The organism is Nonomuraea guangzhouensis (assembly GCF_019396345.1).
Classification (GTDB): Bacteria; Actinomycetota; Actinomycetes; order Streptosporangiales; family Streptosporangiaceae; genus Nonomuraea; species Nonomuraea guangzhouensis.
In genome coordinates this window covers 1-55,830 of record NZ_JAHKRM010000050.1, presented here as the reverse complement: position 1 = coordinate 55,830, position 55,830 = coordinate 1, and the positions used below count along the sequence as shown (strand labels likewise).

Below are 55,830 nucleotides of genomic sequence, written 5' to 3'. Positions count from 1 at the left end.
TCGTGGTGGGGATCGACGCCGTCTCGCCGGGGATGTTGAGCAGGATCGCGGTGGTGCTGCCGCCGTACATGCCGCCGTAGTAGATGCCGGCGAACATCACGAACGCGCCCACCGGGTCGAACACCATGGTCAGCGGCAGCAGCAGCGCGATCGTCGTAGCCGGGCCGAGGCCCGGCAGCACGCCGACGAGCGTGCCGACGGTGACGCCCAGCAGGCCGAGCAGCAGGTTCTGCAGGGTGAGCGCGTGCGCGAAGCCGTCGAGCAGGTGGCCCAGTACGCTCATCTCAGATCGCCAATCTGATCAGTCCGGGCGGCAGCGTGATGCCCAGCACCCGGTCGAACAGCAGGTACGTGGCCAGCGCCAGCAGCAGGCCCACGACCAGGTCGCGGACCAGCTTGCGGCTGCCGAGCACCCGGGCGACCGCGACGAAGAACAACGTGGTGGCCTGCCAGTAGCCCACGGGCACCAGCAGGGCCGCGTACAGGGCGAGCGTGCCGATGAGGAGCAGCACGGGACGCCAGTGGATCCCCTCATCCTCACCCTGGCTGGTCACCGGAGCGCGGAACGCCTGCACCACCCCGATCACGGCCACCACCGCCATACCGATGCCGACCAGGAGCGGGAAGGCCCGGGGCCCGACGGCCTGGTAGCCGCCGCTGTCGGGGATCATGAACGCCTGCGCCAGCACGACCAGCGCGACCGCCAGGAACCCGGCCGACACGAGCCGGGTGCTCATTTGCCCAGTCCCAGCTCGCCGAGGATGGTGGTGATCTGACCGCGCTGCTCGGTGAGCACCTGCTTGAAGGAGTCGCCAGGGGTCCAGGCGTCGACCCAGTTGTTCTGCTTGAGCACCTGCTGCCAGCACGACGTCTGCCGCATCTTGTCGACCATCTTGACGATGTCCTGCTGCTGCGCGGCCGTCAGTCCCGCGGGGGCGAGCACGCCGGCCATCGTGGAGATGGCCTGGTCCGAGAGCCCGAGCTCCTTCAGCGTCGGCGCGTCGACGCCCTCGATCCGCTTGTCGCCGTCCACCGCGAGCGCCCTGAGCTCTCCGGCCTGGAGCTGCGCGCGGAGCTCGGCGACGGTGTCGATGCCCGCGGTGGCGGCGCCGCTGAGCAGCAGGTTCATCGACTCGCCGCCGCCCGACGTGGGGACGTAGTTGACCTGCTTGGCGTCGATGCCCTGGCCCTTGGCCAGTCCGGCCACCGTCATCTGCCCGGGGCCGCCGAGCGAGCCGCCGGTCCACTTGACGCCGTGCGGGTCCTTCTTCATCGCGGCGAGCAGCGACTTCAGGTCTTCGTACGGCGCCGACTTCGGCACCACGATCGCGCTCGGCCCCCTGCTCAGCCCCGCGATGGGGGTGAGCGTGGTCAGGTCGACGGGCGAGTGGTTGTTGACGATGCCGCCGAGCATGGTCGCGCTGTCCATGACCATGAGCTGGTAGGGGTCGCCCTTGCTCTTGGCGAACTGGGCGAGGCCGATCGTGCCGCCCGCGCCGGGGACGTTGACGACCGTGGCCTTCGCGGTGGTGATCTTGCACTGGCTGAGCGCGCCGGCGATGCCGCGGGCACGGGTGTCCCAGCCGCCGCCGGGGCTGCCCGGCGCCATGATCGTCAGAGGCTTGCTCGGGTATTCGGCGCTCGCCGTGGTGCTCTCGCCGACCGCGCAACCGGTGGCCAGGACCGTCAGGGCGGCGGCGGCAACAATGATCTTCATGAGTTCTCCCGGGGGGTGAGGATCGAGGTGAAGAAGTCCTTGACCGGCTCCAGCACGCTCATCGGCTGGTGCGCGACGCCTGGCACGACGTCGAACCGGACGGTGATGCCATGGGCGGCGAAGTTGTCACGCAGTGCGGCGAGCCGTTCGACGCGGGTGGTCCCGTAGGCGTCGGCGCCGTCCATCCAGTTGGCGTCACCCTGGTTGTTGATCTCCCAGGTCTCGACGTCCTCGGCACCCACGACCATCTGTACCGGCACCGCCCCGAGCTCTTCGATCCTGGGCGGCTGGCCGAACTCCTCCTCGAACCCCTTGAGCCCGATCCACCACGGGCTGTCCCAATCGATGTACGATATCCGCCCTGGTGCACCAATTGACACTCCAGACAATCGGTCCGGATGCAGGTAGGCGAACCGATGGGCGAACTGACCGCCGCCGGAGAAGCCGTGCAGGAGGAACCGTTCGGTGTCGACGTTGAAGCGCTCGCCGACCTCGTCGACCATCGCCAGCAGCACATGGTCGAAGCGGATGCCGCGGTAGTGGATGAACTTGAAGCCGTGCAGGTCCTCCGCGTCCTCGATGCCCGCGGGGAACAGCGGCGCCAGGACCAGGCAGCCCTGCTGCTCACCCCACTCGGCAAGGTTGTCGCGGTACTGCGGCCCGCGCCGTCCCGTCCCGTGCTGCATCACGGCGAGCGGCACCGGCGGGCCGTCGGGCGAGTGGGCCGTCGGCACGTAGAGGCAGTAGGAGAAGCGCTGGTCGTATCGGGAAGCGAAGATCGTGGTGGAGCCGCTGAAGTAGAACTCCTTGGGGTGCTTTACTCCGCCGGTTTCGTGAAGTGCCTTGGCCATGGCGCCACAGCCTGGACATATATCCAGTGTCGGACAAGGAGATTGTCGCCAACGCGGTAATGTACAGGGTGCCTGTCACGCTCCTCCTGTCCTCCACCGACTCGGCCTCGATCACCGTTCGCGTCTCGCCGCTGGCCGAGCTCTGCGCCTGCCTGCACGCCCTTGACGAGCCGGGACACCATCCCGCGGCGGCCCGCTGGGTGGCCAGGGTCCACACCGAGACCGACGAGGACCTGCTGACCAGGGCGACGGCGTGGGCCCCGCTGTGGAGCGCGTTCCGGGCCCGCTACCTGCTGCCGCTGTCGGCCGGCCGCGCGAGGACGATCGAGGACGAGCTGGCCGAGATCGAGGCGCTGCCGATCGGCGACTTCACCGCGATGACCCTCCAGGCGCTCGTCGGCAAGAACAGCGCCGGTCTCGGCGGCGACGTGCTCCAGCGCCTCAGGCTGATCTCCTTCAGCAGGGTGGAGCTCGGCACCCGGGTGCACGACGACCCCGAGGGCTTCAGGCGCGAGCTGACCGGCTTCCTGGCGGACTTCGCCGCCGCGGCGTTCGAGGCGGACTGGCCGGGGCTGCGGACGGCGCTGGCCGCCGAGGCCGCCGGGCGCGAGCGGGCGATCGCCGTACGCGGCCCCCTGGCGATCGCCGACTTCCCCACCGCCACGGCCGTCGAGGGCGGGCGCAGGATCGTCCTGGACAAGCTCTACAACGCCACCGTCCCCATCGGCGCCGACCGCCCCTGCCTGCTCGTGCCCAGCCTGTACGGCCGACCGCACTTCGTGGTCAAGCACTACCCGGGCTACCCCGTGGCCATCCAGTACGGCGTGGGCACCTCCGTCGGCCTGTCCCTGGAGACCGCCCGGCAGCGGCTGGCCGTGCTCCAGCACCCCACCCGGCTCAAGCTCTGCTACGCCATCCTGCGCAACCCGGTGGCCACGGCCGAGCTCGCCAACCAGCTGGGCATGACCGCGCCACAGGTGTCGAGGCACCTGCGCCACCTGAGGGAGGCCGAGCTGGTGCACGTGCACCGGCGGGGCTCGGTGGTCTACTACCAGCTCGACGCCGAGGCGATCGAACGCCTGGGCGTCGACCTGCTGTCGGTCCTCTACCGCTGAGCGGTGCTCATCCGGTGGGCCGCGACATGCCGGGGAAGGCCGTGGTGACCACCGGGCGGAAGCCGTAGGAGCGGTTGACCGACTCCTGCATGGCCAGAGCGGCGTAGCGGCGCAGCGAGGCGTCGTCCGAGGCCACCAGCTCCAAATAGGCCGCCGTGATGCCGGTCTCCACGTAGACCGCGAGGCGGATCGCCTCCGCCGCCGTGGACGGCACGATCGGCAGGGCGTAGCCCGCCTCCGGCTCGGACGGCGTGCCGCCCCGGGCGGTGATGGCGGCGCGCAACTGGTCGCGCCTGGCCCGATGGGCGTCGAACGCCGTCGTGACCCGCGAGCGCAGCGAGCCCGTGGTGCGCGCGCCGATCAGCCCGTACGCGAAGACGGCGGCATGCTCGGCAGCCAGCGCCTTGCGCAGCTTCTCCACGTCGGCCGGCGTCACGGCGGTCATCATGCCGACCTCGGCAGGGCCAGGGCGTGGGCGGCCTCGCAGGCGCCGATGCTCGCGATGAGCTGGGCCAGTGGCGGCGAGGCGCTGGCGAGCTGACGGACGCGGAGCGCCGCCGATCTGCGCTCGGCGTCGCGCAGTCGCGACAGAGACATCTTGGGCGCCGGAGCGGCAGTCTGGGAGCTGGGCGCCGGAGCGGCCGAGCCCGTCGGAGAGCTGGGCGCCGGAGTGGCCGTCTGGGAGCCGCCGGGCAGGCGTTTGCGCAGCTCGACGAGGTGCGCCTGGTGGCGGTCGCGGAACGGCGTCAGCTTGGTCTGACCGGCCGCGATCAAGGTGGAGTAGAGGGCGATCGTGTGTTCCTTGTCGGCGATCAACTGCCGCAGCAGCACCCGCTCAGGATCCTCCGCCGGGGTGGGCGTCGGCTGGGGGACGTCGGACGCGCCGCATCCCGACAGAGCCGCGGCCGCCGCTCCGCCCGCCAGCACGGCTCGCCGTGAGAGGGAACGCGGGCGCACGGGCAGGGACCTCCTGTAAACGGAACGCAGATAGCATCGTACGGTCTTGCGCCCGCTCCCAGTGTCAGGCGACGCTCGCCATTCGCCCGTGCCGAGTGGCGCTCTCTTCGTGCCCTCGTACAGATAGGGTGTCAACTGTCGTAGCTGGCTGAGCGGCCAGACGGCAAGTGAGCCAGAGGCGAGGTCCGCCCGGCTGAGACATGACAATAGGGAGGTCGATATGGGCAGCGCATCACCCCGCGACCACCTGAGGAAGCTCCTTGAGCCCGTCGTCAGCGCGGAGGGCCTCGACCTGGAGGACGTCACGGTCACCCAGGCCGGCAAGCGCCGGCTGCTGCGTGTGATCGTCGACCGCGACGGCGGCGTGAGCCTCGACGACGTGGCCGACGTCAGCCAGGCCGTCTCCGCGGCACTCGACGACACCGACGCGATGGGCCAGTCGGCCTACACGCTGGAGGTCTCCTCGCCGGGCGTCGACCGTCCGCTGACCGAGCCGCGTCACTGGCGGCGCGCGGCCAAGCGGCTGGTGAAGGCCGAGATGAGAGATGGTTCCGTGGTGGAGGGCCGAGTGCGCTCCGCTGACGAGAGCGGCGTCGAGCTCGACGTCGACGGCGCGGATCGCCGATTCGACTATCAGGACCTGACCCGTGGACGGGTGCAGGTGGAGTTCCGCCGGTTCGACGACGAAGACGTCGACGGCGACGAAGGCTAAGGGGAAAGCCTCGTGGACATCGACATGAGCGTCCTGCGCAGCCTGGAGCGGGAGAAGGACATCTCCTTCGACCTGGTCGTCAAGGCGATCGAAGACGCGCTACTGATCGCCTACTTCCGCACCGAAGGTGCCGCGCCCAAGGCGCGGGCGGAGCTCGACAGGACGAGCGGGCACGTGACCATCTACGCCGCCGAGCTCGACGACGAGGGTGAGATCGTCAGGGAGTTCGACGATACGCCGGGCAACTTCAGCCGGATCGCGGCGACCACCGCCAAGCAGGTCATCCTGCAGCAGCTGCGCGACGCCGAGGACGAGATCAACTTCGGCGAGTTCGCCAGCCGCGAGGGCGAGCTGGTCTCCGGCGTGATCCAGCAGGGCAAGGACCCGCGCGTGGTGCTGGTCGACCTCGGCAAGATCGAGGCCGTGCTGCCGCACAACGAGCAGGTCCCAGGCGAGGACTACGTGCACGGCGAGCGCATCCGCGCCTACGTCGTGCAGGTGAAGAAGGGCCACAAGGGCCCCTCGGTCACGCTGTCGCGCACCCATCCCGGCCTGGTCAAGAAGCTGTTCGCGCTGGAGGTGCCGGAGATCGCCGACGGCACGGTGGAGATCGCCGCCGTGGCCCGCGAGGCCGGTCACCGCACCAAGATCGCGGTCAGGTCGCGCAGGCAGGGCGTCAACGCCAAGGGCGCGTGCATCGGCCCGATGGGCTCGCGCGTGCGCAACGTGATGACCGAGCTGCACGGCGAGAAGATCGACATCATCGACTGGTCAGAGGACCCCGGCGAGTTCGTGGGGAATGCCCTGTCGCCCGCCCGCGTTTCCCACGTTGAGGTCCTCGATCTCGAAGGCCGGGTCGCGCGGGTCACCGTTCCCGACTACCAGCTTTCCCTGGCCATCGGTAAAGAGGGGCAGAATGCCCGGCTTGCCGCCCGGCTCACGGGATGGCGGATTGACATCCGGCCTGACACCCAGGCCGAGGATGCTGCCGGTTCCGTAGATGCGTCAACACGGTAAGCTGGAATATGGTGGCCACGCGGCTCCACAGCGCACCTGTGTGGGCTGCAGGGTCCGTACGGCTAAGTCCGACCTGCTCCGCTTGGTGCGGGTCGAGGATCACGTGATCCCTGACCTGCGAGGACGGCTTCCTGGTCGAGGTGCGTCACTGCATCCGACCGAGAAGTGTCTGGAGCTTGCCGAGCGTCGCCGAGCGTTTCCGCGCGCGTTCCGCGTGCCGGGGCCGCTTGACATCTCGCGAGTGCGGGCGCACCTGGAGAAGGAGAACCACGAAATGTCATGTAGGACGCCGAGTTGATGGGCGGAGTCAGATTGCTATGAGCGCCTGATGAGCACGCGGCGATGAAGACGTCAAGGTAGCGACGGTCCGGACGGCACAGCCAGCCTCCCGGGCCGAGTAAGGGAGTGCAGTGGCGAAGGTCCGGGTATACGAGCTCGCTAAGGAGTTCGGCGTAGAGAGCAAGGTCGTCATGGCCAAGCTCCAGGAGATGGGGGAGTTCGTCCGTTCGGCGTCCTCCACCATCGAGGCGCCGGTGGTCCGCAGGCTCACCGAAGCTTTGGGCGCATCCAAGGGTGGGTCCTCTAGGGGCGGCGGTTCGTCGTCCAAGCCGCAGCCGCCAAGGGCTGCTCCCCGGCCGGCGGACAGCCAGGCCGGTAACGGCGTCGCGGAGGCGCCGACCCCAACATCAGCTCCGCGTCCTGGTCCGGGTCCCAGGCCCGGTCCCCGTCCGGGTCCCGCGGCTCCGGCCCCGACTCCGGCGCCCGCGCCGGCTCCCACGGTCAGTGGTCAGCCGCGCCCGCCGGTGCCGATGCCGCACCAGCCGCAGCCTGAGGCCGAGCGTGGCGACACCTCCGGCGCCCCGCAGGCGCGTTTCGACAGCGGCACCCGTCCCGCGCCCGCTCCGGGCGCCCCCGCTCCGGGCCCGCGTCCCGGTCCCGCCGCCCGTCCGGGTCCCAAGCCCGGCCCCGCGGCGCGTTCCGGCGCGCCCTCCGGTGGCGGCGGTCCGGCGGCTCCGCGCACCGGTGGTGCCCCGTCCGGCGGCGGTCCCCGTCCGGGTCCCGGCGGTCCCAAGCCGGGTCCGCGCGGCCCGCGTCCGGGCAACAACCCGTTCTCCTCCAACGCCAGCGGCATGGGCCAGTCCCGGCCGCCGCGTCCCGGTGGCAACCGTGATGGTGCCCCCAGCGGTCCCGGGCAGCGCGAGCGTCGTGACGGTCCGCCGCGCGACGGCGCGAGCCCGCGTCCCCCGCAGGGGCGTGGTGGCGGCGAGGGCGGTCCCCGTCCCGGTGGCCCGCGTCCTGGTCCGCCCGGTGCGGCAGGTCCGCGTCCCGGTCCCGGTGCGGGCGGTCCCCGCCCCGGCGGTCCGCGTCCCAACCCGATGATGATGCCGCAGGGTCGTCCCGCCGGTCCCGGTGGTGGCGGCGGCGGTGGCCGTCCCGGTGGCGGCGGCGGTGGCGGTCGTCCTGGCGGCGGTGGCGGCGGTGGCCGTCCTGGCGGCGGTGGCGGCGGCGGTCGTCCCGGTGGCGGTGGCGGTTTCGCCGGTCGTCCCGGTGGCGGCGGTGGCGCCGGTCGTCCGGGCACGAGCACCGGTGGTCCCGGTGGCGGCGGCGGTTTCGCCGGTCGTCCCGGTGGCGGCGGTCGTGGCCGCGGTGGCGGCACGGCGGGCGCCTTCGGTCGCCCCGGTGGCCGTCCGACGCGTGGCCGCAAGTCCAAGCGCCAGAGGCGCCAGGAGTTCGACAACATGTCGGCCCCGGCGATCGGTGGCGTGCAGGTCGCTCGTGGCAACGGCGCGACGATCCGCCTTCCGCGCGGTGCGTCGCTGTCCGACTTCGCCGACCGGATCGGTGCCAACCCCGCCGCGCTGGTGCAGATCATGCTGCACCTCGGCGAGATGGTGACGGCCACGCAGTCGGTCAACGAGGAGACGCTGCAGCTGCTCGGCTCCGAGCTCGACTACAACATCCAGGTCGTCAGCCCGGAGGAGGAGGACCGCGAGCTTCTCGAGGCCTTCGACATCGAGTTCGGCGAGGACGAGGGCGACGAGGCCGACCTGGCCGCGCGTCCGCCGGTCGTGACCGTCATGGGTCACGTCGACCACGGTAAGACCAAGCTGCTCGACGCCATCCGCAAGACCAACGTGGTGGCGCGCGAGGCGGGTGGCATCACCCAGCACATCGGCGCTTACCAGGTCTCCACCGAGCACGAGGGCGAAGAGCGCAAGGTCACCTTCATCGACACCCCGGGGCACGAGGCGTTCACCGCCATGCGTGCCCGTGGTGCCAAGGCGACCGACATCGCGGTGCTGGTGGTCGCGGCCGACGACGGTGTGAAGCCGCAGACGATCGAGGCTCTCAACCACGCCCAGGCGGCCGACGTGCCGATCGTGGTCGCGGTCAACAAGGTCGACAAGGAGGGCGCCGACCCCAACAAGGTCCGTGCCCAGCTCACCGAGTACGGCCTGGTGGCGGAGGAGTTCGGTGGCTCGACGCTGTTCGTCGACATCTCCGCCAAGAACGGGACCGGCATCGAGCAGCTGCTCGAGGCCATCCTGCTCACCGCGGACGCCGAGCTCGACCTGCGCGCCAACCCGGCGATGGACGCTCAGGGCATCGCGATCGAGGCGCACCTCGACAAGGGCCGCGGCCCGACCGCGACCGTCCTGGTCCAGCGCGGCACGCTGCGCGTCGGCGACTCGATCGTCTGTGGCGAGGCCTACGGCCGCGTCCGGGCGATGCTCGACGACAACGGCGACCTGGTCGAAGAGGCCACGCCGTCCCGTCCGGTCCTGGTGATGGGTCTGACGGCCGTGCCGGGCGCGGGTGACAACTTCATCGTCGTCACCGACGACCGGATGGCCCGCCAGATCGCCCAGCAGCGCGCGGCGCGCAAGCGCAGCGCCGACATGGCGAAGTCGAGCCGCCGCCTGACCCTCGAGGAGCTGTTCAGCAACCTCGAGAAGGGCCGCGTCGACGAGCTCAAGCTCATCATCAAGGGTGACGTGTCCGGTTCGGTGGAGGCCCTGGAAGACGCCCTGCTCAAGATCGATGTCGGCGACGAGGTCAGGCTCCGTGTCCTGCACCGCGCCGTCGGTGCGATCACCGAGTACGACGTCAACCTGGCCGTCGCCGACGACAACGCGGTCATCATCGGCTTCAACGTCCGGCCTGAGCCCCGGGCGCGCGACCTGGCCGAGCGCGAGGGCGTCGACATCCGCTACTACTCGGTCATCTACCAGGCGATCGAGGAGATCGAAGCGGCGCTCAAGGGCATGCTCAAGCCCGAGTTCGAAGAGGTCCAGATGGGCACCGCCGAAGTCCGCGAGGTCTTCAAGGTGCCGAAGATCGGCAACGTCGCCGGTTCGCTGGTCCGCTCCGGGACGATCGTGCGCAACAGCAAGGCCCGGATCATCCGCGATGGCGTTGTCATCGCCGACAACCTGACCGTCTCGTCGCTGCGTCGCTTCAAGGACGACGCGACCGAGGTCCGTGAGGGCTTCGAGTGCGGTATCGGGGTCGGCTACAACGACATCCGGATCGACGACGTCATCGAGACGTTCGAGATGCGGGAGAAGCCGCGCGCATAACACGCGGCCGGGCGCCCGGCGGACCATCCGCCGGGCGCCTCTCGCACGCCTGGGCCTGCTCTCCACCGCAGCAGGGCCGGGGTGCGCTTCACACACCAGGACAAAGCGGTGGTTACCAACGATGTATGTGGGTGCTCTGACCCTGGACATCCTGCTCGGTGACGTACATTCGCTGAAGCAGAAGCGTTCCGTCGTGCGACCCCTGGTCGCCGAGTTGCACAGACGCTTTCCCGGCGTCGCGGTGGCCGAGACCGGCCATCTCGACCTGCACCGCAGAGCAGAGGTCGGCATCGCCGTAGTCTCGGCGTCGGCGGGCAACTGCAAAGAGGTATTGGATGCTTGCGAGCGTCTGGTGGCCTTCCGCCCCGAGATCGAGTTGCTGTCGGCCAGACATCGGCTTTACAACGACGAAGACTGAACGACTGCACGACCTCCGGGTCGTGCGTGAGGGGGAGCGAACATGGTGGATGCAGCACGAGCGCGCAAGCTCGCCGACCGCATCCAGCAGATCGTCGCCGAGATGCTGGAGCGCCGGATCAAGGACCCGCGCCTGGGCTTCGTCACCGTGACCGACACGCGCATCACCGCGGACCTGCGTGAGGCCACGGTTTTCTACACGGTGTTCGGCTCCGACGCCGAGCGGGCCGACACCGCGGCCGCCCTCGAGAGCGCCAGAGGCATCATCCGCTCCGAGGTGGGCCGGCAGACCGGTGTCCGCTTCACGCCGTTGCTGGAGTTCAAGCACGACCCGCTGCCCGACAGCGCGCGCCAGCTCGACGATCTGATCAACGCGGCCAAGGCGAGGGACGCCGAGGTGGCCCGCAAGGCCGAGGGCGCGGCCTATGCCGGCGACCCGGACCCCTACCGCAAGCCGGAGGAGGACGACGAGCCGGACCTCAGCGGCAAGCCTGACGAGGACGGGCAGCCAGCGACGTGACGCCCGACGTGCGTGACAGAACCGGCCGCCCGTCCCGTGTGGATCCGGGCGCGGTGGGGCAGGGCCTCAGCCCGGCCCTGCCGCCCACCGGCCCGGAGGGCACGCTGCCGCCGTCCGGCTCGGTGATCCCCGAGGCCGCCTGGCGGCGCGCGCTGGACCTGATCGGCAAGGCCGACGAGATCGCGCTGGCCTGCCACGTGTCGCCGGACGGTGACGCCCTCGGCTCGATGCTGGCCACCGGTTCCGTGCTGCGCGCCCTGGGCAAGCGGGTCATCGCCTCTTTTGGTGACCGGCACTTCGCCGTGCCGCGCCTGCTGCGCTTCCTGCCCGGCCAGGATCTGCTGGTTCCGCCGGCCGACGTCCCGGCGGAGCCGGAGCTGATGATCACGTTCGACTCCTCGACACCCGATCGGCTGGGCCTGCTGGGCGCCAACACGGCCAAGGCCCACGAGGTCATCGTGATCGACCACCACCTGTCCAACACCGGCTTCGGCACCCTCAGCCTCATCGACCCGCACGTGGCCGCCACGGCCGTGCTGGCCGAGCAGCTGATCTACCGCCTCGGCGGCAGCCTGGACCGTGACATCGCCACCTGCCTGTACGCCGGGCTGGTGACCGACACCGGTTCGTTCCGCTACTCCTCGACCACGCCCGAAGTGCACCAGATGGCCGCCCGGCTGGTCGCCACCGGGCTGCACACCGACGAGATCGCCCGCGAGCTGTGGGACCGCTCCCCGTTCGGCTACCTCAAGGTGCTCGCCGCCGCGCTCGACCGGGTGTCGCTGGAGGACCACCTGGTGTGGACGTACGTCCCCCGGGTAGACCGGGCCGCGTACGGGCTGCCGTACACGGAACTGGAGGGTCTCATCGACATCGTGCGGCGCACTGACGAGGCCGAGGTGGCGGCGGTGCTCAAGGAGGACGACCACGGCGCCTGGCAGGTGTCGACCCGCTCCAAGGGCGCGGTCGACGTCGGCTCGATCTGCGCCGAGCTGGGCGGTGGTGGCCATCACAACGCGGCCGGATTCACCTCGCACGGCAGTGTCGAGGACACCATGGCGGCGTTCCGCGCGCTGCTGGCGAACGCGGACGGAGAGGCTTGATGGCCGAGAGCGGCTTGATCATTGTGGACAAGCCCGCCGAGTGGACGTCCCACGACGTGGTGGCCAAGCTGCGGCGGCTGGCCGGCACCCGGCGGGTGGGCCACGCGGGCACGCTCGACCCGATGGCGACGGGGGTGCTCGTGGTCGGCGTGGAGAAGGCGACCCGGCTGCTCGGCCACCTGGCGCTGACCGAGAAGGTCTACGAGGCCACGATCCGGCTCGGCGTGACCACCAACACCGATGACGCCGAGGGTCAGGTCATCTCGACGGCCCCGGCGGCCGACGTCGACCCCGCCGCGGTCCAGAAGGGCGTCGACGCGCTCACCGGCGAGATCATGCAGGTCCCGCCGCAGGTCAGCGCGATCAAGGTCGATGGGCAGCGGGCGTACAAGCTGGCCCGTGCGGGCGAGGACGTCGAGCTGGCCGCGCGGCCCGTCACCGTGCGGGAGTTCTCGGTGCTGGACATCAGGGCGCACGACGACGTCATGGACATCGACGCCGTGGTGACCTGCTCCAGCGGCACCTACATCCGCGCGCTGGCCCGCGACCTGGGCGCCGGGCTCGGCGTCGGCGGTCACCTGACGGCGCTGCGCCGCACCCGGGTCGGCCCGTACGACCTGTCGCGGGCCAGGACCATCGAGGGGCTGACCGAGGAGTGCGTGATCCTGCCCATCGGGGAAGCCGTGTCCGCGGCGTTCCCGCGCTGGGACCTCACCGCCGAGGAGGCCAGGGTCGTCAGCCACGGCGGGCGGTTGCCCGCGGCGGGGCTCGGCAAGGGCCCGATCGGGGTGTTCGGGCCGGAGGGCGAGCTGCTCGCGCTGGTGGAGGAGCAGGGCCGCATAGCCAAGCCGCTGGCCGTGTTCATCTCCTAGCCCTTGGTCGTCTGGTGGACGATGTTCGACGACGCCCCGTAGCGGAAGGCGCGCACCCGGTAGGACGCGCGGCTCTCCTCGGGCAACGTGATCAGGCCGAAGGCGTTGACGTCCGGATCGAGGGCGGCGACCACCCGGAAGTCCGGCCGGCCCGACGGCCGGTCCTCCAGCAGGAAGCCCTCCTCGTCGGCGGTCCGGTCGGTCCACCGGAACGCGACGCCGTCGGCCTGCATGACGGTGGCCGTCAGGTCCGACGGCGCCGCTCCCTCGCTCCTGACCGGCCGCGCCCCTTTCGGGCCGCCGGGGATCGTCCGCGGCTCCGACCAGCCGGATTCCGGCTTGGCGTACGGCCCGCCGCCCAGCGCCACATCGACCGGGGCGGAGGCCTGCCCGTAGTAGGGCCGCACCCGGTAGTAGAACGGCGTGCGCGGGATCAGATCAGGATGGGTGTACGTGCTCTGCTCCGGCGGCAGGAACCCCAGGATCGTGTACGGACCCCCTGGCTCGGTGGCGAACTCGATGACCTGCCCGGAGGCGTCCGGATCGCGGCCCTGCCAGCGCAGCGTGATGTCGGTCGGCGACACGAGCGTGGCCGTCAGCTGGACCGGCGCCTGCCGGGGAGTCGCGCAGGCGGCCGCGAGCAGGAGCGCCGTCGTTAGGAGCAACGCCGCCAGAGCTGCTCTCATCGTCGCTACTTGCGCCAGAACTGGATGCCGCTCCACTCGACCGTGGCGGGACCCTTGCCGCTCCCGGTCCGGTAGGCGCCGAACTTGTCGTAGAAGCTGCCGCTCTCACTCGACACGGTGTGCTTCAGCGACCCGTTGATGTAGGTCCGATGGGTGCTGCCGACCACGTGAACGGTGTTGACGCGGACCGTCGTGCCGATCGTGGCGCCGGTGGCGATCGTGTCGCCGCCGTGCACGGAGTAGAGCCGGCCGCCGCGTTCGACGGCGAGCATGAAGAACGGGCCCGTCGTCTTGAACGTCTGCTTCAGGCTGATCCGGGTCCCTTCGAGACTGGTGATCTTGAAGTAGCCCTCGAACTGGCGGGTGCCGCTGGAGTAGGTGGCGTAGCGGCGCTCGGCTCGCTGGTCGCCGCTGCCGGTGGAGCAGTTCAGCTTGAAGGTCAGGTCGCTGACGTCACCGCAACCCCGCTCCTGGACGGTGAACGTCGGCTCGTATGAGGTCCAAGGTCCGGACTCCACGGGGTCGGCCGAGGCGGGCAGGGCGGGGACGAGTAATCCGATGGCTAGCGCGCTCGTGGTGAGTAATCGCATGGATTCCTCCTGATTAGGAAACTTTCCTATCAGGATTCATAGGATCACTTACCACACTCACGCGTCAAGACCGGTGACGTGAGCTGTCGGAAGCGAGGAGAGATCCGACCTCTTATGGCTTGCGGGCCACCATGATGTCGCGGACGATCGCCTGGTCGACCCAGTGCTCGAAGTCGGGCAGATCGACCACGTCGAGCCCCGTCTTCGTGAGGATCTCGGCGAGTTCGTCGCGGGTGCCGCCATAGGTGTTCCACGAGATGCCGATGGCGCCGCCGGGCCGCAGCAGCTCCGCCCAGACGGGCGCGGCCTTCCTGATCAGCTCCAGCGGGCTGCGCGACAGCCCGCCGCCGCCCCTGCTGCCGTGCTGCACGCCGTAGGGGGTGTCGGTCACCACGACGTCGAAGGAGTGCGGCTTGAAGAACTCGCGGCTGCGCAGGGTGTCGGCGTTGACCACGGCGACGCGCTGCGTGTCGCCGGACTTGAACGCCTCCTTCGACGGGCTGAAGGCGATGTTCAGTCGCCGGCCGACCAGTGCCCGCTCACGGCGTACGGGGACGGTCTCGGCCGTGTGCTTGAACCGCTTGTTCTTCAGCCAGGTCTTGAGGAAGCCGGAGTACGCCTCGAAGTCCTTGCTGTCGACATCGACCCCATAGGCGTCATATCCGTACATGAGGGCCTGGTTGAGTGTGGTGCCGCGGCCGCACAGCGGGTCGAACACCGACAGCCGCTCGTCCAGCCGCCGATCGCCGGCCAGCACCGTGACGTTCAGCAGCAGCTTGGTGAAGTGCTCGTTGGTCTTGCCGGCGTACTTCTGGATCGTGATCAGATCGCTGCTGAGCCGGTCGAGCGGCGCCATGGTGAGCGGCCGCAGCAGCTCGCCCTCGATCCCGTAGAGCGCGTAGACCGACGAGAGGTTGGACAGCAGCGCGACGTCGCCGTCGGCGAGCGGCGCGGCCGTCTCGAAGCTCACGTAGGGCAGGCCGCCGATCACCCGCTCCTCGATGGCCGACACCTCGCTCCGCAGGGCTCGTCGGCCGAAGACGGCCAGCTCGGCGAGGGTCAGGCGGACCGAGCTCTCGCCGTAGACCCGGTTGAAAGCAGGCAGGATCAGAAGTGCGTATCGAGGCATGGTGCGGCCGATCGTACCCCCTCGATTGGAGCCGGCGCGGCGCCGCATGGCAGGCTGGTGGGGGATTGATCCGCCACAAGCGAATGGGGCCGGGCGTGCAGGGTTCGGAAAGGTCCGCCGTCACGATCGGCGTGTTCGACGGCGTGCATCGCGGGCACCAGCGGGTGGTCGAGCGTGCCGTGGCCGCCGCCCGGGAGCGCGGTCTCCGCAGCGTCGCGGTCGTCTTCGAGCCGCATCCCGCCGAGGTCGTCCGGCCGGGCTCCCACCCGGCCCGGCTGAGCACGCCGAGGCGCAGGTCGGAGCTGCTGGCCGGGCTGGGCGTTGATGACGTGTGCGTCGAGGAGTTCACGCTGGAGCTGTCCAGGATGAGCCCCGGAGAGTTCGCCCAGTCGATGCTCGCCGACCGGCTGCGGGCCGCCGTGGTCGTGGTGGGGGCGAACTTCACCTTCGGCCACCGTGCGGCGGGCGACACCGAGACCCTGGCCGCGCTCGGCGAGAAGTACGATTTCACCGTCGAGGTGGTCCCGCTGCGCGACGGGGTCTCCTCCACCGAGATCCGCGAGCGGCTGGTGGCCGGCGACGTCGAGGGCGCCACGGCGGACCTGGGCCGCCCGCACCGGGTGGAGGGCGTGGTCGTACGCGGCTACCAGCGCGGACGCCAGCTCGGCTTCCCCACCGCGAACGTCGAGACGCAGCCCCACACGGCCATCCCCGCCGACGGCGTCTACGCGGGCTGGCTGGAGTGCGTGCCCGTCGCCAACCTGCCCACCGTCTACAAGGGCGAGCGCTGGCCCGCCGCCATCTCCGTCGGCACCAACCCCACCTTCGAGGGCGTCCCGCGCACGGTCGAGGCGTACGCGCTGGACCGCGACGACCTGGAGCTGTACGGCGTACACGTGGCGGTAGACTTTTGCGCGAGACTGCGGGGAAACACCCGATTCGACTCGATCGAGGAGCTCATCGCGCAGATCCACGCAGACGTCGACCAGGCCCGGCGGCTGACCTCGGGCTGAGGATTGATGACGCGGAGCTTGACCGCGGTGGTAACCTTGCATGTCGGTCCAGTGACGGCGGCGCTGCGCGCTGCTCTGACGGCCTTCGCCGCGGCGACTGTAGGCACGCACGGTCGTTCGCATCAGTTATCCATCCGCGCGTGCCCGTAGCTCAAAGGAGAGCCGTGTCCCTCGACACCGCTGCCAAGAAGACCATCATCGCCGAGTACGCGACGGCCGACGGTGACACCGGGTCGCCCGAGGTGCAGATCGCGCTGCTCAGCAAGCGCATCAGCGAGCTGACCGAGCACCTGAAGACGCACAAGCACGACCACCACAGCCGTCGTGGCCTGCTCCTGCTCGTCGGGCGCCGGCGCCGCCTGCTGAAGTACCTGCAGAAGGTCGACATCGCGCGTTACCGTGCGCTCATCGAGCGGCTCGGCCTGCGCCGATAGAGTGAGAGGGAGCGGCGTTCGCGTCGCTCCCTTCTCCGTTGTGAGACCGGCGCGTCGAGCGCCGGACAACTGAATATCCAAGACACACTTAGAGCCCCCCGCGTCCGCACAAGCACCAAGCGACCCGCGACGCATGCGGGCCGGTCCTCGGTAGTGGCTTCCGGTAACAGCGACAGATCTGACCGGGCGCTTCGATCGAAGACCGGCGCTGCACCTAACGAGGGTGCCGGTGAGAAAGAGGGCGCGGGAGACTGACTGACCAAGGAGGTCCCCCGTGGAGGGTGTCCACACCGCTGAAGCCGTCATAGACAACGGTTCTTTCGGCACGCGCACGATCCGGTTCGAGACCGGTCGTCTCGCGCGCCAGGCGGCCGGCTCCGCCGTCGCCTACCTCGACAATGAGACGATGGTCCTGTCCGCGACCACCGCCTCGAAGTCGCCCAAGGAAAACCTCGACTTCTTCCCGCTGACGGTGGACGTCGAGGAGCGCATGTACGCCGCGGGGCGCATCCCCGGCTCGTTCTTCCGCCGTGAGGGCCGTCCCTCCGAGGACGCCATCCTCACCTGCCGCCTGATCGACCGGCCGCTGCGCCCGTCGTTCGTCAAGGGCCTGCGCAACGAGATCCAGGTCGTCGCCACGGTCATGGCGCTCAACCCCGATCACCTCTACGACGTGATCGCGATCAACGCCGCCTCGCTGTCCACCCAGCTCGCCGGGCTGCCGTTCTCCGGCCCGATCGGCGGCGTCCGCGTCGCGCTGATCGACGGCCAGTGGGTCGCCTTCCCGACGCACCACGAGCTCGAGCGCGCGACGTTCGACATGGTCGTGGCCGGGCGGGTGCTCGCCGACGGCGACGTCGCGATCATGATGGTCGAGGCGGAGTCCACCAAGGACACGCTCAAGCTGGTCGCCGAGGGCGCCGTCGCGCCCAACGAGGAGACGGTCGCGCAGGGCTTGGAGTCCGCCAAGCCGTTCATCAAGGTGCTGTGCGAGGCGCAGTCGCAGGTCGCGCGGGTCGCGGCCAAGGAGACCGCCGAATACCCCGTCTTCCTCGACTACCAGGAGGACGTCTACGCGGCCGTGGAGAGCGCGGTCAAGGCCGAGCTGGCCGCCGCGCTGACCATCCCCGGCAAGCAGGAGCGCGAGACCCAGCTCGACAAGGTCAAGGCGCTGGCCGCCGAGAAGCTGCTCCCCGAGTTCGAGGGCCGGGAGAAGGAGATCTCCGCCTCCTTCCGCTCGGTGATGAAGAAGCTCATGCGCGAGCGGGTCATCAAGGAGGGCCTGCGCATCGACGGCCGCGGCACCAAGGACATCCGCGCGCTGTCCGCCGAGGTCCACGTGGTCCCGCGGGTGCACGGCTCGGCGCTGTTCGAGCGTGGCGAGACCCAGATCCTGGGCATCACCACCCTCAACATGCTCCGCATGGAGCAGGTCATCGACACGCTCAACCCCGAGCGGACCAAGCGCTACATGCACAACTACAACTTCCCGCCCTACTCCACCGGTGAGACCGGCCGCGTGGGCTCGCCCAAGCGCCGCGAGATCGGCCACGGCGCGCTGGCCGAGCGGGCGCTGATCCCGGTCCTGCCCTCGCGTGAGGACTTCCCCTACGCGATCCGCCAGGTCTCCGAGGCGCTCAGCTCCAACGGCTCCACCTCGATGGGCTCGGTCTGCGCCTCCACGATGGCGCTGCTCGACGCCGGTGTGCCGCTGCGCGAGATGGTCGCGGGCATCGCGATGGGCCTGATCGGCGAGGGTGACCAGTACGTCACGCTGACCGACATCCTCGGCGCCGAGGACGCCATGGGCGACATGGACTTCAAGGTCGCCGGCACCAAGGACGTCATCACCGCGCTCCAGCTCGACACCAAGCTCGACGGCATCCCCGCCTCCGTGCTGGCCGCCGCGCTGAAGCAGGCCAAGGGCGCCCGCCTGGCGATCCTCGACGTGATGCAGGAGGCGATCGACTCCCCGGCGGAGATGAACCCGACCGCGCCGCGCATCATCACCATCAAGGTCCCCGTGGACAAGATCGGCGAGGTCATCGGCCCGAAGGGCAAGATGATCAACCAGATCCAGGACGACACGGGCGCCGAGATCACCATCGAGGACGACGGCACGATCTACATCGGCGCCACCGACGGCCCGTCCGCCGAGGCTGCCCGCACGGTGATCAACGGCATCGCCAACCCGCACATGCCCGAGGTCGGCGAGCGTTACCTGGGCACGGTCGTGAAGATCGCCGCCTTCGGCGCGTTCATCTCGCTGATGCCCGGCAAGGACGGCCTGCTCCACGTCTCCCAGATCCGCAAGCTGCACGGCGGCAAGCGCATCGAGAACGTGGAAGACGTCATGAGCGTCGGCGAGAAGGTCCAGGTCGAGATCGCCGAGATCGACGGCCGGGGCAAGCTGTCCCTGGTCCCGGTCGAGGTCATCGAGAAGGAGGCCGCCGAGAAGGAGGCCAAGGGCGACGCGGACTCCTCCGCCGACTCCGGCCCCGCCGAGGTGGCTTCGGACGACAAGCCGCGTGACGACCGGCCGCGCCGTACCCGCACCCGTGTGCGTGCGCCGCGCGCCGACGGATCCGATGGAGACGACCGCAACTCGTGACAACCACCACGCTGCACCCCGGCCGTGACGGGGCCGGGGTCGTGACGCGCACCGTCCTTCCCGGTGGGCTGCGCGTGGTGACCGAGACCATGCCGACCGTGCGTAGTGTCGCGGTCGGCATGTGGGTCGGCATCGGCTCGCGTGACGAGGACCCCCAGCACATGGGGGCCACCCACTTCCTCGAACACCTGCTCTTCAAGGGCACCCCCACACGCGACACCATGGAGATCTCGGCCTCCATCGAGGGCATCGGCGGTGAGATCAACGCCTTCACCGCCAAGGAATACACCTGCTACTACGCCCGGGTGCTCGACGAGGACCTGCCGGTCGCGGTGGACGTGCTCGCCGACGTGGTGACCAGCTCGCTGATCACCCCCGACGACGTCGAGTCCGAGCGCGGGGTGATCCTCGAAGAGATCGCCATGCACGACGACGACCCGTCCGACGTCGTGCACGAGCAGTTCGCTGCGGCGCTCTACGGCGACTCGCCGATCGGGCGGCCCATCCTCGGCACCGTCGAGTCGATCAACGAGCTCCCCCGCGACCGGATCGCCGAGTACTACCAGCACCACTACCGGCCGCGCCGCACGGTCGTCTCCGTCGCCGGCAACATCCGGCACGAGGAGGTCGTCGAGCTGGTCGCCCGCGCCTACGAGCGGGCGGGCGCGCTGGGCGGCCCGCTGGAGGCCGATCCGCCCCGCACGAGCGGGCCGGGAGCGCGGACGCGGTCGGGCGTCAGGGTGCTCGACCGGCCCACCGAACAGGCCAACCTGGTGCTGGGTACGACCGGCATGTCCCGCACGGACGACCGGCGCTTCGCCCTCGGCGTGCTCAACGCGGCGCTCGGCGGCGGCATGTCGTCGCGGCTCTTCCAGGAGATCAGGGAGAAGCGCGGGCTGGCCTACTCCGCCTACAGCTACACCTCGGCCTACGCGGACACCGGCCAGTTCGGCATCTACGTGGGCTGTCTGCCGTCGAAGATCGACGACGTGCTCAAGATCTGCCGCGACGAGGTCGTCCGGGTCGTGGACGAAGGCCTGGACGCCGACGAGATCATGCGCGGCAAGGGGCAGATGCGGGGCGGGCTGGTGCTCGGCCTGGAGGACACCGGTTCGCGCATGTCGCGGATCGGGAAGAACGAGCTGGTCTACGACGAGCTGCTGTCCGTGGACGAGGTGCTCGCCAGGATCGAGGCCGTCACCCCGGACCAGATCGCCGAGGTCGCGACCGACGTCCTGAACCGGCCGCTCACGCTCGCCGTGATCGGCCCCTACGGCGACAAGGACTTCTCCGGCGCCATCGCCTGACGACGCTCGCGGGACCTCCCCGGAGGTCCCGCGACTGTCATCAGGTATAGGGTTGACCTGTGATTAAGGTAGGTGTGCTGGGCGCGCGCGGTCGCGTGGGCCTCGAGGTGTGCAACGCGGTAGAGGCGGCCCCCGATCTGGAGCTGGTGGCCGCGCTCGACAAGGACGACGCCATCGAGGGGCTGCAGGGCGCCGAGGTGGTCGTCGACTTCACCCATCCCGACGTCGTCATGGGCAACCTTGAGTGGGCGATCGCCCACGGTGTCCACCCGGTGGTCGGCACCACCGGCTTCGACACCGGGCGGCTCGAGACCGTACGCGGATGGCTGGCCAAGTTCCCCGGGACCAACTGCCTGATCGCCCCCAACTTCGGCATCGCCGCCGTGCTCATGATGCACTTCGCCCAGCAGGCGGCCAAGCACTTCGAGTCCGTCGAGATCGTCGAGCTGCACCACCCCAACAAGGCCGACGCGCCCTCCGGCACCGCCCGCCGCACCGCTGAGCTGGTCGCGGAGGCGCGCGCCAAGGCAGGGCTGGGCGCGATGCCCGACGCCACCTCCACCGAGATCGGCGGAGCGCGCGGCGCCGACGTCGGCGGCGTCCGCGTCCACGCCGTACGGCTGAGCGGGCTCATCGCGCACCAGGAGGTGCTGCTGGGCGGCGACGGCGAGATCCTCACGATCAGGCACGACACGATGAGCCGCGCGGCGTTCACCCCGGGCGTGTTGCTCGGTGTGCGCCGGGTCCGCGAGCTGCCCGGCCTGACCGTCGGCCTGCAGCCCCTGCTCGACCTCTGAAGACACATCGTGCCCACAACCTGACGCGGGTCATGGGCACGACGTGAGGAGAGGCTCCCGGCTCCGCACAGCCGGTCTGCTCACCACATTAATATCCAGAGGCGCGAACCAGGCCAAACGTGAGACCGTGTCGGCATGACGCGATGGGTCGAGCCGGGCGAGCTGCCCGGGCTGGTCGCTGTGGAGCTGGCGGCGGACGGGCTGTTCGAGCAGGTGGGGATCGTTTTCCCGCCGGGCACGACCATGATCGAAGAGGTCACGGACCCGGCCGTGGTGCTGGTCGAGGGGGACCCGCCGGCCGGGTTCGCGCTGATCGGCTGGGTCGACGGCAACCTGCACCTGGATCAGCTGGCCGTACACCCGTCGCGGATGCGGCAGGGGATCGGGGGGCGGCTCGTCGCGGCGGTGCGCGACCACGCGGCGGCCTGCGGGGCGCCCGCGGTGACGCTGACGACCTACAGGGACGTGCCGTGGAACGCGCCCTGGTACGAGCGGCACGGCTTCTCCGTGCTGCCCGAGGCCGAGTGGGGGCTCGAACTGCGGGCGCTGGTCGAGCATGAGCGTGAGCTGGGCATCGAGGTGGCGCCGCGCGTTGTCATGGCCTGTCCGCGCTGAAGAAGGTTAGATGCCGAGTTCGTCCGCCAGGCGCTTCAGGTAGGAGGCGAACTGCCGGCGGTCGTGGTCGTCCCATCCCACGGTGAGCTCGTCGAAGGCGTGGCGCTGCCACTGGCGCGAGCCCGCCAGGAGGTTCTCGCCATGCGCGGTGAGCTGCAGCGACGCGCGCCGGCGATCGTACTCGGACGAGGCACGGACCAGGTAGCCCGCCTTGGTGGCGTCCTTCACGATGCGGCTGGCCCCCGAATGGTCGAGGCCGAGCTGGTGGGCCACGGTGCCGACGGTGGCCTCCTCGGTGGTTTCCTTGCCCGTGTCGACGGCCTCCACGGCCAGGATGTGCTGCACGTGGCGGGTCTCCCCGGTCTGATCTTCCGAGGCGCTGTTGATCCACCGGCGTGACCAGAAACGCACCAGTCGGAACAGTGCGGGACCGCCGTCGCCGTCAGCAGAGGAAAGGCCATGCGCGTTCATGCGCACACTCTACCCCGGGATGGATGCGATATGCATATATAGTATGTGCATATCGCACATATCTGGCCGATCCTATTTGGCCTGTTTTGAGGGGAGTTGACATGTCCATCGTCCTCAACCATCTGATCGTCCCGGCGGCCGACAAGACCGCCGCCGCCACGTTCCTGGCCGACCTGCTCGGGCTGCCGGTCTCCGCGCCGTCCGGCCCGTTCGTGCCCGTCAGGGTCAATGACGACCTCGCACTCGACTTCGACGACCGGCACCAGGTCCAGCCGGGCCACTACGCGTTCCTGGTCGACGACGACACGTTCGACGCGGTGCTGGGCCGTCTCCGGGAGTCCGAGTCGATCGCGTACGGCTCCGGCCCTGGTCATGGCTGGGACCGGCAGATCAACCACCTCGGTGGCGGCCGTGGCGTCTACGTACGCGATCCCAACGGCCACAGCTACGAGCTGTTCACGGCCGTTCCCTAGCGAGTAGGGTGGCGACCGTGACTGCCGGGTCGGCCAAGTGCCATGACGAGACGGGGCGCCCGGTCACGCCTTGATCACCGAGCGGGCCCGCGGCCCGCCGCCTCTCGCGTTCCCCAAGCGGAGATCGCAGAGGAAAGGAGGTGATCGCATGTCCCATGCTTGGGAAGGCTTCACCGCGCGGCACGCTGTCGGTGACGTGCTCGACGGGCACGTGGCCAAGGTCGTCCCGTTCGGCGCCTTCGTCGAAGTCGCCGACGGCGTCCACGGGCTGCTCGTCGGATCGGAGCGACCAGAGGCCGGGTCGAGCGTCTCGGTACGGATCGCCGAGATCGACCACGACAACCAGCGGCTGAGACTCACCGCGAGCTGAGGCTGACGCGCGTGCGGGGGCCCATCGGTCCCCGCACGCCCTTCACAGAGTGATCGCCAGGCCGAGCGTGAACAGCAGGCCGTACGCCAGCTGCAGTTTGCCGGTCTGCTGCAGTACGCCGATCAGCGCGGGGCCGACGGCGCCATGCAGGACCGTCTTGACCGGCGTGATCGCCAGCGGCGCGGCGAGCACCGCGGCGGCGGCCAGTGGCGCGATCGGGAGCATGGCCAGGGCGATGACGAACGGCACGATCAGGCAGGTGGCGTAGAGCGTGCGGGTGCGCGCCGCGCCCAGGACGACCGCCAGCGTCCGCTTGCCCGCCTGGCCGTCGGTGCCCACGTCGCGCAGGTTGTTCACGACGAGCATGGAGCACGACAGGAGCCCGACGGGGATCGACGCCACCAGCGCCGCCCAGGACAGGTGCTCGGTCTGGACGTACGCGGTGCCGACCACGGGGACGACGCCGAAGAAGGTGAACACCGATATCTCGCCGAGCGCGCGGTAGCCGTACGGAGTCTTACCGCCGGTGTAGAACCAGCCGGCGGCGATCGCGGCGGCGCCCACGAGCAGGATCCACCACGCGCGGGTGGCGAGCACCAGGGTCAGCCCGAGCACCGCGGCGAGGGCGAAGCTGCCGAGCGCGGCGGCCAGCACCTGCTGCGGCGTGGCCGCCCGCGAGCCGACCAGGCGCATCGGACCGACCCGCTGGTCATCGGTGCCGCGGATGCCGTCGCTGTAGTCGTTGGCGTAGTTGACGCCGATCTGCAGCGACAGGGCCACGAGCAGCGCGACGATCGCGCGCCACCAGTTGAAGCCGTTCTCGCCGATCGCCACGCCGGTGCCGACCATGACGGGCACGATGGCGTTGGGCAGGGTGCGCGGACGTGCGCCGGCGATCCACTGGCCGGGGGTTGCCATAAAGACGAATCCTCTAGCTGATGTCGGTGGTGAGCCTGACCATGCGGATGGGACGCCCCATGTCGAGCACGCGCTCGGCCATGTCCTCGCCCCAGCCGGCCGACTCCAGGAAGCCCAGCACCGCGTAGTTGTCGGCGAACACCCACGTCACGATCTGCCGGAAGCCGTCCTCCCGCAGGTGGTCGACGGTGGCGTTGAGCAGGCGGCTGCCGTGCCCACGCCGGACGAAATCGGGGTCGACCAGCAGAGTCAGCATCTCGGCTGCGACGGTCGGGTCGAGGTCGGGGTCCTCGGCGGGCGCGTGCGAGGCCAGGCCCACCACCCGCTCACCGCCGCGCGGTGTGGCCAGGGCCGCGCTGCCGCCCACGCCGAGAGCCGGGAAGCCCTCGGTGTCCAGGATGGTCTCCACCGCCACCAGCACCCGATGCATGGGGGTGGGCGGGGCGACGATCGCCTCGTCCCACTGGCGCAGCCACATCTTCTCCGCCGCGGCCCCCGTCATCTGCTCGAGCGGCCCCTCGGGAAGGAACTCCCGATAGCCGTAGCGCCAGGCGCGGATCTGAGTATTCGCCACCTGGAGCACATCCTCGCGCCGGGCCGCCCGGACGCCTACGTCTGCCATCTCGGCCCGCTCCTTCGCCTGCCGTCCATGCCACAAGGCACGAGTTACACCGTATCGGTGTTTGAGCCTTGGGGATGACGTGAACCCTGCTTCCTCGCCCGGTAAGCGCGTGTTTTGGTGCGGTTGCCGCAGACCCGCATAGAACACCACGAGCGTGACCGGTTCTTCGAGGAGTCGATGAACGCCCACTGGCACATGCCCTCGGCGCAGACCTTCAGCCGGTGCCAGGACTGGTCAGTCACGGCCGCGGTGATCCTGGCCAGGCCGCCTCTGACGCCATCTTCGAGGGGGACCAGCTCTGGTGTGGCACCGTGGACGCGTACGAGCAGCGGCAAGGCCGGCAGGTCGGGCATCTCCGGAGTTTCGCGGCTTGGCGCGGGCGTCTTGGGAGGTTCGCAGCTCAGTGTGGGCGTCTTCGGAGGTTCGCAGCTCAGTGCGGCCCGCAGTTCGGGCGTCTCGGGAGTCTCGCGTCTTTGGGCGGCTCGCAGTTCGGGCGTCTCCGGGGTCTCGCGTCTTGGCGCGGCCCGTAGCTCGGCCGGCTCCGAAGTTTCGCGTCTCAGCGCGGCCCGAAGGGCTTCGCGCAGGGTGAGCGCGGTGGCGAGGTCGTCGTCGGTCGCGCGGTCACGCGGGCCGATCAGGCCCCGCTCCCGGAGCCAGACGGCCAGTTCGGCGGGTGAGGCCAGCTCGTCGGCGTCGGAATCGAGGTTGTAGGTGTTCACGAAGTCGCGCACGAGCTCCGCGGGCGCCAGCATGTCACCACTGTATGGCAGTGGCCGGTTGCGCCATGATGAGTCGCGTGATCGTTCGTACCTGGCGAGGCTGGACGCGTAGCTCCGATGCCGCGGCCTATGAGGAATATCTCCTGCGCACCGGATTCACCGGCTACACCCAGACGCCGGGGAACCGCGGCGCCTACTTCACCAGACGAGACTCGGGGGACAGGACCGAGTTCTTCCTGATCTCGCTGTGGGAGTCGTGGGAGGCGATCAGGGCGTTCGCCGGGGACGAGCAGAGCGTGGCGGTCTTCTACCCCGAGGACGACGCGTTCCTGGTCGACAGGGAGCGGACCGTGGAGCACTACGAGGTGTTCGCCAGCGCCTGAGCCAGCCGCCGCACCCCCTCCGCCAGCTCGGCCAGGTTCGCGGCGGCGATGTGCGTGACGCGGAGGCGCGGTCCCGGCGGTTCCGACGGGTAGTGGATCCTGCCGGGGCTCACCAGTACGCCGTTGCGTTTCGCCGCCTCGACCAGGGCGTTCTCGTCGGTTTCCGGCGGTAGGCGTACCCACAGGTGCATGCCGCCCTTCGGCAGCAGGTGCAGCTCGGCGGCGGGCAGCCGCGCGGCGAGCTCGGTGGTGAGCGCGTCGCGGCGGACCAGGATCTCGGTCCGCACGTTCGCCAGGTGCCGGCGCCAGCCGGGGGAGCCGACGAACTCCAGCACGGTCTCCTGCAGCGGGCGCGCCACGAAGAACGACTCCACCAGCTGGCTGGCCCGCAGCCGGTGCGCGGCCGGACCGCGCGCGACGACGGCCGCGACCCTCGCGCTCGGCGACAGGATCTTGGTGAGCGAGCAGATGTAGACGACCGTGCCGTGCGCGTCCATCGACACCATCGGCGGCGGCGTCCGGTCGCTGAAGTAGCGGGCGTAGTCGTCCTCGATCACGAACGCGCCGGCCGCCCTGGCGACCTGGAGCACCTGTTCCCGGCGTTCGTGGGTGAGCGTCGCGCCGGTCGGGTTCTGCAGGGTGGGCTGGCAGAGGAACACCCGCGCGCCCGTGACGGCGAACGCCTCCGCCAGCAGGTCGGGCCGTACGCCGTCCCGGTCCATCGGCACGGCCGTCGCCCGCAGGCCCGCCGCCTTGGCCGAGGCCAACGCGCCCGGATAGGTCGGCGTCTCGACCAGAACCGGCGTCCCCGGGGCGGCCAGCGCCCTGAAGGCGTGCGTGAGCGCGGCCTGGCCACCACTGACGATCAGCGCGTCGGTCTCGGTCACGTCGCCCCCGGCCTGCGTCGCGAACCACCTGCGCAGCTCCGTCAGCCCGGCCAGCGGCGGCATCGCCCACGCTCCCGGCCTGCGCACCGCCCGTGACGCCGCGGCGGCCAGCTGCTTGTCCGGCCGGAGCCCCGGGGGCAGATAGCCGCCGGTGAGCGGGATGACGCCCTCGGGCGGCGGGGTCAGCAGCGCGGTCACCGGGCTCTCGTCCACCACCCGATCGCCCAGCGCGACGGTTTGCCAGGAGAAATCGGGCAGGTCGCTGGGCCCCGCGGGCGGCTGGGCGATGAATGCTCCGATGCCGGGCTTGGTGACCACCCGGCCCTCGGCCGTCAGTTGCCCGATGGCCCGCGAGACCGTCACGGGGCTGACGTTGTGGCGGCGCATGAGCTCTCTGGAGGAAGGCAGGCGGTCACCTGGTCGCAGCTGGGTGAGCTCCTGGCGCAGGATCGCGGCGATATGGGCGATACTGCTATCCTGTTCCATGACGGATAAGAATAGCGCTATCGTCCGCGACAGAGTAGCGGTCGCCTCTCGGGAAGGCTCGGCGCGATTCCGCCAGGGGACTTTCCTCGCGTTTCTCGGCGTTCTCGCCTTTTCCGGCTCCTTCCCCGCCACTGTCTACGCGATGCGCGGTTTCGATCCGTGGCTGGTCGCCATCGGCCGGGCCGTGATCGCCGGTGTCATAGCCCTCATTTGCCTCAAAGCAGCCCGCCTCCCGCTGATCCCGCCCCGACACCTGTGGCGTTCGTACGCCGCGATCTCGCTCGGCGTGGTCTTCGGGTTCCCCGTCTTCAGCGGTCTGGCGCTGGACCTCGGCGCCACCACCGCCCACTCCGCCGTGGTCATCGGCCTGCTCCCGGCCGCCACCGCCGTCTGCGCGGTCCTGCGCGCCGGCGAACGCCCGCGCCCCCTGTTCTGGCTGGCCTGTACGGCAGGCGCGCTCGCCATCACCGCCTTCACCCTCACCCGTGGCCAGAGCACCGCCGCCTGGCCCGACGTCCTCCTGGTCGGCGCCCTGGTCTCGGCGGCCATCGGCTACACGGAAGGCGCCCGGCTCTCCCGTGAAACGCCGGGTTGGCAGGTCATCTCCTACACCCTCGTCCTCTCCCTCCCGCTCACCATCCCCGTGACGGCCGTACTCGCCTTCACCACCCCCGTCCACCCGTCACCCCAGGCCCTCGCCGGCTTCGCGTACGTCGGCTTGATCTCGATGTTCCTTGGCTTCGTCCCCTGGTACGCCGGCCTCGCCAGGGGTGGCATCGCCAGGGCGGGTCAGACCCAGCTCACCCAGCCGCTGCTCACGCTCGCCTGGGCGTGGTTCCTGTTGGGGGAGAGGTACGGTCCGGCCACTGTGGCCGCGGCGCTGGCCGTACTCGTCTGCGTGGCCCTCACTCAGCGCGCCCGCACGTGAAAGCCGTCTGGCTGTACTTGCCTGCGTGGCTCTCACCCAGCATGTCCGCGCTTGAAAGCTGTCTGGCCCCTGCATGGTTCTCACGCAGCGTGCCCGCACGTGAAAGCCGCCTGGCCGTACTCGCCTGCATGGCTCTCACCCAGCGTGCCCGCACTTGAAAGCCGTGACGGCGCCCCGCAGGATAGGAGGCGGAGGTGTCACAGATGGCAGACCTCACGATTCCGGAGGGCGGCTTCTGGCCCGCCCCCGCGATCCCGCAGCCGAACATCTACCCGATGGAGTGGCGGGTCGAGACGGCCAAGCTGGCGGCGATCTACGAGAAGTCCAAACGGACGCTCTGGAACCCGGCCGACCTGCCCTGGGACGGGCTGAACCCGGACGACTTCACGCGGGAGCAGCGTCTCGGGATCATGTACTGGTTCGCCGTGCTGGCCAACTTCGACGCCTCGGGACCGGCCGTGTTCGCGCGGGCGACGATCCAGGCGTTCGAGAAGCACGAGGAGGATCCGGTCAGGAAGTGCTTCTTCTCGATCACCCGCGACGAGATGAACCACGAAGAGTGCTGCCAGCGGACCATCGCCAAGCTCTGGCCCGGCGGCCCCCTCGACTGGACCCCGTCCGACGACCTGGAGAAGGCTGCGCACAACAACATCGGCTGGCTCTATCACAACGGCGGTCGCTACTGGACCGGCTACAGCGCGGCCGTGGGCAAGTATTCGCTGCCCGTGCTCTTCACCAGCTTCATGATGGGCGAGATGGCCGCCTCGACGCTGTTCAGGGGCATGGCCTCGGGCACTGAACATCCCGTCTTCGGGGAGATGTTCCAGCGCATCGGCCGCGACGAGTCCCGACATCTCCAGATTTGCATGACCATTCTGGAGAACGAGTGGCCCGGCCTCACGGACGAGACCCGTTCCCTCATCACCCGCCAACTCCGCGCCGGCTTCGTCTTCCTGTCCATGATCCTCTGGGAGCCGCCGGAGGGCTTCTGGGAGCTCCCGCCGTACTTCCTGGCCAACCACCGCGTCCTGATGGACCACGCCAGGCAGGCAGGACTGGGCGTGCTGTCCTACGAGGAGCAAGCGGAGAACTGGCGGCTCGCCATGGCCCGCATCCGCGTCATCGTCGAACGCTGGGGCATCGCCTTCCCCGCCATCCCCGAACTCGACCTGGAGGGCGTCCAGGTGGACTTCATCGACCCCGAGGAGATCATCCCGGTCTTCTGACCTCGGTCTGTACGATCCCTTACATGTGGGGACGCATCGACGGGCTCCGCGTGCTCGAACTCGGCATGCCCGGCGAGCAGCGCACCTGGCTGACAGACCTGGTCCTGTCCGGCGCCAAGACGGCCACGGCGGGGCTGCTGGAGCTCGACTACGTCGCCGAAGGGGAGCCGCTGGAACACGTCGGCGAGCGGCTCGTGCTCGTGGACGATGGGGGCTCGCGGGCGGCGCTGGTTGAGGTGGCCGGGGTGGAGCAGGTGGCGTTCGGGGCGGTGAGCTGGGAGTTCGCGCAGGCGGAGGGGGAGGGGTTCCGGTCGATCGAGCACTGGCGTGAGGTCCATGGGCGGTATTGGGCCGGTCTGGGGCACGAGGTGACCGACTCGTCGACGATCGTGTGCCTGACCTTCCGCCTTCTTACTCCCTAGGTGAGCGCTTTTCGGGGGCTCGCGGGCTGGTCATTCTCACGTCGCGGCGCCATCGAATCGCCTGGAGTGCTTGCGGGGTCGGGCGGGGATCTTGCGGGTCGCGTGGGGATCAGCTGGGAGCTCTACGGCTCTTCCGGCCAGTCCTCTTGAGCGGCCACGTATGTGCCCCGATAGGGGACGGTGAATACCCAGCCTTGCCTCCGAAGGGACTCAACCGCCTTTCGGGCCGTGACCTTGGCGACCCCGTGGCGCCGCATCAACACCTTTTCGCTGAATATCGCCCGGTTTGGCTGGAACTCACCGCGGCGGATCCGCTTGACGATGTCGTCCGCGATTTCTTCGAAGGGGAACGGCTTTCGTCTCTGTCGTGGAACGCCAACCGTCCCTACGAATGTGCCCTCGCCCTGCACCGTGTGGACCACCTGACGGTCGCGCAACTCTCTGGCGACTCTGCGTGCCGTCGTCCTGGCGATGTAGAACTCGGCCTCCATTGCCGCCTCGCTCGGCAGAGGCGCTCCGGCCAGCAGCTCACCCTTGAGAATTCGATCGTGGAAGATGTCGGCGATCTGGACGTAGATCGGGGTGGGTCCTTCACGATCAAGCATGCATAGATTCTAGATGTCTCTATACAAGCAGTCGACCAGGTTCAGTCCTGGGGCCACGACTCCTTGGGGGACACGTAACTGCCGCGCTGAGCGACTGTGTAGATCCAACCACGCTCGCGGAGTAGCGCCATGGCCCGCCGCACTGTCTCGCGGGCGCAGTCGTACTGCTGAAGTAGCGCTGTTTCGCCAGGGATCGGACGCCGTGGCGGATACTTCCCCGCCTTGATCTGCTCCGCCACATCTGCCGCTATCTGCTGATAGAGCGGGATTTTGCGCTGCTTGCGCGGTGCCTCGTTCGGTGCGCCGACAAAGGTGCCCTCGCCCTGGACCGTGTAGATGAGCCCCTCTTCGCGAAGAACATGGATTGCCCGCCTGGCAGTCGTCCTGGCGACCCCGAACTCCGCCTGGATGTCGGCCTCACTCGGCATGGGATGCCCCGAGGCGAGATCGGAGACCCGTTGGCGGAGGATCTCAGCGATCTGAAGGTATGGATGGGTGTCTCCATCGTAGTCGAGCACATACGCAAGATAGGCGAAGAGGTACGACCTTGCCCATATCGTCCCGTCCAAATAGGCGGAGCGATCGTTTCGACTAGGCAACGCGATACAACTAGATATATGCTTGAGGAATGGCTGGCTCCAAGCGACGGCCGTACGCGGACGACTGCATTGGTCTTCACGTCGAGGCGGCGCACAGGGACTGCGCACGCATCGACTGGAATCTGGTGAGGCCCGATGTCGAGCGGATGCGCGTGCGGGACCACACCTGTGACTGCCAGCCGGTGTTTTACGAGCTGTGCCAAGCGGGTGGCCAGCGTTGCATCCGCAGAACGACGAGAAAGGGCGGGCGAGTGGTGGTGGAGGAGAGCGTCCGAACGGCCGCCTCTAGGACGGACATCCTGTGGTCTCTGCTGCTGCGCGGAGACGCCCGATGATCGCCGTACGTCGTCATCGAAGCATCCTGGGGTGTCTTCTCGCCACACTGCGTAGTCATCGCGCGGTCCGTTTGACCGAACAGTCGTGGGCTCGTGCCGGTCAGTTCCTCCGGCAGCGGTCATCCCAAGAACTCCGTGCTATGCGTGGGTCCAACTTGTTCTTGCAGGTCCCATTCCCGCGTCTGGGACCTGCGACCACCTTCTGGTGGGGCATTTCACTGGAGTCGGCGTCGCCGGGGCGGGCGTGGCCGTGCGGAGCATCAGGTCGCTTTGCCGAATGAAGTGCCGCAGATTCGGCGATCACGGCCGAAGACCGGGTCGCGCTGGCCCCGCATCCCGCGTCTGATACGGGGCCAGCGACGAGGCAACCACCCTCTACAGTCGAGTGGCTGCGATTTCAGAGAGTCTTCTAGTCCTAACGGGTTCACTGATCGCCGACGAGCGCAGTCCGCCGACGCTTCCGAGAATCCGCTTGGGTGGTGCTGAGCCTTCCTCTTCGCCTGCTACCGGGTGAACCTTGCCAGGAGTCCGACCGTCCACGGTGTTGCTGCGCCGTCGCGCGAGTGGACGGACCCAGTTGCGGGCCGTACGTGGTCCCATGCCCTCCGGGAGGCACGGGACCACGCGTTTGCCAGCAATTGGCCGACTCACGTCTTAGTCGACCTGCTCGCAGAGGTAGCGTCTCACGCTCCGCTGAGGGAAGGCTTGCCTTCAGAGCTATCAACGGAAAGATGCCTTTCGGTGGCCTTGCGGTAGATCAGCACTCTTGATGGTGATCAAAAGGCCGCATACCGGTTCGGCGAAGCGCGGGAGTGAGCTGAGGAACGCACTGGAGCGGACAGGTCGAGGGCCGTGATGCCAGTGAGAGACGTGCCGGAGCGGGCGGCCCGACGGGGTGCGGCGCCTGGTTTGTGCTTGAGATTCGGTCGTTTCGGGGTTCGTCTGAGGTCTGACAGGCAGTTTCGCGCCGGGAATCTGGCGGCTGGTTCGTGTCTAGGAGTTCGATCGTTCGGCTTGCGCCTGGAGTCTGGGGGTCGGTACGGGGCCGGCGCCCGTCAGGGGGCGGAGACCGACCCGGTCCCCGCACCACTCCCCTTGGCGTTCAGAAGGGCACCCGACGCCATGCCGTGTCCGTGACGATCAAGTGGTCAAGGAATCGCAGCCCGACCGTCTCGGCGGCCTCGGCGAGACGTGCCGTCGCGGCAACGTCCGCGTCGCTCGGATCGAGGGAACCGCTCGGATGGTTGTGCGCGACCCCGAACGCCGCCCCGCCGGCCGTCAGCACCGCCGTGATGATGTCCCGAACCGGCACTGTCGTGTGGTCAGAGCCCCCTTCGGTCAGCACCACCCGCCGCAGCACCGCCCCCCGGACGTCGCACGCCATCACGACCAGCCGCTCCCGGGAGTGGCCACGGAGCAGAGGAGCGACGACCGTCGCCAGATCGGACGTGCCGGTGATCCTGGTCGGCTCGGGCTCTGCCTGCGCCCGCCGTACGAGATGGAAAGCCGCAATCACTCGCGCCGCCTTGGCAGGCCCAACGCCGTGTACGGCGAGTAGCCGGTGTGGCTCAGACCGGGCCAGCCCATCGAGATCGCCACAGTGCTCGATCACCTGGGCCGCAAGATCCATCGCGCTCGCCCCCCGAAAGCCTGAACCGAGGAGCACGGCCAGGAGCTCCCGGTCAGCCAGCGCCGTCGCGCCGCTCGCCATCAGCCGCTCGCGTGGCCGCTCACGTCTTGGCAGGTCTTTGACTCGCATCCGCAACCTCCAGAACGGTTGTATCAACGAGCACCGACAACCTAGGCCTGACCAGCGGGAACTGCCTGAAATGTCGGCAGGAGGCGCCTTTGAGAGCTGCGGTCTGGCTGACGAAGCTCGATGTTGCTTCCTCCACATCGAGGCCCGGACGGTGAGAGGCGGCGCTCGGCTTCGCCCTGCCCCCGGAGGTCTGGACGCTTGTGGCGGCCAGGACGCTGGCGGTTCCGCGCGATCGCATTCTGTGCGTACGTAGTCTGGACAGTCCGTGTCTGTACGCTCGAGGTCCGGACGGTCACAGTCTGGAGGGACGCAGATTCGGCCGCAATTCCGGACGCCTGCAGTCTGGACACCCGCAGGCCGGGACGGAGACCGCTATAGCGCAACCGTCCTGGGTGGCATCCGTTGGAGCGGTGTAACTGCTGGCGACCTTCGACCTTCGATCTTCGCGAGGCGGCGAGGGGCGATCACCTGGCGTCTTGAGCGTCTCGGACCTTAAGACCGACCATGCCATCACACCACTCGGCGGGACGCCCATCCAGCCCTCTGAGGCCGCAAGTCGGCTCCGGGGCGCGTGATGTACGGGTTCTTGGGTCGCAGGTCGGTTCGTGGTCGCGTAACGCGCGGGATCCTGAATCGCCGGTTGGGAGTCCGTCTGAAGCCGCAAGTTGGTTCGGTGGGGTGCGTGACGTAGGACGCTGAAGCAGCCAGGGCGCAGAGATCCCGCAATGCGAGGGCTACGACGCCCCGGGGTCAGTATGGAACCTCGCACCTCAAGGTCCCGAAGCCGCAGGACTCAGCTCAGCGACAAGTCGTGATGCTGCGGAGGACCGGCCGGCCGTCGTCGCGGCGAAATGTCAGCCCGATGGCCGTCTGGCTGAGCTCCAGGCCGAAGAGGCGGGTATCGGCCCGGAGCTCTCACATTCGCTTAAACAGGCATGCTGTACATGATCCGGAAGCGGTCGCCCGGGATCACGATGTCGCTGGTCTCCACCGGGCGGTCGCCTGCCCAATGGGTGCGTTCCACGTGCAGGACGTGGATGCCCGCAGGCAGATCGAGGGCGTCGCTCTCCGCAGGGCGGGGCACGCGGGTGTGCACGCTTTCGACGATCTCCGTGATCTTTATCCCGTGCGCGTACATTCTGGCGACCAGACTGCGCCGTTCCTCCTCCGTGTGGGCGGCGAACTCCAGAGGCTCGTACGACGTGGCGAGCTGGAGCGGCCTGCCGTCGCCGCGGAAGACATAGTGCGTCCTCGTCAGGGTGGTCGATTCGTCGAGCCGTAGCCGTCTGGCGATGTCGGGTCCGGCCTCGGCAGGTTCGCTGTGCCAGTCCCACGTCACGCGCCGGCCCTGGGACTGCAGGTCGGCGGCGAATGGGGCGGGATGATCGAGGAAGCGCCATCGGTGCAATGGGGAAAGGTCGGGGCGTTCTCTGACGTAATGACCCGATCCCACGCGGCCGATGATGAGGCCTTCGCCTGCCAGCACGCGCAGGGCGTGGCGGGCTGCGGTCTCGCCGACCTGATACTTGCGGGTCAGCTGCGCCCGTGAGGGAATGGGCGCGCCGGGGGGAAGGGTGCCGTCGGTGATCTGTCGCCGAATGTCTTCGACGACACGCAGGTAGACCGGATCTGAGGTGGCCACTAGTCCATCCCTGAGGGTTCGTGTGAGGCGTTGCCCCATGTTGCCGTATTCGGCAGGTAACCGACCGTCATCGAGGACACTTGGAGCCCCAACTTTGCGGCAGTGGAAAATTATCGGAGAAACCCTGTAACGCCGATGTAAGGGCAGCCGATTCTTCGGTAGAGGTCGTCGATGTGTGTACCCCCGAGCACATATCGGCGGCCTCTTCCCATGCGTGCCGCAGAGGTCGCTCGCGCGGGTGTTGCCCGGCGTCGCGCCCGGTTCGGCTGATATGGGATATGTACGAGACGTCTGTGGACGTCATGGCGTCTGTGTGCGGCATGTCGAGCTGCTGCCGTACGGCATGCTCCTGGCATGGCATGAAGCCTGCCCTGTGGTCCTGGTGATCGCTGCGACCGAATACCCGATGATCGAGTTCCGGGCCCGCAGTCAGCTCCATGCGAACGCCCGGACGCTTGGAACAGCGCGCAGCGGCGCGTCGAGGGCGGTTGGGCATGCCCTGAGAGGCCGGGGAACTGCATGACAATAGGCGGCTCCAGGCAGGCAAAGCGGGGTGGCGGCGTCCACCGCTTTTGCGAATCCAGGTAGCGTTCGCACTATGGCTTCGCCAACTGGAACCACCGACGCGCCCTTCGGCCGTATGTTGACCGCCATGGTCACGCCGTTCACTCCTGACGGTGCGGTCGATTACGACGCCGTGCGGCGCCTGGCCACCTATCTGGTGGACGAGCAGCGCAACGACGGCTTGATCGTCAGCGGGACGACCGGAGAGTCGCCCACCACCTCCGATGACGAGAAGGAGCGCATTCTGCGCACCGTGCTCGAAACGGTGGGTGATCGAGCGACGGTGGTGGCCGGGGCGGGCACCAACGACACGCATCACAGCATCTCGCTCGCCAGGGCCGCGGCCCGCGCCGGTGCTCACGGGCTGCTCGTGGTGACGCCGTATTACAACAAGCCTCCGCAAGAGGGCCTGTATCAGCACTTCGCTGCCGTGGCCGATGCAACCGGCCTTCCGGTGATGCTCTATGACATCCCCGGACGCAGCGGTGTGCCGATCAAGATCGAAACCTTGATCCGGCTCGCACAGCACGAGCGCATCGTGGCCGTCAAGGATGCCAAGGGCGATCTGTTCCTTGGCAGCCAGGTGATGGCGATGACTGATCTCGCCTTCTACTCGGGCGACGATCTGCTCAACCTGCCCTGGCTCTCGGTTGGAGCGGCAGGATTCGTCAGCGTTGTCGGCCATGTGGTCGGCGCTGACCTGGCCCGCATGATCGACCTGTACAGGAACGGCGACGTCGTTCAGGCGCTCGCAGTGCACCGCCAAGTGGCGCCCGTGGTCGAAGGGATCATGTTGAGCGCGGGCGGCGCGATCATGGCCAAGGCGGCACTGGGCATGGTAGGAGTGCCGGTCGGACCGGTGCGGTTGCCATTGGTGGCCGCGACAGAGAAGCAGATCGCCGAGCTGCGTGCTTGCCTGGTGGCCGGCGGGGTGAAGTTGACAGACGCATAGGAACGGGGAGGAACCGGGAGTTTTGAGAACACGATTTGACCATGGGGGCCGGCTATGAGCCATCCACATCCTGAGCTGGGCCCCCCGCCGACGCTGCCGGAGGGCGGCCTGCGCATTGTCGCGCTGGGCGGGCTGGGTGAGATCGGCAGGAACATGGCCGTCTTCGAGTACGAGGGCCGGTTGCTGATCGTCGACTGCGGGGTGCTTTTCCCCGAGCCGGACCAGCCAGGCGTCGACCTGATCCTGCCCGACTTCGAATACATCAGGGATCGGCTCGACGATGTCGAGGCGGTCGTCCTGACGCACGCGCACGAAGACCACATCGGCGCCGTGCCATACCTGCTTCGCGAGCGGCGTAACATCCCGCTCATCGGATCCAAGCTGACGCTGGCCTTCATCGAAGCCAAGCTCACCGAACACCGGATCCAGCCGACCAAGATCGAGGTTATCGAGGGCGAACGGCACAGGTTCGGGCCGTTCGACTGCGAGTTCCTGGCGGTCAATCACTCGATCCCGGACGCGCTGGCCGTGGCCATCAGGACGCCTGCCGGCATCGTGCTGCACACCGGCGACTTCCGCATGGACCAGTTGCCCAGTGACGGCCGCCTCACCGACCTGGGCGGGTTCGCCCGTCTTGGTACCGAGGGCGTCGACCTGCTGATGTCCGACTCGACCAACGCAGAGGTGCCGGGGTTCGTCACCAGCGAACGGGAGATCGCGCCGGTCATCGACGAGGTGATCCGTACCTCGGAGCAGCGGGTCATCGTGGCCAGCTTCGCGTCGCACGTACACCGTATCCAGCAGGTCCTCGATGCGGCGGCCAAGCATGGCCGCAAGGTCGCCCTGGTCGGACGGTCGATGGTGCGCAACATGGGCGTGGCCCGTGATCTCGGCTATCTCAAGGTGCCGTCGGACCTGATCGTCGACTCGCGCGACATCGAGGAATGGCCGCCGGAGGACGTGGTGCTCGTCTGCACGGGTTCGCAGGGCGAGCCCATGGCGGCGCTGTCGAGGATGGCCAACCGGGATCACCCGATCCGTATCGCCGAGGGTGACACCGTCCTGCTGGCTTCGTCGCTGGTGCCGGGCAACGAGACCGCCGTCAACAAGGTGATCAACGGGCTCACCCGTTGGGGGGCCCGGGTCGTACACAAGGGCAACGCCAAGGTGCATGTTTCCGGACATGCGGCCGCCGGCGAGCTCCTCTACGTGCTGAACCTGACCCGTCCGTCGAACTTCATGCCTGTGCACGGCGAATGGCGGCACCTGCGTGCGCACGCCAAGCTCGCCGCGCTCACCGGCGTGCCCGACGATCACATCGTGATCGCGGAGGACGGCGTGGTGGTCGACCTGGTCGACGGCAGGGCGAAGATCGTCGGTGCGGTTCACGCCGGGTACGTCTACGTCGACGGCTCGTCCGTCGGTGAGATCACCGACACCTCGCTGAAGGACCGTAGGATCCTCGGCGACGAAGGCTTCATCTCCGTCGTCGTGGTGGTCGACTCCAGCACTGGCAAGCTCACCGGCGGGCCGGAGATCCATGCCCGTGGCTCCGGCATCGACCCGGCGCAGTTCGAGCAGTTCATTCCACAGATCGAGAAGGCGCTCGAGGAGAAGGCCGCCGACGGAGTCGTCGACATGCAGGAGATCCGCCGGGTGGTTCGCCGCACGGTCGGGCGCTGGGTGAGCGACACCTACCGCCGCCGTCCGATGATCATCCCCGTGGTCCTCGAGGTCTGACCTCCGTACGGGTACGGCAGGCACGCGCGCCTGCCGTACCTCTGGGAGCCGTTCCGGATACAGTTCCGACGTCGTCTGGTGATCTGCTGGACGGCGGCGGCGCACTGACGAGCTGGTCGGCCAGCCAGCGGTCAACGTCCTGGCCGACAGGCCAGCCGATCGACGAACGGTTCGACTCGCCGTGGACGGTCGGTGAAACACTGCCTGGACGGTTGGTGGGCATGGCCGGTTGAGCATGGTTGCTTGGACACCGCCTGGACGGTTGGTGAGCACGGTCGGTTGAGCATGGTTGGGTGAACACCGCCCAGACGGTCTGCTCAGCATGGTCGGTTGAACACTGCCTGGACAGTCGATTGAGCATGGTTGGTTGAAGACCGCACGGTCGGTCGGTTGAAGACCGCACGGTCGGTTGAGCGAGGGTCTCGACCGGCCTGATCCAGTGACCGTTGTGGCGGCTCGTTTCGCTGGCTCCGTGTCCCGCCGACATGGTGTGTCAGCAGCTCACGCGTCCCTCCGGCGCATCAGCCATGCGCCGGCGAGCAATGGCAGCACGGCATAGGCGATCAGCACCATGGCCGCCGCTGCAGGCGGGAGCAGCGAGCCGTATACCGAATGGGTGAGGCCGTCGCCAGTTATCTCGCGCGGGAGGGCTCCGATCTGCACCGAACCGACCCGTTCGCTCCATGGCTCAGGCAGGTTGCCCACGATGATCGGGATCACGTACACGAGACCCACGAGGAGCGTGATGGCTCCCGCCGTGGAGCGTAAGATCGCGCCCAATCCCAACCCGAGCAGCGCGAACACCACCACGGAGAGGCTTGAGGTGACAAGCGTCGGCAGCCTGTCGAGGAAGGGCGTCGTGTAGGAGCCGCGAAAGCGGTCGCCGATCATCCAGCGGGCGGCGAAGTAGGTCCCGAATACCACGAGCGGGCCGATGACGAGGCTGAGCAGCCCCACGATCGCGGACTTTCCTGCCAGGACCGGCCAGCGTCTTGGCACGATGGCGAGGCTCGTCCTGATCAGGCCTGTTGTGTATTCGGACGTAATGGTGAGTACGCCGAGGACTCCCATGCAGAGCTGTGGCACGATCAGCACCACTTCCTCCAGGTCCGCGATGCTGGCATGGGCCTGTCGTTCGGGGGTGGTGCTGTCGTACATCCCGACCGCCGCCCAGGCGACCGCGATGCCCAGCAGGATGCCGCCCAGACTGAGCCCCAGAGCCAGGTAACTGGAGCGAACGGTGCGAACCTTCAGCCATTCCGACGCGAGCACGCTCACGCGTCTCTCCTTCTGAACAGATAGAACCCCGCCGCGAGCGCGACGATCGCATATGTGGCGAGGACCAGGAGCGCGGCCCAGGGCGGCAGGAAACCGTCGCCCAGCCGTCTGGAGAGCCGCTGGTCGGCGATCTGAGGCACGAGGTTGGGCAGCATGAGCGCGGCCACGCGAGTGTTCCACGGCGCCGGCAGGTAGTTGGCGATGCCGGGCAGGACGAACAGGAGCGCCACCACCGAAACGATCGCCGCCGCCGTGGATCGGGTGGCTACTCCCAGGCCGAGGCCCACCAGCGCTAGCACGGTCACCGACAGTCCGGAGGCGAGCAGCATCGGCAGGTCGTTGGCCACGGAGGACTCGTTGAACTGCAAGTGGCGGTCGCCCGCCATGAGACGGCTCGTGACGTACGTGAGAATGATGATCGAGTTGGCGGCGACGAATGTGACGGCGGCGACTACGCCGGCCTTGGCCAGTAATAAGGTGCCTCGCTTGGGAACGACGGTGAGGGTCGTGCGGATCATGCCGCTGGTCTGCTCCGCGGTGATGGCCAGCACGCCGAGGACCGCCAGGCTGATCTGGACGAGTGGCAGGAAACCCTGCTCAGGCGCCGCCGCTCGCAGTGATCCGCGTTCGTCCGCCAGACCGCTGACGTAGAAAGTCCAGATCATGCCGAGAACTACCGTGAGCGCAGCCACTCCGAGCGCGTGATAGGTCGAGGTGACCGAGCGCAGCTTCAGCCATTCGGAAGACAGGATTGCTCTCATCGTGCGGCTCCGTACTCCACGCTGCTCGCCGTCAGCGCGAGGTAGGCGTCTTCGAGTGATGGGTAGCGCTCGGTGAGCTCCGCCACGGTGGCTTCCGTGATCAGCTTGCCTCGGCCGACGATGATGATGCGCTCGGCGGTCAGTGCCATTTCGCTCATCAGGTGGCTGGAGAGCAGGACGGTCCTGCCTTGCTTGGCCAACGAGCGCATTAAATCGCGAATCCAGCGCACCCCGTCGGGATCGAGTCCGTTGACCGGTTCGTCGAACATCAGCGTGCCTGGGTCGCCGAGCAGGGCAGCCGCGATGCCGAGGCGCTGTTTCATGCCGAGTGAGAAGCCGCCCACTCTTTTACGCGCCACACCGGCCAGGCCGACCTGTTGGAGCACCTCGGATACGCGCGTCGCACTGATGTCGTTGGTGCGGGCCAAGCACAACAGGTGGTTGTAGGCGCTGCGGCCGCCGTGCACAGCGCTCGCGTCGAGCAGCGCGCCCACCTCGCGCATGGGCCTGCTCAGCGAGGTGTATCGTCGCCCGTTGACGAGTGCTTCGCCCGACGTCGGGGAGTCGAGGCCGAGGATCAGCCGCATCGTGGTGGACTTGCCTGCGCCGTTGGGACCCAGGAATCCGGTCACGTGGCCGGGCTCTACATTGAAGGACAACTCGTCGACAGCGAGCGTGTCGCCGTAGCGTTTGGTGAGGCGGTTGAGTTCGATCACGCGGTAAAGAATGAGGTACGGCGGGCGTTCGTCACATCGGACCACGGTCCGAACCTCAAGGTCAGACCCTGGTCTGACGTGCGGGCCCACCGTCAACCACTACGGTCAACGCGTGAACGACTCCCACTCCTTCTTCACCGCTCGCTTGAGTCATCGTCAGCTGATCGCGCTGGACCTGCTGGCAGGGTTGGGCTTCTCTCTTATGTTCCTCACGGCGTCGACGAGTGGGTCGCACCTGCCGCCGTGGGCGAGGCTAGCTCTTATCCTGGGGCTGAGTTTGCCGCTGGTGCTGCGCAGGGTGTGGCCGTTGCCTGTCTTCTGCCTCATGCTGACACTCTCCATCGTGGTCGCTGCGGTGTTAGGGGTGTCGTTCGCTTATATCTCGCCTGCCTATGCGCTCTATATCGTCGCGCTGGGCGATGCCCGGGGCGCGTGGGTTCCAACCTCAGCGATCGGCGTGCTCACTCTGGTCACGCTGGTCAGCATGGTGGTCGCCGGCGCTGCGCCGCAGCCGGCGGGTCCCGCGTGGTTTCCGAATATCGACGGGCCACTCATCGGCATAGCAGCGCTGGGCGGCGCGTGGACGGTCGGGCGAGCCGTACGAGAACGAAGACACTATGCGGCGCGCGACGCCGAACGCCTGGCCGGCCAGGCCGTGACAGAGGAGCGGCTGCGGATCGCCCGCGAGCTGCACGATGTCGTCGCGCACAGCGTGGGATTGATCGCAGTCAAGGCGGGCGTGGCCAATCATGTGATGGGCACCAGGCCAGAAGAGGCGCACGATGCGTTGCGGGTGATCGAGACCGCCAGCCGAAGTGCGCTCGTCGAGATGCGCCACTTGCTCGGCGTCCTCCGCTCAGACGAAACGCCCGACCGTGGTCCCGCTCCCGACCTTGGTGGCCTTCCGGGGCTGGCCGAGCAGGCCAGGCTGGCGGGAGTAGAGGTGGAGTTGGATCTCCGGTTAGCGACAAGGGAAGGCCGTGGCGGCGAAAACGATGCCGCACTTCATCCGTGGATTGATCGTGCGGACGGCAGGGGCGTGCGGGATGCTGCGGCGGACGGCAGGGACGCTCACGCTGCTGCGGTGACCAGTAGTGAACGCGCAGACCGGGACAGCGCAGCTCTGGAGGGTGCTGACGCTTCGATCAGAGGCGGTAGGCCAGCCGTGGGACGGGCTGACGGTCGGACCGATGCCCAGGCGAGGGCCGGCCGACGAGCCCAGGACAGAGAGGAGGGCGGAGCAGGCAGCCCCGGGGGAGAAGATATCTCGCGGCTCGGGGTGGGGCTGCCTGAGGGCGTGGAGTTGTCGGTCTATCGGATCGTCCAGGAGGCGCTTACCAATGTGGTGAAGCATGCGGCACCGGCGAGGTGCCGGGTGTCGGTGGTCGCCGACGTGCGCGAGGTGCGAATCGAGGTGATCGATGACGGTCCTGGCCGCCGCACACTGCCGGTGGAGGGGACGGGGCACGGGCTGATCGGAATGCGAGAGCGGGTCATGATGTACGACGGAGTGTTCGAGGCAGGGCGTCTGCCTGGGCGAGGGTTTCGGGTGTCGGCCCGATTGCCTTATGGAGGCATTTCATGATTCGTGTCCTTGTCGCCGATGATCAGGCGTTGCTTCGGGGGAGCTTCAGGGTGTTAGTCGACTCGGAGCCTGATCTGATGGTCGTCGGTGAGGCTGCTACGGGAGCCGAAGCGGTGGCCGTTGCTCTGGAGGAGAGACCCGATGTGGTCCTTATGGATGTACGGATGCCGGAAATGGATGGCATCGAGGCCACGAGGCGCATCGGTGATGTGGCTCGGGTCCTGATCGTGACCATGTTCGACCTCGACGCCTACGTTTACGACGCGCTCCGTGCCGGGGCCAGCGGGTTCCTGCTCAAGGACACCCCGCCGGCTGATCTGGTCGCCGCCATTCGGGTGGTCGCGAGCGGTGAGGCGCTGCTGGCTCCGACGGTGACGCGCAGGTTGATCGAGGAGTTCACCCGCACGCCGGCATCGCTAGAGGTCAAGGGGCTTCAAGGGGTTACGGAGCGGGAGCGGGAGGTTCTCACATTGATCGCTCGGGGGCTCTCCAATAGCGAGATCACCGCTCACCTTCACCTCAGCCTGGCGACGGTCAAGACTCATATCGGTCGCTTGCTGGCCAAGCTCGACGCTCGGGATCGGGCACAGCTTGTCATCGTGGCGTACGAGAGCGGGCTCGTGTCTGCGGTTCGTCCAGGAGAGGGGCGTGAGCGTGGGTGAGGTCGGGGCTGTTGATCGTGGGTTCGGGAGCGCAGGTGGGGTCGAGGTTGTTGATCGAAAGCTTGGGGAGCGCAGGGTCTGAGTGATGGTCCGGTAGCGTCCCGGGAGTGACCGATGTGAGGGTTGTCTTCCGGAAGTACGGCGGGGCGTTGCACTGGAACCATCCCGCGAAGGTGCTGGGCGAGGATGAGCACGGGGTGTGGGCCGCGGCGCCGAAAGGGACGGTCGCCCGTAAGGGGGATGGGCCGCCGGTGGTGTGGAAGACCACGGTCATCATGCTGTTCCCGCGGGACGGGTGGTGGACGGCGTCTTTCAACTCACCGCCGAATCGGGCTGAGGTTTATGTGGACGTCACCACCGTTCCTGAGTGGCGTGACGATGAGGTGACCATGCTGGATCTCGACCTTGACGTGATCAGGATGCGGGATGGGCGGCTGATTTTGGACGATGAGGACGAGTTCGCTGAGCACCAGGTGTTACTGGGATATCCGGAACAGATGATTACACGGGCGGAGGAGACGGCCAGGTGGCTGATGGGCGCGGTGGGAGAACGGCAGGGGCCGTTCGCGGGTGCCCATTTGAGGTGGCTCGATCGGATGGGTGGAGCAACGCGAGCTGAGTAAGTGCGGGGCTGTCTCCGGGGGTTAGCTGTCTCCGGGGGTTAACGGCGTGGGAGGCCTCTACGGGCGCGTGGAGAATGCGGCGGGCATTGAGAACCCGTGGACCTGCTGGAAGGCGTCCGGGGATGGGTAGAGGCCGTGGACCTGCTGGAAGGCGTCCGGGGATGGGTAGAGACCGTGGACCTGCTGGAAGAGGTCCGAGGATAGGTAGAGACGGTTGGTCGGGCAGCGAAGTCCTGGGTGGGCTGCGGGCGTGGTCGGCCAGGCCGTGGAGTCGCGTTCGGTGATGTGTCGGGCGACCACCTGGACGCCGGGGTGTGCGTCTTGGGCGCTGATGCGGCAGCTGGGAGGGGTTGCCCCAAACGCGTTCGATCAGACCAGATTGGACCCGATCGGACCAGCTCCGCCGCGTCGGCTTGGGCACCAGCAGCTTCCACTACAACGCACACGCGTAGAAGCCGTGGACGCCGAGAGAAACCACAGGCCTGCGGACCGGGATGAAGTCGTACACGCGAGGGGTAGAGGGCCCCGCCGAAGAGCGAGGCCCGGGTTTCGTGCGTCAGTTAGCGGATGAGGCGTAGGGCTTCGGCCATGGAGGCGAGACGGCGGGGGGAGGCGAGGCCGGCGTGGTAGAGGTGGAAGTCCGTGGCGCCGGCCTTGGCGTACGTTCTGAGCTGCTCGGCGAGCGTCTGGCCGTCGGCGGGGCGTGGGGGAAGGGCCAGGACGTACGCGCCGACTCGCTGACCGGGGTCGCAGAGTTCGCCGAGCTTGGCCAGGCGGGCGGCGTCCGAAGCCGGGTCGCCCCAGCAGCTGCCTACCAGGACCTCGGCTCCGGGTTCGCCGGTGGGGAGGGCGGCGAACGAGCTGGCTGCCCACGGGTCGGGGTTGGCGTGCAGGGTGATGGGCACGTTCGACGCGGTCTCGCGGGCCACGGCGACGAGGCGGGTGCGCAGTGAGGCCGACAACTCGACGCGTACGGCTCGGACGTCGTCGGCGAGGGAACCGAGAGCGGCCTCCACGGTCGCAGGAGAAGGCGGCGATGTAGATGCGGGGGATGTGGATGTAGGGGATGCGGAGACGGGGGCGAAGGAGGCCGGCGTGGGAGGCGCCTGTGTGGGAGCAGTCGGTGCGGGAGAGGTCGCGGCCCTGGCAGCGGGGCCGTCGATGGCCGTGCGGACGCGTTCTCTGGTGCCCTCCGGGTAGCGGGGTGCGCAGGCTGTGCAGAAGCAGAGTGTCAGCAGGTCACTGTGTACGGACGTCCAGTCGGCGCCGGCCGTCTTCTCATGCACGCTCTGGTGCCCGAAACCCATGGGGCCGCACGCCTCAAGGATGAGCCCATCCGGCTCTCCGACGGTCAGGATCTCGCTGACCAGATGTTCGCAGTACTCGACCACGTCCTCGTAAGCCGGACACAGCGCATATGGATAGCGATCGCCGAATGCGTTACGCACCACCAGGTCAGGGTGTACGCCGCCCAGGAATGAGTTGTGGGTCAACACTGTCCACGCGTGCACCTGCAGTCCGACGGCCTTCAGGGCGTCTCGGGCCTGCAGGAAGGCGTCCGTGGGTGTCCACGTTGGGGAGGCCGGTGTCAGGCGTCCCCAGGAGGAGGGGCGTACTGGCAGGTAGAAGGCCGAATAGGGGACGTCCAGCACTCGGTGCGCGGGGTGATACGGCGTCGCCGCGCGGGTGGAGTGATAGCTGGCCGCCACCGCCACGGCCTCGACGCCCAGCTCCGCGAGGCGCGAAGGGGCCGACGGGTCGCCGACGATATCCCAGGGGTAGGCGTAGGCCACGTTCACCAGCGCGGTCTCCTCGCAGAGAAAGCAGGCTCGAAGCGCTGCATATAGGTGGTGTCGTCGCGTTCGGTGATTCCGCACGCGAGATATTGCTCGTGCATCACGGCCAAGGCGTCCCGGTCCAGTTCGACGCCGAGGCCGGGCCCGTCGGGGACGGGTACGGCGCCGTCGACGAACCGCAACGCGCCTGGCGCGACCACATCCTGCCCGTTCTGCCACGGTGTGTGGGTGTCGCAGGCGTGGGTGAGATTGGGGGTGGCGGCGGCCAGGTGGGTCATGGCGGCCAGGCTGATCCCGAGGTGGGAGTTGGAGTGCATGGACAGCTCCAGCCCGAACGTGTCACACAGCGCGGCGATATGCGAGGAACGTACGAGCCCGCCCCAGTAGTGGTGGTCGAGCAGCAGCACGCCGATCGCTCTGGCGGCGATGGCGGGCGGAAGGTGCTCGGGTGTGACCACGCACATGTTGGTGGCCAGTGGCATCGGCACCTCGGCGGCGACCTTCGACATGCCGGGAATTCCTGGTGTGGGGTCCTCCAGATACTGCAGGCTGCCTTCCAGCGCCTGTCCTACCTGGATGGAGGTCTCGACGGTCCAGGCGGCGTTCGGGTCGAGGCGGAGCGGCACGCCAGGGAAGGCCTCCCGCAGGGCTATGATTGCCGCAACCTCTTCCTGGGGTGCGAACACGCCGCCTTTGAGCTTGATCGACGCGAATCCATACTCTTTGATCAGCATCGACGCCTGGTCGACCAGCCCCGCCGGGTCGAGCGCCGCGCCGAATCTGTCGGGCTCGCCGCCCGGATGCCCCGCCCACTTGTAGAAGAGATAGGCGCTGTACGGCACGGCGTCGCGCACTCGGCCGCCCAGCAGGTCGACCACGGGCACACCGGCTGCCTTGCCGCGAATGTCCAGGCAGGCCACCTCGAAAGCCGCGAATACTCGATCGATGCTCTTCTCCTGGGTCGCGGCCCCGGTCAAGCCATGCATGTCCGTCACCACGTCGCCGACGATCGCGCTGATCCTGGCGTACATCTCGTTCGTCGCATGCACGTCCACGCCGACCAGTGCCTCGGCGCATTCGCGTACCTTGGTGAGATGTCCCAGGTCACCGTACGTCTCGCCGAGGCCGCTCAATCCCTCGTCGGTGATCACCTCGACGATCGTCCGCAGCGCCCAGGGTTCGTGCACCCCGGCGGCGTTCAGCAGTGGCGGATCCCTGAAGGCTACGGGGGTGACGTGGATCTGCCGGATGATCATATGACCGCCGTCCATATATGTGAACACTTGCCAGGTTTGTGGACAGGTTGCGGCAACTGTAAGAATCAACATGAAGAAGTGTCAAGACTCCGAAGGGCCATTCGATGATCTACGGACACGACCCCAGGACCGGCGAGGCCGTGGGCACCGCCCTGCCTGAAACCGACCGAGCCGGGGTCGACCTGGTGGTTTCCGCCGCGGCAGCCGCGGGCGCGGCCTGGCGGGCGACGCCGGCCGCCGAACGGGCCGAAGCGCTGGAGGCCGTCGCCGACGCTCTCGCCGCGAAGGTGGGCGAGCTGTGGCAGACCGCCGACAGCGAGACCGCGCTGGGAGAGGCACGGCTGCGCGGTGAGGTCGCTCGTACGGCCGGGCAGTTCCGGCTGTTCGCCCAGGTGCTCAGGGACGGCGGCTACGTCGACGCCATCATCGACCACGCCGATCCCTCGGCAACCCCGCCCAGGCCCGACGTACGCCGGATGAAGCAGCCGCTGGCCGGTGTGGTCGCGGTGTTCGCGGCGAGCAACTTCCCGTTCGCGTTCTCCGTGGCCGGTGGCGACACCGCCTCGGCGCTGGCCGCCGGTTGTGCGGTCGTTGTGAAGGCGCATCCCGGCCACCCGAACACTTCCGAGCAGGTCGCCCGCATTGTCCGCAAGGCTCTGCCGTACCCCGATCTGCTGGGGCTGGTGCAGGGCATGCAGGCGGGCGCCGACCTGGTGCAGCACCCGAGCGTGGTCGCGGCCGGGTTCACCGGGTCCGTCGCGGGTGGCAAGGCGATCCAGGGGCTGATCGACGAGCGGGAGGTGCCGATCCCGTTCTTCGGTGAGCTGGGCAGCGTCAACCCGGTCGTGGTGCTGCCGTCCGCGCCCGTGGCGGAGGTGGCCACCGGGTTCGCCGCGTCGCTGACGATGGGGGTCGGGCAGTTCTGTACGAATCCTGGGCTGATGTTCGTGCCGGAGAACGACGAGCTGCGCAAGGCGCTCGCCGCGGCCGTCGAAGGCACCACCGGCGGGCCGATGCTGGCCGAGCGGATCAGGGACGGCTACCTGGGCGGGCTGCAGCGGCTCGGCGAGCTGCCGCTCCTGGCCGAGGGCAAGGCGGGGGAGGGGAGTTGGGCGGTCACGCCCAAGGTGTTCACCACGGATCTCGACTCGTTCGCGGAGAAGCTGCCGGGTATCGGCGAGGAGTGCTTCGGGCCGGCGTCGATCGTCGTGACTTATCGCGAAATTTCGGAACTGCCGGCGGTGCTGGAGCGGCTGGATGGGTCGTTGACGGCCACCGTGCACGCCACCGACCCCAGCGAAGCCGGTGAGGTCGCCGAGGTGCTTGGACGGAGGGCCGGGCGGCTGATCTGGAACGGATGGCCCACCGGGGTGGCGGTGTGCTGGGCGATGCACCATGGCGGTCCGTGGCCGGCTTCGACGGCGGCCGCGCACACGTCGGTCGGCGCGACGGCCATCGACCGGTGGCTGGTGCCGACGGCGTACCAGGACTGGCCGGAGGAGCTGCTTCCGGAGGAGCTCAGGGACGACAACCCGCTGAGTGTCCCGCGCCGGGTGGATGGGGCGCCGGCGCGTTAGGGGCGGGACTGGCGCAGGGACGCGCCCCGGCGTCCGGAGGTAGAGGGGCGCGTCTTCCTGCCTGGGTTCCGGGCTGGTGGAGGGGCGCGTCTTCCTGCCTGGTTTGGTGTTCTGCGGGGTGGAGGGGAGCTGTCTCGTCTGACGCCGACGCCGACACCAACGCCGAGGGAGAAGGCGAAGGAGACGCTGAGGGAGACGCCGAGGGCGAGGGAGAGGGCGGCGCTGAGGCAGAGAGCGAGGGCGAGGGCGAGGGGGCGAGGGCGAGGGAGACGCCGAGGGCGAGGGAGAGGGTGGAGGCGGCGCTGAGGGAGAGGGCGGCGCTGAGGCAGAGAGCGAGGGCGAGGGAGAGAGCGAGGGAGCGGAGGTGAAGGGGAAGGGAGACGCCGAGGGCGAGGGAGAGGGTGGAGGCGGCGCTGAGGGAGAGGGCGGCGCTGAGGCAGAGAGCGAGGGGACGAAGGAGACGCTGAGGGAGAAGGCGAGGGCGAGGGAGGGAGCGAGGGGGCGAGGGAGAGTACGGAGGTGAAGGGGAAGGGAGGATGCAGACGCCAGAAGGCCGGTTAGGCCCCGGCGATCTCCAAGCCGATCGCAAGGATCCGTTCCAGCTCCGCCAGATCCGCAGCCGACGGATCGACCAGCGGCGCCCGTACCCCGCCGACCTCCAGCCCCCGCAACCGCACCCCCGCCTTGACCAGCGACACCGCATACCCCGGCACCCGATCGCGCAGCTCCACCAGCGGTAGGTAGAAGTCGGTCAGCAGCCGCTGCACCAGCACCTCGTCGTCCCCGGTCACCGCCTTGTGAAAGGCCAGCGCGATCTCCGGTGCGAAGGCGAACACCGCGCTGGAGTACAGCGTCACGCCCAGCCCCCGGTAGGCGGGGACGGTCAGCTCGGCGGTGGGCAGTCCGTTGAAGAACGTGAACTCCCGGTCCGTGGACCGGCGCACGGTCAGGATGATGCGCTGGAGCAGGTCGAAGTCGCCGAGCCCGTCCTTGAAGCCGATGATCTCGGGCACCTGGGCCAGGGTGGCCACGGCCGAGGGGGAGAAGCGGGCGGTGCCGCGCTGGTAGATGATGACGGGCAGACCGCCGGCCGAGGCCACCTCGCGTACGTAGTGGACCAGACCGTCCGGGGGAGCGGTGACCAGGTAGGGGGGCATCAGCAGCAGGCCGTCGGCTCCGTTGTCGGCCGCCGCGCGGGCGAGCGCCTTGGCGGTGGGCAGGGGGCCGCCCGCGCCGGAGAAGACGGGCACCCGGCCGCCGGTGGCGGTCACTGACGCGGCCACGACCTTGGTGTAGTCGGCGAGGTCGAGCGCGTTGAACTCGCCTGTGCCGCACGCGGTGAACACTCCTCCGGCCCCGGCGGCGACTCCCTGGGCGACGTGCTCGGCCACTGTTTGTTCGGCTATGTCGCCATTGGTGGTGAAGGGGGTCACAGGGAAGAAGAGAACACCATCTAGCCGCATCAACGGTCCTTCCTAGCGGATGCCCTCCCGGCGAAGAGTGGCAGCCAGCTTGCGAGTGTGTTTGACCACCGCATCGGTGATCTTCTCGACCTCGGCGGGAGACAGGCCCGCCGGCATCGAGCAGCTGATCGCGTCCGTGGCGGGGATCCGGTAGTCGACGGCCACCGCCACGCACGCCACGCCGGGGGTGCCCTGCTCGCGTTCATAGGCCCAGCCGCGGGTGCGTACCTGGTCGAGCTCGCCGATCAGCTTGGCCGGATCGGTGAACGTGTGCTTGGTGATCGACTGCAGCGGGTCGGGCAGCAGGGCCGCGACCTCGTCGTCGGTGAGCTGGGCGAGCAGCACCTGGCCGAGCGCCGTGACGTGGGCGGGCAGCCGCCGGCCCACCCTCGGGATCACGTGGTGCGCCTCCCGTGACTCCCTGGTCGCCAGGTAGAGGACGTGCGCTTCGTCGCGGCGAGCGAAATGCGCCGTCTGGCCGGTCTCCGCGCGCAGGTCCTCCAGCGTCTCTTGGGCCAGGGGCAGCGCGGGGTCCTTGTCGAGGTAGGCGGTGCCGGTCAGCAGCGCGTGCGGACCGATGCCGAAGGATGACCTGGCGGAGTCGGTCTCGACCCAGTTCAGCTCGACGAGTGTGCGCATCAGGGCGTGTAGTGAGCTGCGCGGGAATCCCGTGTGCTGCTGAAGCTCCGACAGTGTCAGGGTCTCGTGAGAGGCGGCCAGGGTCTCCAGGATGCGGACCGTCCGCTCGGCGGACTTGACTAGCTGGGGCTCCATACTCATCCCATCTCGACAGTGGCTTCAGATTGTCAGCATATGGGATCCCATCCAGATACATGGACATCTAACCCTTGATGGCGCCGCTGGTGAGGCCACGCATGAACTGCCGCTGGAAGGCCAGGAAGGCGATGATCGACGGCAGCAGCGCGAGCAGTGACGCCGCGAGCAGGACGCCGATGCCGACCTCCTCGTCGGAGCGGAGCGAGCGCAGTGCGATGGGCAGGGTCCACATGCTGGACTCGGGCGCCACGATCAGCGGGAGCAGATACTGATCCCAGATCATGGTGAAGCCGAAGACGCCGATGACGCCGAGCGCGGGCCGGCACAGCGGCAGGATGATGCCGAAGAAGATGCGCAGCTCGCCCGCGCCGTCGATGCGCGCGGCCTCCTCCAGCTCGACCGGCACTTCCTTCATGAACTCGGTCATGACCAGGATGGAGAAGCCCCAAGCGCCGACGGGCAGGATCATGCCCGCGTACGTACCGATGAGATCGGTATGGATGATGGGCATGTCGGCGAGCACCAGCGAGAGCGGGATCGCGATGATCTCCTCGGGCAGCATCATCGTCGCCAGCATGATCAGCATCACGAACGCCATGCCCCTGAACTTCTTGCGGGCGAGCGCGTAGGCGGCGAAGACGCTGACGAGCATCTGCAGCAGCAGCCCGAACCCGACCACCACGAACGAGTTGAACAGATAGTGATAGACGTTCTTGTTGCCGGCCTGGACGAAGTTCTCCAGGGTGAAGTCGTCGGGCCAGAGCGAGAACCTGGTCGGGTCGAGCGTCTTGCTGAAGGCGCTGACCAGCAGTCCGACGAGCGGCCCGGTGAAGACGACCACCATGAAGGTGTAGACCAGGATCTTGCCGACAGTGGCCAGGGGACCTCGCCTGGACTCCAGGCCGAGGGCGCTGTCGAATCTCATCATGCGTTCTGCCTCCTGCGCATGACCTGGGTCAGCACCGTGAGCAGCAGGGTCGCCGCGAACAGCACGATCCCGCCGGCCGACGCGATGCCCAGCTCGCCTTTCTGGAATCCGAGCTTGTAGATCAACGTCATCAGCACCTCGGTCGATCCGTTCGGGCCGCCGTTCGTCAGCACGTACACCTCGACGAAGACGCGCAGGCCGCGGATGGCGGCGAGGGTGAACAGGATCCAGAACACCGGGCGCAGCGCGGGCAGCGTGATGTGCCGCAGCCGGTGCCACGTGGTGGCCCCGTCGACGGCGGCGGCCTCGTACAGCGTGCGGTCCACGCCGACCAGTCCGGCCAGGAAGATCATCATGTCGTACGGCGTGCCGCGCCAGATGCTCATGCCCATGATCGACAGCAGCGAGGAGTGCTCACTGGCCAGGAAGGGCTGCGGGTCCAGGGCGATCCATCCGAGAATGGTGTTGATCATGCCGCTGTCGGCGGGGTGGTACATGATCCGCCAGACCTCGGCCACCGCCGCCATCGTGGTCACCACCGGCAGGAACGCCGCCGTCCTGATGAACCACAGGTAGCGTGCCGGGCCCTCGATGAGCAGCGCGAACAGCAGGCCGAGGAGGAGCGAGCCGGCGGTCGTGCCCAGGGCCAGCACGATGCTGTGCCAGATGGCCGAGACGAAGGCGTCGTCGGTCATGATCGTGGCGTAGTTGTCGAGGCCCACCCAGCGGTCACCCACATAGCGGACCTCGAAGAAGCTCATCCGCAGGCCCTCGAACATGGGGATGAACTTGAAGAACAAGAACAGCAGCAAGGCCGGCGACAGGAACGCCCACGCGATGAGGGTCCCCCGCCGCCGCATCCGCTTGGGACGGCGGCGGGGGGTCACCGTGCGGCTCCGCGCCTGGGTCAGCGTCGGAGTCATGATGCTTTCTGGGTCTGCAGTTCCTGGGTGAGCTTGGTGTTCAGCGTGTCCATGGCGGTCTTGACGTTGGCTGAGCAGTCGGCCCACACGGTGTTGATGGAGTCGGCGGAGTCCTGGCGGATCGGCGCCCAGTTCGGCACCGGCGGCGCGTAGACCGCGTTGGCGTAGGCCTCCTGGAACACCTTCCAGCGCGGATCCTGGCGTTCGGCACCCAGGTCGACCTGGGAGTTGACCGGCAGGCGGACGATGGCGCCGTTGGCGTCCTTGTTCATGCCGATGCGCTGGCCGTCGGGGGAGACCGCGTACTCGGCGAACTTCTTCTGGCCCTCGACATTGTCGGAGCCGGCCATCATGTAGACGTTCTCGCCCTCACCGAGGGTGCCGGGGCCGCCCGACGGGCCCTTGGGCACCGGGACGACCTCGATCTTGTCGGTCCCGATGCTCTTGACGAACCTGGCGAGCACGTACGGACCGACCAGGTAGATGCCGCCCTGGCCCTTCTCGAACACCTCGTGGGTGACGGTCGTGTCGTTGCTGACCGCGCCCGGGTTGACCGTCTTGGCCTTGCAGAACTGGTCCTGCAGGTACTGGACCGCCTCCACGGTCTTGGGGTCGTTCACGATGGGGGCGAACTTGCCGCCGCCGTTGGCCTTCACGAAGTCGCCGCCGTTGGCGTAGATCAGCGAGGAGGCGTACCAGGAGGCGTAGCCGCGCTTGGTGCCCGCGGGGATGACGAAGCCGGCCGTGTCCTTCTGGCCGTTGCCGTCCGGGTCCTTGTCGGTGAAGGCCGCGGCCAGCGTGGCCAGGTCGTCCCAGGTCTTGGGCGGCTCCATGCCGACTTTCTCCCGCCAGTCCTTGCGGATGATCAGGGCGAAGGCCTGGGCGGAGAACGGCGTGCCGTAGTACTTCCCGTCGGAGCCCTGAGCGGCCTTCCAGGCCTGCTCCGACACCTTGTCGCCGCCGGCGAGCTTGGCCTTGTCGACCTCCTGCAGCCAGCCCTGCGTGTGCATGTTGCCGAGTTGTGCCGTGTCATTGATGACGATGTCAGGTAGCTTCTTCTGAGCTGCCTGCTGTTGAAGCTTGGTCTCGAAGTCATCGAAGAGCGCGACGACCTTCGTCTTGATTCCGCTGGCTTTCGTGAACGCGTCGGCCAATTTCACGGCCGTTTTGGCGGAGTCGGAATCGGGCGCCTGCCTGATCCAGATCTCTAACGCGTTGTCGGAACTCGATCCCCCGGAGCCGCAGCCTGTCAGCGTTACGGCCAGGGCCGTCGCAATCGCGGCCCCGAGCAGCTGGCGTGACATCAGACCGCCTCCCGTTCACATACGTGGACAACTGTCGCAGACGTGGAGCATGTCCATGTGAACGTAACGAGTGACGTAGGTCACGGTCAACATTCAAGAATGTGAAGTTCGACCAGAGTTGTGTACAACAATGACCCTCATGCGCATTCTCATGACCGGTGCCGCCGGCAAGGTCGGCACGCTGCTCCGTCCCCGCCTGGCCCGTGACGGCCGTACGCTGCGCCTTTCCGACCTCCAGCCGGTGGAGACCGGGCCCGGCGAGGAGATGGTGACGGCCGACCTCGCCGACGAGGCGGCCATGGCCGAGGCGATGAAGGGTGTCGATGCGGTCATCCACCTGGGCGGGCAGAGCCGGGAGCATCCGTGGGCCGACATCGTACGGGCCAATATGGACGGCACGCACGTCCTGCTTGAGGCCGCCCGCAAAGAGGGCGTCGAGCACCTGGTGTTGATGAGCAGCCACCACGCGGCCGGCTTCCACACCCGGCCCGCCTCGGGCGCGGAGCTGCCCGACTACGCCTTCCCGCGGCCCGACACCTTCTATGGCGTGAGCAAGGTCGTCATGGAGGCTCTCGGCAGCCTCTACCACGACAGGTTCGGCCTGAACGTGACCGTGATCCGGCTGGGCACCTGCAACGAGGCCTCGGGCGACACGCGCGGCCTGGCCACCTGGATCTCCCCTGACGACCTCGCCCGCCTGGTGGAGGCCGCGCTGACCGCGCCCGGCTATCACGTCGTCTGGGGCGTCTCCGACAACGCGCGCCGCTGGTGGTCGCTGGAGGAGGCCCGGGCGATCGGGTACGTGTCGCAGGACGACTCGGAGGGTCAGGCCGCCGCGCTGATCGCCGAGCAGGGCGAGCCCGATCTGAGCGAGCCGCTGCACGATCGGGCGGGCGGTGTCTTCACGCTGAAGGATCTCGGGGGCAAGTGGTAGGGCGTTTCGCCAGCATGATGCGGTTGCCGACGGCAGTGCAACCGGTTGTATTCACCGGCAAGACATTCATCCGACCCTTTCGTCTCGACCGTCTCGTGACCTGGGATATCTAGGTGTCGATATATCGGTAACGTCTTTGTAACGCCTGCAAAGGGTTGACGAAACTTTTGGCGCACCTATAGGAAGGCGCTATCCGATCCCGCCGAGCCGGGCAGGCCCTGAATGACGGGTGCATGAATGTCTGTAACCCCGGACAGCGCGGTTGCCGCCGTGCCACCACGCGCGCAACCGCCCAGAGGGCGTCGTCGCGTCCCCCGCGTTAACGCTCACAGACGGCGTGAGGCGCGTACGGCTTACGTCTTCCTCGCGCCCTGGTTCATCGGTCTGTTCGTGATCACGATTGGTCCGATCCTGGCGTCGCTGTATCTGTCGTTCACCGATTACAACCTGCTGGAAGCGGCCAAGTGGGTCGGGTGGGACAACTACACCAAGTTGTTCACCGTCGACACGCGGTTCCTGGCCTCGTTGAAGGTGACCACGATCTATGTGGTGGTGTCGGTGCCGTTGCAGCTGGCGTTCGCGCTGGTGCTGGCGTTGGCGCTGGATCGGGGTCTGCGCGGGTTGTCGTTCTACCGGTCGATCTACTATCTGCCGTCGCTGCTCGGCGGCAGTGTGGCGGTCGCGATCTTGTGGCGGAAGATCTTCGGCTCCGACGGCCTGGTCAACGCGGTGCTGGACGTGTTCGGTATCCAGGGCGCCGGCTGGGTGTCGGATCCGGACACGGCGCTGGGCACGCTGATCTTGCTGCACGTGTGGACGTTCGGCGCGCCCATGGTGATCTTCCTGGCCGGGTTGCGGCAGATTCCGCAGAGCTACTACGAGGCGGCCCAGGTGGACGGGGCGGGCAGGCTGCGGCAGTTCCGCTCGATCACGCTGCCGCTGCTGACGCCGATCATCTTCTTCAATCTCGTGCTTGAGGTGATCAAGTCGTTCCAGTCGTTCACCCAGTCGTTCATCGTCAGCAGCGGCACGGGTGGCCCGGTCGACTCGACGCTGTTCTACACGCTTTATCTGTATCTGAAGGGCTTCAAGAGTTACGAGA

At 68.3% G+C, this 55,830-nt stretch carries 56 protein-coding genes and 1 pseudogene (1 of these 57 only partly in view); 29 read left to right on the top strand and 28 right to left on the bottom strand.

Features of this window, described 5'->3' with window-relative positions:
• The 4 genes in view from KME78_RS58170 to KME78_RS58155 are tightly spaced (at most 1 nt apart) and all read right to left on the bottom strand, a layout consistent with a single transcriptional unit that may run on beyond the window.
• Positions 1–283: the 5' portion of a tripartite tricarboxylate transporter permease gene (locus KME78_RS58170; RefSeq protein ID WP_219538738.1), read on the bottom strand. The gene continues 1,223 nt to the left of window position 1, outside the view; only the first 283 of its 1,506 coding nucleotides appear in the window; the start codon lies at positions 281–283; the stop codon falls past the left edge of the window.
• A 1-nt stretch (position 284) separates the two neighbouring features.
• Complete coding sequence (locus KME78_RS58165; RefSeq protein ID WP_219538737.1) at positions 285–737, bottom strand: tripartite tricarboxylate transporter TctB family protein; 453 nt, start codon at positions 735–737, stop codon at positions 285–287.
• Positions 734–1,717 (bottom strand): Bug family tripartite tricarboxylate transporter substrate binding protein, encoded by a 984-nt coding sequence (locus tag KME78_RS58160; RefSeq protein ID WP_219538735.1) that lies wholly within the window; start codon positions 1,715–1,717, stop codon positions 734–736. Before KME78_RS58160 ends, KME78_RS58165 begins: the two co-directional genes overlap by 4 nt.
• A complete protein-coding gene (locus tag KME78_RS58155; protein WP_219538733.1) occupies positions 1,714–2,568 on the bottom strand; it encodes a PHB depolymerase family esterase in 855 nt (284 codons plus the stop codon). Before KME78_RS58155 ends, KME78_RS58160 begins: the two co-directional genes overlap by 4 nt.
• Positions 2,569–2,636: 68 nt before the next feature.
• Between KME78_RS58155 and KME78_RS58150 the strand changes: the two genes are divergently transcribed.
• The gene (locus KME78_RS58150) at positions 2,637–3,683 is read left to right on the top strand and encodes an ArsR/SmtB family transcription factor (protein WP_219538732.1); all 1,047 of its coding nucleotides are present in this window, start codon (positions 2,637–2,639) and stop codon (positions 3,681–3,683) included.
• Positions 3,684–3,690: 7 nt separating this feature from the next.
• On the opposite strand, the gene KME78_RS58145 is transcribed toward KME78_RS58150, so the two are convergent.
• Together KME78_RS58145 and KME78_RS58140 are read right to left on the bottom strand one after the other, a co-directional pair.
• Complete coding sequence (locus KME78_RS58145) at positions 3,691–4,119, bottom strand: ferritin-like domain-containing protein (RefSeq protein ID WP_308127552.1); 429 nt, start codon at positions 4,117–4,119, stop codon at positions 3,691–3,693.
• An 8-nt stretch (positions 4,120–4,127) separates the two neighbouring features.
• On the bottom strand, positions 4,128–4,640 hold the full coding sequence (locus tag KME78_RS58140; RefSeq protein ID WP_219538730.1) for a twin-arginine translocation signal domain-containing protein: 513 nt from the start codon (positions 4,638–4,640) through the stop codon (positions 4,128–4,130).
• Between the two features lie 220 nt (positions 4,641–4,860).
• Between KME78_RS58140 and rimP the strand changes: the two genes are divergently transcribed.
• The 8 genes from rimP (at position 4,861) to truB (ending at position 12,862) form a co-directional block, all read left to right on the top strand.
• Entirely contained in the window at positions 4,861–5,352 is a 492-nt protein-coding gene (gene rimP / locus KME78_RS58135; protein ID WP_219538728.1) for a ribosome maturation factor RimP, read from the top strand.
• Between the two features lie 12 nt (positions 5,353–5,364).
• Complete coding sequence (gene nusA, locus KME78_RS58130; protein WP_308127551.1) at positions 5,365–6,369, top strand: transcription termination factor NusA; 1,005 nt, start codon at positions 5,365–5,367, stop codon at positions 6,367–6,369.
• On the top strand, positions 6,353–6,667 hold the full coding sequence (locus KME78_RS58125; RefSeq protein ID WP_219538726.1) for a YlxR family protein: 315 nt from the start codon (positions 6,353–6,355) through the stop codon (positions 6,665–6,667). The genes nusA and KME78_RS58125 overlap by 17 nt, the downstream gene beginning before the upstream one ends.
• A gap of 112 nt (positions 6,668–6,779) precedes the next feature.
• Positions 6,780–9,950, top strand: a complete 3,171-nt coding sequence (gene infB, locus KME78_RS58120; protein ID WP_219538724.1) for a translation initiation factor IF-2 — start codon at positions 6,780–6,782, stop codon at positions 9,948–9,950.
• A gap of 121 nt (positions 9,951–10,071) precedes the next feature.
• Entirely contained in the window at positions 10,072–10,368 is a 297-nt protein-coding gene (locus KME78_RS58115; RefSeq protein WP_219538722.1) for a DUF503 domain-containing protein, read from the top strand.
• Positions 10,369–10,410: 42 nt separating this feature from the next.
• The gene (rbfA, locus tag KME78_RS58110) at positions 10,411–10,887 is read left to right on the top strand and encodes a 30S ribosome-binding factor RbfA (RefSeq protein ID WP_219538720.1); all 477 of its coding nucleotides are present in this window, start codon (positions 10,411–10,413) and stop codon (positions 10,885–10,887) included.
• Positions 10,888–10,895: 8 nt separating this feature from the next.
• A complete protein-coding gene (locus KME78_RS58105) occupies positions 10,896–11,990 on the top strand; it encodes a DHH family phosphoesterase (RefSeq protein WP_308127550.1) in 1,095 nt (364 codons plus the stop codon).
• On the top strand, positions 11,990–12,862 hold the full coding sequence (gene truB, locus KME78_RS58100) for a tRNA pseudouridine(55) synthase TruB (protein WP_219538719.1): 873 nt from the start codon (positions 11,990–11,992) through the stop codon (positions 12,860–12,862). The genes KME78_RS58105 and truB overlap by 1 nt, the downstream gene beginning before the upstream one ends.
• Here the strand turns inward: truB and KME78_RS58095 are convergent.
• The 3 genes from KME78_RS58095 to KME78_RS58085 form a co-directional block, all read right to left on the bottom strand.
• A complete protein-coding gene (locus KME78_RS58095) occupies positions 12,859–13,548 on the bottom strand; it encodes a fibronectin type III domain-containing protein (protein ID WP_219538718.1) in 690 nt (229 codons plus the stop codon). The genes truB and KME78_RS58095 overlap by 4 nt on opposite strands.
• A 5-nt stretch (positions 13,549–13,553) precedes the next feature.
• Complete coding sequence (locus tag KME78_RS58090) at positions 13,554–14,138, bottom strand: polysaccharide lyase family protein (protein WP_219538717.1); 585 nt, start codon at positions 14,136–14,138, stop codon at positions 13,554–13,556.
• Between the two features lie 112 nt (positions 14,139–14,250).
• Positions 14,251–15,267, bottom strand: a complete 1,017-nt coding sequence (locus tag KME78_RS58085) for a TRM11 family SAM-dependent methyltransferase (RefSeq protein WP_219538716.1) — start codon at positions 15,265–15,267, stop codon at positions 14,251–14,253.
• 83 nt (positions 15,268–15,350) lie between these two features.
• On the opposite strand from KME78_RS58085, the gene KME78_RS58080 reads away from it, so the two are divergent.
• The 6 genes from KME78_RS58080 (at position 15,351) to KME78_RS58055 (ending at position 22,044) form a co-directional block, all read left to right on the top strand.
• The gene (locus KME78_RS58080) at positions 15,351–16,280 is read left to right on the top strand and encodes a bifunctional riboflavin kinase/FAD synthetase (protein WP_219538777.1); all 930 of its coding nucleotides are present in this window, start codon (positions 15,351–15,353) and stop codon (positions 16,278–16,280) included.
• 164 nt (positions 16,281–16,444) lie between these two features.
• Positions 16,445–16,714 (top strand): 30S ribosomal protein S15, encoded by a 270-nt coding sequence (gene rpsO / locus KME78_RS58075; protein ID WP_214642971.1) that lies wholly within the window; start codon positions 16,445–16,447, stop codon positions 16,712–16,714.
• Between the two features lie 274 nt (positions 16,715–16,988).
• Positions 16,989–19,325, top strand: a complete 2,337-nt coding sequence (locus KME78_RS58070) for a polyribonucleotide nucleotidyltransferase (RefSeq protein ID WP_219538715.1) — start codon at positions 16,989–16,991, stop codon at positions 19,323–19,325.
• Positions 19,322–20,632 (top strand): M16 family metallopeptidase, encoded by a 1,311-nt coding sequence (locus KME78_RS58065; RefSeq protein ID WP_219538714.1) that lies wholly within the window; start codon positions 19,322–19,324, stop codon positions 20,630–20,632. The genes KME78_RS58070 and KME78_RS58065 overlap by 4 nt, the downstream gene beginning before the upstream one ends.
• A 59-nt stretch (positions 20,633–20,691) precedes the next feature.
• Positions 20,692–21,429: a 4-hydroxy-tetrahydrodipicolinate reductase gene (gene dapB, locus KME78_RS58060; RefSeq protein ID WP_219538713.1), complete on the top strand. Its 738-nt coding sequence runs from the start codon at positions 20,692–20,694 to the stop codon at positions 21,427–21,429.
• Positions 21,430–21,564: 135 nt separating this feature from the next.
• Positions 21,565–22,044: a GNAT family N-acetyltransferase gene (locus KME78_RS58055; RefSeq protein WP_219538711.1), complete on the top strand. Its 480-nt coding sequence runs from the start codon at positions 21,565–21,567 to the stop codon at positions 22,042–22,044.
• A gap of 6 nt (positions 22,045–22,050) precedes the next feature.
• Here the strand turns inward: KME78_RS58055 and KME78_RS58050 are convergent, their stop codons facing one another.
• The gene (locus tag KME78_RS58050) at positions 22,051–22,515 is read right to left on the bottom strand and encodes a MarR family winged helix-turn-helix transcriptional regulator (protein WP_219538710.1); all 465 of its coding nucleotides are present in this window, start codon (positions 22,513–22,515) and stop codon (positions 22,051–22,053) included.
• A 101-nt stretch (positions 22,516–22,616) separates the two neighbouring features.
• On the opposite strand from KME78_RS58050, the gene KME78_RS58045 reads away from it, so the two are divergent.
• Positions 22,617–22,988 carry a VOC family protein gene (locus tag KME78_RS58045; protein ID WP_219538708.1) on the top strand — a complete coding sequence of 124 codons (372 nt, stop codon included), beginning with the start codon at positions 22,617–22,619 and terminating at the stop codon, positions 22,986–22,988.
• 148 nt (positions 22,989–23,136) lie between these two features.
• A complete protein-coding gene (locus KME78_RS58040; RefSeq protein ID WP_219538707.1) occupies positions 23,137–23,358 on the top strand; it encodes a S1 RNA-binding domain-containing protein in 222 nt (73 codons plus the stop codon).
• A gap of 42 nt (positions 23,359–23,400) precedes the next feature.
• Here the strand turns inward: KME78_RS58040 and KME78_RS58035 are convergent, their stop codons facing one another.
• Genes KME78_RS58035 through KME78_RS65650 form a run of 3 tightly spaced genes read right to left on the bottom strand, consistent with a single transcriptional unit; the run spans position 23,401 to position 25,650 of the window.
• Positions 23,401–24,276 carry a 1,4-dihydroxy-2-naphthoate polyprenyltransferase gene (locus KME78_RS58035; RefSeq protein WP_219538705.1) on the bottom strand — a complete coding sequence of 292 codons (876 nt, stop codon included), beginning with the start codon at positions 24,274–24,276 and terminating at the stop codon, positions 23,401–23,403.
• A gap of 13 nt (positions 24,277–24,289) precedes the next feature.
• Positions 24,290–24,898, bottom strand: coding sequence for a GNAT family N-acetyltransferase (locus KME78_RS58030; RefSeq protein WP_214642962.1), 609 nt, complete (start codon positions 24,896–24,898; stop codon positions 24,290–24,292).
• A 44-nt stretch (positions 24,899–24,942) separates the two neighbouring features.
• Positions 24,943–25,650 (bottom strand): CGNR zinc finger domain-containing protein, encoded by a 708-nt coding sequence (locus KME78_RS65650; protein WP_246654809.1) that lies wholly within the window; start codon positions 25,648–25,650, stop codon positions 24,943–24,945.
• Positions 25,651–25,694: 44 nt separating this feature from the next.
• Between KME78_RS65650 and KME78_RS58015 the strand changes: the two genes are divergently transcribed.
• A complete protein-coding gene (locus KME78_RS58015; protein ID WP_219538703.1) occupies positions 25,695–26,000 on the top strand; it encodes an antibiotic biosynthesis monooxygenase in 306 nt (101 codons plus the stop codon).
• Here KME78_RS58015 and KME78_RS58010 read toward each other — a convergent pair.
• The gene (locus KME78_RS58010) at positions 25,976–27,373 is read right to left on the bottom strand and encodes an aminotransferase-like domain-containing protein (protein ID WP_219538701.1); all 1,398 of its coding nucleotides are present in this window, start codon (positions 27,371–27,373) and stop codon (positions 25,976–25,978) included. The two genes, KME78_RS58015 and KME78_RS58010, sit on opposite strands and share 25 nt — an antisense overlap.
• On the opposite strand from KME78_RS58010, the gene KME78_RS58005 reads away from it, so the two are divergent.
• From KME78_RS58005 to KME78_RS57995, 3 genes are all read left to right on the top strand, one after another.
• On the top strand, positions 27,372–28,301 hold the full coding sequence (locus KME78_RS58005) for a DMT family transporter (protein WP_219538699.1): 930 nt from the start codon (positions 27,372–27,374) through the stop codon (positions 28,299–28,301). The two genes, KME78_RS58010 and KME78_RS58005, sit on opposite strands and share 2 nt — an antisense overlap.
• Positions 28,302–28,504: 203 nt before the next feature.
• The gene (locus KME78_RS58000) at positions 28,505–29,527 is read left to right on the top strand and encodes a hypothetical protein (protein WP_219538698.1); all 1,023 of its coding nucleotides are present in this window, start codon (positions 28,505–28,507) and stop codon (positions 29,525–29,527) included.
• A 23-nt stretch (positions 29,528–29,550) separates the two neighbouring features.
• Positions 29,551–29,949: an ASCH domain-containing protein gene (locus KME78_RS57995; protein ID WP_219538696.1), complete on the top strand. Its 399-nt coding sequence runs from the start codon at positions 29,551–29,553 to the stop codon at positions 29,947–29,949.
• A gap of 122 nt (positions 29,950–30,071) precedes the next feature.
• On the opposite strand, the gene KME78_RS57990 is transcribed toward KME78_RS57995, so the two are convergent.
• The 4 genes from KME78_RS57990 to KME78_RS57975 form a co-directional block, all read right to left on the bottom strand.
• Complete coding sequence (locus KME78_RS57990; RefSeq protein ID WP_219538695.1) at positions 30,072–30,554, bottom strand: GntR family transcriptional regulator; 483 nt, start codon at positions 30,552–30,554, stop codon at positions 30,072–30,074.
• 41 nt (positions 30,555–30,595) lie between these two features.
• The gene (locus tag KME78_RS57985) at positions 30,596–31,072 is read right to left on the bottom strand and encodes a GntR family transcriptional regulator (protein ID WP_308127549.1); all 477 of its coding nucleotides are present in this window, start codon (positions 31,070–31,072) and stop codon (positions 30,596–30,598) included.
• 1,518 nt (positions 31,073–32,590) lie between these two features.
• The gene (locus KME78_RS57980; protein WP_219538694.1) at positions 32,591–33,247 is read right to left on the bottom strand and encodes a JAB domain-containing protein; all 657 of its coding nucleotides are present in this window, start codon (positions 33,245–33,247) and stop codon (positions 32,591–32,593) included.
• Between the two features lie 925 nt (positions 33,248–34,172).
• Complete coding sequence (locus KME78_RS57975; RefSeq protein ID WP_214642951.1) at positions 34,173–34,889, bottom strand: GntR family transcriptional regulator; 717 nt, start codon at positions 34,887–34,889, stop codon at positions 34,173–34,175.
• Between the two features lie 598 nt (positions 34,890–35,487).
• On the opposite strand from KME78_RS57975, the gene dapA reads away from it, so the two are divergent.
• Both dapA and KME78_RS57965 read left to right on the top strand, forming a co-directional pair.
• Positions 35,488–36,405 (top strand): 4-hydroxy-tetrahydrodipicolinate synthase, encoded by a 918-nt coding sequence (gene dapA / locus KME78_RS57970; protein ID WP_219538693.1) that lies wholly within the window; start codon positions 35,488–35,490, stop codon positions 36,403–36,405.
• A 54-nt stretch (positions 36,406–36,459) separates the two neighbouring features.
• Positions 36,460–38,145, top strand: coding sequence for a ribonuclease J (locus tag KME78_RS57965; protein WP_219538692.1), 1,686 nt, complete (start codon positions 36,460–36,462; stop codon positions 38,143–38,145).
• Positions 38,146–38,646: 501 nt separating this feature from the next.
• On the opposite strand, the gene KME78_RS57960 is transcribed toward KME78_RS57965, so the two are convergent.
• The 3 genes and pseudogenes from KME78_RS57960 to KME78_RS57950 all read right to left on the bottom strand — a co-directional run.
• Entirely contained in the window at positions 38,647–39,423 is a 777-nt protein-coding gene (locus tag KME78_RS57960) for an ABC transporter permease subunit (protein ID WP_219538691.1), read from the bottom strand.
• A complete protein-coding gene (locus KME78_RS57955) occupies positions 39,420–40,184 on the bottom strand; it encodes a DUF2705 family protein (RefSeq protein ID WP_219538690.1) in 765 nt (254 codons plus the stop codon). Before KME78_RS57955 ends, KME78_RS57960 begins: the two co-directional genes overlap by 4 nt.
• Before the next feature lie 62 nt (positions 40,185–40,246).
• Positions 40,247–40,900, bottom strand: a pseudogene (locus KME78_RS57950) (ABC transporter ATP-binding protein); the annotation flags it as partial.
• Positions 40,901–41,012: 112 nt separating this feature from the next.
• Here KME78_RS57950 and KME78_RS57945 point away from each other — a divergent pair.
• The 3 genes from KME78_RS57945 to KME78_RS57935 all read left to right on the top strand — a co-directional run bounded on the left by KME78_RS57945 (position 41,013) and on the right by KME78_RS57935 (position 43,770).
• The gene (locus KME78_RS57945; protein ID WP_219538688.1) at positions 41,013–42,485 is read left to right on the top strand and encodes a histidine kinase; all 1,473 of its coding nucleotides are present in this window, start codon (positions 41,013–41,015) and stop codon (positions 42,483–42,485) included.
• Positions 42,482–43,147 carry a response regulator gene (locus tag KME78_RS57940; RefSeq protein WP_219538686.1) on the top strand — a complete coding sequence of 222 codons (666 nt, stop codon included), beginning with the start codon at positions 42,482–42,484 and terminating at the stop codon, positions 43,145–43,147. The genes KME78_RS57945 and KME78_RS57940 overlap by 4 nt, the downstream gene beginning before the upstream one ends.
• Positions 43,148–43,254: 107 nt before the next feature.
• Positions 43,255–43,770: a DUF402 domain-containing protein gene (locus tag KME78_RS57935; protein ID WP_219538684.1), complete on the top strand. Its 516-nt coding sequence runs from the start codon at positions 43,255–43,257 to the stop codon at positions 43,768–43,770.
• A gap of 560 nt (positions 43,771–44,330) precedes the next feature.
• On the opposite strand, the gene KME78_RS57930 is transcribed toward KME78_RS57935, so the two are convergent.
• Positions 44,331–45,569: a hypothetical protein gene (locus KME78_RS57930; protein WP_219538682.1), complete on the bottom strand. Its 1,239-nt coding sequence runs from the start codon at positions 45,567–45,569 to the stop codon at positions 44,331–44,333.
• A complete protein-coding gene (locus tag KME78_RS57925) occupies positions 45,566–46,822 on the bottom strand; it encodes a glucarate dehydratase family protein (protein ID WP_219538680.1) in 1,257 nt (418 codons plus the stop codon). Before KME78_RS57925 ends, KME78_RS57930 begins: the two co-directional genes overlap by 4 nt.
• 104 nt (positions 46,823–46,926) lie before the next feature.
• Here KME78_RS57925 and KME78_RS57920 point away from each other — a divergent pair, with 104 nt between their 5' ends.
• On the top strand, positions 46,927–48,399 hold the full coding sequence (locus tag KME78_RS57920; protein WP_219538679.1) for an aldehyde dehydrogenase (NADP(+)): 1,473 nt from the start codon (positions 46,927–46,929) through the stop codon (positions 48,397–48,399).
• Between the two features lie 557 nt (positions 48,400–48,956).
• On the opposite strand, the gene KME78_RS57915 is transcribed toward KME78_RS57920, so the two are convergent.
• From KME78_RS57915 to KME78_RS57895, 5 genes are all read right to left on the bottom strand, one after another.
• A complete protein-coding gene (locus tag KME78_RS57915; protein WP_219538677.1) occupies positions 48,957–49,862 on the bottom strand; it encodes a 5-dehydro-4-deoxyglucarate dehydratase in 906 nt (301 codons plus the stop codon).
• A gap of 12 nt (positions 49,863–49,874) precedes the next feature.
• Complete coding sequence (locus KME78_RS57910) at positions 49,875–50,636, bottom strand: IclR family transcriptional regulator (protein ID WP_219538676.1); 762 nt, start codon at positions 50,634–50,636, stop codon at positions 49,875–49,877.
• Between the two features lie 67 nt (positions 50,637–50,703).
• On the bottom strand, positions 50,704–51,567 hold the full coding sequence (locus KME78_RS57905; RefSeq protein WP_246654806.1) for a carbohydrate ABC transporter permease: 864 nt from the start codon (positions 51,565–51,567) through the stop codon (positions 50,704–50,706).
• Entirely contained in the window at positions 51,564–52,490 is a 927-nt protein-coding gene (locus KME78_RS57900) for a carbohydrate ABC transporter permease (RefSeq protein WP_219538674.1), read from the bottom strand. The genes KME78_RS57905 and KME78_RS57900 overlap by 4 nt, the downstream gene beginning before the upstream one ends.
• Entirely contained in the window at positions 52,487–53,794 is a 1,308-nt protein-coding gene (locus KME78_RS57895; RefSeq protein ID WP_219538673.1) for a sugar ABC transporter substrate-binding protein, read from the bottom strand. The genes KME78_RS57900 and KME78_RS57895 overlap by 4 nt, the downstream gene beginning before the upstream one ends.
• A 139-nt stretch (positions 53,795–53,933) precedes the next feature.
• Here KME78_RS57895 and KME78_RS57890 point away from each other — a divergent pair, with 139 nt between their 5' ends.
• Together KME78_RS57890 and KME78_RS57885 are read left to right on the top strand one after the other, a co-directional pair.
• Entirely contained in the window at positions 53,934–54,728 is a 795-nt protein-coding gene (locus tag KME78_RS57890) for an NAD-dependent epimerase/dehydratase family protein (protein WP_246654805.1), read from the top strand.
• Between the two features lie 237 nt (positions 54,729–54,965).
• Positions 54,966–55,830 (top strand): carbohydrate ABC transporter permease (locus tag KME78_RS57885; protein WP_219538671.1); only part of this gene is annotated, 865 nt, incomplete at its 3' end.

What these genes read in the sequence shown, in the direction of transcription:
- KME78_RS58165 (WP_219538737.1), bottom strand. Translation starts at nt 737, where the DNA reads ATGAGCACCCGGCTCGTGTCGGCCGGGTTCCTGGCGGTCGCGCTGGTC.
- KME78_RS58160 (WP_219538735.1), bottom strand. Translation starts at nt 1,717, where the DNA reads ATGAAGATCATTGTTGCCGCCGCCGCCCTGACGGTCCTGGCCACCGGT.
- KME78_RS58155 (WP_219538733.1), bottom strand. Translation starts at nt 2,568, where the DNA reads ATGGCCAAGGCACTTCACGAAACCGGCGGAGTAAAGCACCCCAAGGAG.
- rimP (WP_219538728.1), top strand. Translation starts at nt 4,861, where the DNA reads ATGGGCAGCGCATCACCCCGCGACCACCTGAGGAAGCTCCTTGAGCCC.
- KME78_RS58125 (WP_219538726.1), top strand. Translation starts at nt 6,353, where the DNA reads ATGCGTCAACACGGTAAGCTGGAATATGGTGGCCACGCGGCTCCACAG.
- KME78_RS58115 (WP_219538722.1), top strand. Translation starts at nt 10,072, where the DNA reads ATGTATGTGGGTGCTCTGACCCTGGACATCCTGCTCGGTGACGTACAT.
- rbfA (WP_219538720.1), top strand. Translation starts at nt 10,411, where the DNA reads ATGGTGGATGCAGCACGAGCGCGCAAGCTCGCCGACCGCATCCAGCAG.
- truB (WP_219538719.1), top strand. Translation starts at nt 11,990, where the DNA reads ATGGCCGAGAGCGGCTTGATCATTGTGGACAAGCCCGCCGAGTGGACG.
- KME78_RS58095 (WP_219538718.1), bottom strand. Translation starts at nt 13,548, where the DNA reads ATGAGAGCAGCTCTGGCGGCGTTGCTCCTAACGACGGCGCTCCTGCTC.
- KME78_RS58090 (WP_219538717.1), bottom strand. Translation starts at nt 14,138, where the DNA reads ATGCGATTACTCACCACGAGCGCGCTAGCCATCGGATTACTCGTCCCC.
- KME78_RS58085 (WP_219538716.1), bottom strand. Translation starts at nt 15,267, where the DNA reads ATGCCTCGATACGCACTTCTGATCCTGCCTGCTTTCAACCGGGTCTAC.
- KME78_RS58080 (WP_219538777.1), top strand. Translation starts at nt 15,351, where the DNA reads ATGGGGCCGGGCGTGCAGGGTTCGGAAAGGTCCGCCGTCACGATCGGC.
- KME78_RS58055 (WP_219538711.1), top strand. Translation starts at nt 21,565, where the DNA reads ATGACGCGATGGGTCGAGCCGGGCGAGCTGCCCGGGCTGGTCGCTGTG.
- KME78_RS58050 (WP_219538710.1), bottom strand. Translation starts at nt 22,515, where the DNA reads ATGAACGCGCATGGCCTTTCCTCTGCTGACGGCGACGGCGGTCCCGCA.
- KME78_RS58045 (WP_219538708.1), top strand. Translation starts at nt 22,617, where the DNA reads ATGTCCATCGTCCTCAACCATCTGATCGTCCCGGCGGCCGACAAGACC.
- KME78_RS58040 (WP_219538707.1), top strand. Translation starts at nt 23,137, where the DNA reads ATGTCCCATGCTTGGGAAGGCTTCACCGCGCGGCACGCTGTCGGTGAC.
- KME78_RS58035 (WP_219538705.1), bottom strand. Translation starts at nt 24,276, where the DNA reads ATGGCAACCCCCGGCCAGTGGATCGCCGGCGCACGTCCGCGCACCCTG.
- KME78_RS58030 (WP_214642962.1), bottom strand. Translation starts at nt 24,898, where the DNA reads ATGGCAGACGTAGGCGTCCGGGCGGCCCGGCGCGAGGATGTGCTCCAG.
- KME78_RS65650 (WP_246654809.1), bottom strand. Translation starts at nt 25,650, where the DNA reads ATGCTGGCGCCCGCGGAGCTCGTGCGCGACTTCGTGAACACCTACAAC.
- KME78_RS58005 (WP_219538699.1), top strand. Translation starts at nt 27,372, where the DNA reads ATGACGGATAAGAATAGCGCTATCGTCCGCGACAGAGTAGCGGTCGCC.
- KME78_RS58010 (WP_219538701.1), bottom strand. Translation starts at nt 27,373, where the DNA reads ATGGAACAGGATAGCAGTATCGCCCATATCGCCGCGATCCTGCGCCAG.
- KME78_RS58000 (WP_219538698.1), top strand. Translation starts at nt 28,505, where the DNA reads ATGGCAGACCTCACGATTCCGGAGGGCGGCTTCTGGCCCGCCCCCGCG.
- KME78_RS57995 (WP_219538696.1), top strand. Translation starts at nt 29,551, where the DNA reads ATGTGGGGACGCATCGACGGGCTCCGCGTGCTCGAACTCGGCATGCCC.
- KME78_RS57990 (WP_219538695.1), bottom strand. Translation starts at nt 30,554, where the DNA reads ATGCTTGATCGTGAAGGACCCACCCCGATCTACGTCCAGATCGCCGAC.
- KME78_RS57980 (WP_219538694.1), bottom strand. Translation starts at nt 33,247, where the DNA reads ATGCGAGTCAAAGACCTGCCAAGACGTGAGCGGCCACGCGAGCGGCTG.
- dapA (WP_219538693.1), top strand. Translation starts at nt 35,488, where the DNA reads ATGGCTTCGCCAACTGGAACCACCGACGCGCCCTTCGGCCGTATGTTG.
- KME78_RS57965 (WP_219538692.1), top strand. Translation starts at nt 36,460, where the DNA reads ATGAGCCATCCACATCCTGAGCTGGGCCCCCCGCCGACGCTGCCGGAG.
- KME78_RS57955 (WP_219538690.1), bottom strand. Translation starts at nt 40,184, where the DNA reads ATGAGAGCAATCCTGTCTTCCGAATGGCTGAAGCTGCGCTCGGTCACC.
- KME78_RS57940 (WP_219538686.1), top strand. Translation starts at nt 42,482, where the DNA reads ATGATTCGTGTCCTTGTCGCCGATGATCAGGCGTTGCTTCGGGGGAGC.
- KME78_RS57925 (WP_219538680.1), bottom strand. Translation starts at nt 46,822, where the DNA reads ATGATCATCCGGCAGATCCACGTCACCCCCGTAGCCTTCAGGGATCCG.
- KME78_RS57920 (WP_219538679.1), top strand. Translation starts at nt 46,927, where the DNA reads ATGATCTACGGACACGACCCCAGGACCGGCGAGGCCGTGGGCACCGCC.
- KME78_RS57915 (WP_219538677.1), bottom strand. Translation starts at nt 49,862, where the DNA reads ATGCGGCTAGATGGTGTTCTCTTCTTCCCTGTGACCCCCTTCACCACC.
- KME78_RS57910 (WP_219538676.1), bottom strand. Translation starts at nt 50,636, where the DNA reads ATGGAGCCCCAGCTAGTCAAGTCCGCCGAGCGGACGGTCCGCATCCTG.
- KME78_RS57905 (WP_246654806.1), bottom strand. Translation starts at nt 51,567, where the DNA reads ATGATGAGATTCGACAGCGCCCTCGGCCTGGAGTCCAGGCGAGGTCCC.
- KME78_RS57900 (WP_219538674.1), bottom strand. Translation starts at nt 52,490, where the DNA reads ATGACTCCGACGCTGACCCAGGCGCGGAGCCGCACGGTGACCCCCCGC.
- KME78_RS57895 (WP_219538673.1), bottom strand. Translation starts at nt 53,794, where the DNA reads ATGTCACGCCAGCTGCTCGGGGCCGCGATTGCGACGGCCCTGGCCGTA.
- KME78_RS57890 (WP_246654805.1), top strand. Translation starts at nt 53,934, where the DNA reads ATGCGCATTCTCATGACCGGTGCCGCCGGCAAGGTCGGCACGCTGCTC.